The sequence below is a fragment of the Burkholderia sp. 28_3 genome (genome assembly GCF_003253915.1).
GTDB lineage: Bacteria > Pseudomonadota > Gammaproteobacteria > Burkholderiales > Burkholderiaceae > Burkholderia > Burkholderia cenocepacia.
This window is the reverse complement of record NZ_QKZF01000007.1, coordinates 282075-339745: the sequence shown is the minus strand read 5'-3', so window position 1 is coordinate 339745 and position 57671 is coordinate 282075. Positions and strand designations below refer to the sequence as shown.

The following is a 57671-nucleotide window of genomic DNA, read 5'->3' as shown; positions in this document are numbered from 1 at the left end:
CCGGTGCTTCGGCACGATGTGCCTGTCGGAACCGCAAGCCGGGTCGAGCCTTGCCGACATCCGCACGCGCGCGGTTCCGGGCAAGGACGGCCGCTACCGCCTGTTCGGCAACAAGATGTGGATTTCCGGCGGCGATCACGATATTGCCGAGAATATCGTCCACCTGGTGCTGGCGAAAATTCCCGACGAAAACGGCCAGCTTCCGCCGGGCATCCAGGGCATCTCGCTCTTCACGGTTCCGCGCAAGTTGATCGGCGTCGACGGCCAGCCCGGCCCGCGAAACGATGTCGTGCTGGCCGGCATCAATCACAAGATGGGATATCGCGGCACCGTGAACTGCCTGCTCAATTTCGGCGAGGGTCGCTACCTCCCGGAAGGCGAGGCCGGCGCGATCGGCGAGATCGTCGGCGAGCCCGGCAAGGGGCTGGCGTACATGTTCCACATGATGAATGAGGCGCGCATCTCGGTCGGCCTCGGCGCCGCCGCGATCGGTTACACGGGCTACCTGCACGCGCTCGATTATGCGCAGACGCGCGTGCAGGGGCGGCCACGGGGCGAGCGGTCGCCCGCATCCGCACAGATCCCGATCATCCGTCATGCCGACGTCCGGCGCATGCTGCTCGCACAGAAAGCGTACGTGTCGGGCGCGCTCGCGTTGTGTCTTTACGCGGCGCGCCTGAGCGACGATATCCAGTCGCTGGAAGACGCCGACGGAGGCGAAGAAGCGCATGCCCTGCTCAACCTGCTCACCCCCGTCGTCAAGAGCTGGCCATCGCAATGGGGCCTCGTCGCCAACGATCTCGCGATTCAGGTTCACGGCGGGTATGGATACACGCGCGAGTACAACGTCGAGCAGTTCTATCGCGACAACCGCCTCAATCCGATCCACGAAGGCACGTTCGGCATTCAGGCACTCGACCTGCTGGGCCGAAAAACACGCGCAAATGGCGGCGTCGCCATGGCGGCGCTCGACCGGAAGATCGCCGCGACCGTATCGGCCGCACGATCGACCCGCTCGTTCCGGCGCCACGCCGATACGCTCGAAAGCGCGTGGGAGCGTATCCGGACCGTCACCGATGCGTTGCACCGGCTCGACGATCCCGATGTCCAGCTGGCGAACGCCGCGGCCTATCTGGAAGCGTTCGGGCACGTCGTGGTCGGCTGGCTCTGGCTCGATCAGGCAATCGTGGCCGGCGCGCTCGAAAGCGGCCCGACGGGAACCGACTTCCACCGCGGCAAACGCGCCGCGTGCGACTACTTCTACGGATGGGAAATGCCCAAGGTCGCTGCGTGGCTCGCCGTACTCGATCCGGTCGAGACGACTCCGCTCACCATGCCCGAGCATTGGTTCTGACCCGCACGCATCGTCTCCACTTCATTTCTTCGTCTGTTTGATAAGGATCCCCCCATGATTGATGCAGTCATCGTCTCCACCGCACGCACGCCGATCGGCAAGGCATACCGCGGTGCGTTCAACCTCACGCACTCGCCCACGCTGCTCGGGCACGCGATCAGGCATGCGGTCCTGCGTGCCGGCATCGAGCCCGATCGCATCGAGGACGCCGTGATCGGTTCGGTACTCAACGCCGGGACCGCCGGCGGCAACGTCGCCCGACATGGCGTGCTGGCTGCCGGCTTGCCTGCCAGCGTCGCCGCGCAAACGCTGGACCGGCAATGCGCGTCGGGCCTGATGGCGATCGCGACGGCCGCCAAGCAGATCATGTGCGACGGGATGGAGGTCGTCGTCGCGGGCGGCCAGGAGAATATCTCGGCCGTCCAGACGCGCTACTTCGAGTGGACGCGCGCCGACCAGGATCCCAACGTGCTGGCCGTGCAGCCGGCGGCCTACATGCCGATGCTCGAGACCGCCGAGTTCGTTTCCCGCAAGTACGGGATCTCCCGGGACGTCCAGGATCAGTACGCGCTCGACTCCCAGTTGCGCACGGCCGCCGCGCAAGCCGCGGGCCGCTTCTCGAGCGAAATCGTCCCGATCACGACACACAAGCTCGTCGTCGACAAAGCGACCGGCAAGACGTCGCAACACGAGGTCACGCTCACGCAGGACGAAGGCAATCGGCCCGGCACGACGCTCGAATCGCTTGCGTCGCTCGCACCGGTGGTCGACGGCGGCGTCGTGACGGCAGGCAACGCGAGCCAGCTTTCGGACGGAGCAAGCGCGTGCGTCCTGATGAACGGAAAAACCGCCCAGCAGATCGGCGCGACGCCGCTCGGCATCTATCGCGGGATGACCGTCGTCGGCAACGCGCCGGAAGAGATGGGCATCGGCCCGATCTACGCGATCCCCAAGCTGCTGAAGCTTCATGGCCTGAAGACCGACGACATCGGCTTGTGGGAGCTCAACGAGGCGTTCGCATGCCAGGCGCTGTACTGCCGCGACACGCTCGGCATCGATCCCGACCGATACAACGTCAACGGCGGCAGCATTTCCATCGGCCATCCGTACGGGATGACCGGCGCGCGCATGGTCGGTCATGCCCTGATCGAAGGCAAACGGCGCGGCGCACGCTACGTCGTCGTGTCGATGTGCGTAGGAGGCGGAATGGGCGCCGCCGGCCTGTTCGAAGTGGTCTGACGCAATACGCGTTTGCCGGGAATCCGGGCATCTCGCCGCGTTCCCGGCATGTTCGCGAACACTCGATTTTTTCACTCAGTTCATCAACCGCGGAGGCCGATCATGGCGAAGCGCTTACTCATCCTGCTCTCGCTTGTCGCCGGGATACTGTTCATATTCAGCCCGGGACTCATGGTTCTCTACCATATCGAGCATTACGACTCGACCCGGTAGTTCGCATTTTTTGAAAGTCAATTGACCAATTCAATTGATCATTTACCAATCCGGCATTGCCTGAAACGAATCTTTCACAAGGAGTCGAGCATGGAAAAGCTGGCGAAGAAGGACGAGTGGTTCGCAAGAGCCGAAAAGGTCATCCCTGGCGGGATGTATGGTCACCAGAGCGTCAAGTATTTGACGGAAGACTTCCCGCTGTACTTTTCAAAGGCGAAGGGAACCTATCTCTGGGACGTCGACGGCAACAAGTACATCGACTACGTGTGCGGTTACGGCACGAATCTGTTCGGCTACGGCAACGAGCAGATCGAGCGCGCGGCGGCGCTTCAGTTGCAGAACATCGACACGGCCACGGGCCCGAGTGCGGTGATGGTCGAACTTGCGGAGGCACTGACTCGACAGATCAGCCACGCCGATTGGGCGATGTTCTGCAAGAACGGCTCGGATGCCACTTCGATGGCCATGGTGATCTCGCGGGCCTATCGCGGCAAACGGAAGATTCTCGTTGCGCGCGGCACGTACCATGGCGCGTCTCCGTGGAACGTGCCCTATACGACGGGCATTACCAAGGAAGATCGCGCTCACGTCGTCTACTTCGAGTACAACGATATCGAGAGTCTCGACGCCGCCGTCAAGAGCGTCGACGGTGACGTGGCGGCCATCTACGCAACGCCGTTCCGTCACGAAGTGCTTTTCGACCAGTTCTTTCCGTCGATCGAGTACGCCCGGGCATGCCGCCGCCTCGTGGAGGAACAGGAAGCGCTGCTGGTCGTGGACGAGGTCCGCACAGGGCTGCGTCTCTCGCGCGATTGTTCATGGTCGGACTGGGGCGTGCACCCGGACCTCAGCTGCTGGGGCAAGGCCCTGGGCGGCGGCTACGCGATCGCCGCGGTGCTGGGTTCCGACAAGGCACGAGAGGCCGCGACGAACATTTTCGTCACGGGCTCCTACTGGCTGTCCGCCGTCCCGATGGCCGCCGCCATCGAAACGCTGCGCCTGGTCAGAGAGACGGACTACCTCGAACACACGAAGCGCCTGGCGGACACGTTGCGCGCCGGCATCGCCGAACAAGCGGAACGGCATGGCTTCGAACTCAAGCAGACCGGCCCGAGCGTGATGCCGCAGATGCTCTTCGCAGGTGACGACGAGCTCGTGTCCCGGGGCCGGGCATGGGCTTCGGAAGTCGTCAAAAACGGCGCCTATCTTCATCCGTGGCACAACATGTTCTTCACCGCGAGCCACACCGACGAAGACATCGCGCGCACGCTGGAGGCGACCGAAGCGGCATTCGGCGCGCTCAAGCAGAAGTCGGTCGCATTGAACCGTCTGGATATCCTGGATACCGTGCAGCGTTGATCGCTGATATTTCGCGGCCTTCGACCTCGCGGTGGAAGGCCGCATTGCCGGGCGGGTTCGCCCCGGCACCCAGTACGTCTTTCGGCGGAATTCCACCTCTGCCGGGGATAGCCATCTCGCCGCCCGTTACGCAGGGCGACAGGCACGTCGGCGGATTGCCACCATTACTGCGGGTTGCGTCGCAGGCTGCCAAGGGAATGGCGTCGGCCGAGGTCCATTTGCTCTTCCTGCACGCGCTCCAGAGCACCATACGCGTAATACAGCGCGACAGACAGATAAGACCAGGAGAGCAGCGCGAAGATGTAGAAAATCATGTGATCGCTGTCGCCTGGTATGCGGTAGAAATCGTAGATGCTCGCGGTGATCTGCGTGGAGACCAGCGCGACGATCACGCTCACGGCGGTGCGTTTCTCCCCCGCGACCAGCAACCTCTTGACGACGTATACGAGGTACACGGAGAACAACGACCACATCACCAGATAGAAATACGGCTTGGGTTGAACCATGAAATCCGCTGTCCATAGGACAACGGTTGCCCCCAGCGCACCCACCACGTAAGCGACATCGATGAAGATCGACGGCTTGTATCGATGCGTCACCGCCATCATGCCAACGATGGTGATGATCGGTATGCCGAACCCTCTGGAAAACGCGTCGCAGAAAAGCGAAACACTGAAGAATGCGGGTTCGCCGGTCAGCGCATTGATCATCAGGTTCGTTGCCGAGAACGTCGTGATCAGCCACTCGAATCCGAGGAGCGCGTTGCGTTTCCTGAGCAGTTTCACGCCATAAACGAGCGACGTCGTGATCAACGCGAGGTCGGCCAGACAATAAAGAAGAAATTTGGGTTCCATGAGTTATTCCAACGATCGTCAAGGCCTGGATCTCGATTGCGCTTGCCCGCATCCCTACGAGCCGATACATCGCCTGCCGATGCGACATCGCGCGACAGCGATCCGTTGGTTTCTGCCCGACCACGCCGGGCGGCCGATACCACGACAACACGCGCAGGAGCCGGCGCGCGCTCGGCCGGCAACGCGATGGCCCGGGCGCTCGCGTCAGGCGATCGCCGGCCGCGCATGTCGCGACTTGAGCTGCCGGATCGCGACACTGGTCAGGAAAATCGGCACGACCAGCAATCCGACGGAAAGCCAGCCGACCGCGCGCAAGCCGGCCACGCCGAACACCGTGCCGGCAATCGCGGGGCCGACCGCCAGCCCGAGATTGATTGCCGACGCGCAGGTCGCGGTGCTTCTGCCGCTGGTATCCATTTTCGACAGCGCAGCCACCATATAAGGGGCGACCAGCGTCGCACCGGCGCTGATGAGCGCTGTCGACACGAGAAACGCCCATCGGCCGCCCACGCAATACATGCCCACGCTGCATGCGATCAACAGCGCGAGTCCGAAGGCGATCGGCTTGAACAGTCCCAGGCGATCGCCGAGCCACGTGACCGCGATCCCCGCCGGCAATTGCGCGGCGGCATTGATCATGAACAGGATGCCGAGTTGCTCGGCTGCGACGCCGCGAGTGGCGGCGACTTCCGTGGCGAATCCCATCAGCGCCGTCTGCGACACGTAAATGAAGAACGCGCTGACCAGCATCGCGCGGACGTCGCTGGATTTGATCGCATCCTTCGCGACGTTTTCCTCTGCGGCGTTCACCGCAGGATGCATGAACACGCCCAGGAACAGCGCCGCGACGACAATGACGAACTGGACCGCATCGACGCCGATAGCGCCGATCTTCGCATTCACGATCGGGACGACGTACATCGCCGCGGAAAATATGATCGCCATCGCCACTGCCACTTGCGCGGCCACCTTCTCCGGATGCCTGACGTGCGCGATGACACCGTACGCGCACACGCAACTGACGCCCAACGCGACACCGAGAACCATTTTCGCGGCCACGAATATATGGAAATCGTGTGAAAACATCGCGCCGGTCGACAGCACGGCGAGCGCCGCCGCCACCAGCGCGCCGGTTCGCTTGTTCAGCGTCGCCATCCGTCGTCCGAAGATCACGATCGACAGCGAAAGGCAGAGCAACACCGCGGACGCGAGCCAACCGGCGCTGCTCTCGGACAGCCCGAACCGGGCCATCGACTCTTCGATGTTGAACGGAAGCAGGTAGGTGGGCGTCCAGACCACGGCGCCGGTATAGAGCAGCGCGATTTTCCGGATTCCGTTGATTTCGTCAGTCACGATCTACTCCTTGTCGTTTGCACGAGTGCGGAATCGCGTCGTCGCGTCGAGTCGCTCTCTAGCTCGCATCCATGAATGCACCGTTCGGAGGACGACTTCGCGCCTCCGAACGACCGCATGCCGCGCACGTGACGGATCGCCCGTTACCGTCCGGGTACCGGGCCCGAACCCCATCACCCGCGCCGTCCGTCAGTCGAAATGCCCGACCTCGAGGAAATCCTTCATTTTCAACAGGTCATTGGGGTCCGACATCTGCCCGTTACGCTCGACGAAGCCCGCAAACGTGGTGCCGTACGTCCAGCCCAGCAATCGCTGCAGTTCCTCCGGATAACGCTTCACGCGTTCGATCGGCAGCGTGAGATACTGGTTTTCCTCCTGCCGGAGGATCGCCAGGTCATACGACATCGTCAGGCCGGTTCTCGGCGCATTGCTGGTGTTCTTCCCGCCGCCGTGATAAGTCGAGCCGATGAAGAAGAGCGCGTCGCCCGCGGACATCACCGCGGAAATCGCTTCCTCCTGCCTCGGCATGCGCTCGTCGTCCCACTTGTGGCTGCCCGGAATGACCAGGGTCGCGCCGTTTTCCTCGGTGAAGTCGGATACCGCGACCATCACCTGGAAGCGTGCTTCCCGCCCGTAGTTCGGGTGCCGCCACAGCCAGACGGAATCGTCCCGGTGCAACGGCTGCAGGCCCTGGCCCGGCAAGATCTGAATGGCTTGCGTGACGCCCACCTGGATGTCGGGTGCGACATCCACCTGGTTTTCGCCGCTCCAGATCTTGATCGGCGTCTGCAGAATATTGCGCGCGGCGCCCAGATAGAGCGGATGCAACGCGACCTCGGCCATCCAGTCGGTACGTGCGAACAGACGCGACACGCGCCGCGTCTGCGTACCGGCAAAGTAATCGTCTACGCCGTTCGGCGCCGACTCCAGCGTATCGAAGAGCGTACGCTGGATGCGCGCGAGCAAATCGGAACCGATGAAATTCTTGACGATCGCGCCGCCGTCCTGACGCACCGCATTCGCTAGATCATCAGGAGTACTATCGCTCGAAAGGCGTTGCAACGACATGATGGTTTCCTCCAACAAATATCAATGATTGAAAAGTGCCGCGTATCCGCGGTCGCCATCGCCTTGCGCGATGGATGACCGGATGCGCTCGCGTAATGCTTCCAGGATGCGTGGCGACGACCCTGCATCTTCCTGTGCCTGCCGGAACAGGTCGACCGCTCGCGCGTAGACGTCGAGGTTCGCGCCCCTTGGCTGGTAGTCGGAAGCCGCCACGGCTTCGAACAGGCCTTCGATGAAGTGGGCCTGACCGGCGATGTAGATCGGAATCAGGTTACGAATCTCGTCGATCGACATGCCTGAATCCACGACGAACCGGAGGCCTTCCAGGAAGGCTGCGCCGGCGCCGAACACGAACGTGCCCGTCAGCCCGGCATCGAGCACGTTCGGGACATCGGGGCGTGCGCCGACGTAGACGGATAGCGGCGCGATCTTTCGAACGACGGGCTCGACTTCGTTCCAGACCGCCTCGTCACCCCCCAGGAGGATCGACGCACGCTCGCCGCCGATATCGGGCGGGAAGCACTGGATGGTTCCGCTGATGAATTTCGCGCCGGCGCGGCTCGCGATTCGCCCCAGCGCCAGGACTTCCGCCGGACGCCCCGTTGCCAGATTGACGATCGTTTTCCCGTGCAGGCGCTCACCGAGTTCCTCGAAGTCCACGGCGAGATCGACCGGCGTCGCGGTCACGATGACGATCACGTCCGCCTGCGCACAGGCCGCCGTCGCACTGTCGGCCACGCGTGCACCCAGCTCGGCCATGCGTCGAGCCTTTCCGGAATGCCTGTTCCAGACGACCACGTCCTCGCCCTGTCCAATCAGCGAGACGGCGATCGCGGATCCCATCGCGCCGAGGCCGAGGACAGCAATCAAATTGCTCATTCGCATACCTTTTCGATGTCGTTTATCACGTTGCCGGGAGGCAGCCATCACGCCGCCCGGATCACAAGGTCATTGGACTTGATCAAATGACCAAATCAGCAAGTACGAGTCTTATGCTTCGAAATGACGTTGGGAATACGGGGTTTCCATTAGCCGCCCGATGAACGCGTCGAACGGGCCAGCGCAGCGGCGCGGCGTACGGCCGCGCCAGCATCGTCACGCCGTGCGCTGCTTGCCTGGGCGGCGCGTATCGGTCATGCCCGTCACGAACCGGCGCACCGCATTTTCCACGCCGCATCCGATGCAACATCGGTGCTGGACGATGCGTTGCGTGGCTTTCCAAAGCCCGCCCATCGTCATGCTAATATCGGGCGATTCGACTACCCGGCGCGGGTAGCATCCTTGAACGAAGACATACAACGGAGCGCTGGCCTATGCAGCGAGTACGGGCTGAAGTCCGCCGTCAGGACCTCGTGGCGGCGACTGTCGCGGTGATTGCAGAGCACGGTGTGAAGGGCGCCACGACCCGTCGCATCGCCGAAGCGGCGGGATGCCCGCTTGCTTCGTTGCACTACGTGTTCCACTCGAAGGACGAGCTGCTACTGGCCGTCTACGAATCCCTGATCGATCTGATCCGCTCCGATAGCCCGGACGCGCCCGAGCATGGCAGCCTGGCCGAGCTTGCGGAATTCAATCTGCGCTCGGTGATGGCCTGGTTCGAAGCCAACCCGGCGTATGCGAAGACCCAGTCTGAACTGTATACCTGGGCGCTGCGGCATCAGCCCGACGTGGCCGTCGGCGCCCTGCGCATCTCGCTGGAAGGCGCGCGCGCCTTCCTTTCTTCCGCCGAGCCGCGCCCCGATGCCAAGGCGCTGGATGCCGTCGCGCGACTGACCATTGCCCTGGCCGACGGACTGCTTTTTTCCTGGTTTGCCCAGGAAGACCCGAAACGCCTGGCAACTGACGTCGACCACGCGAGCAAGATGTTGGCCGCCTATGCGGCAACCCTTTCGGATGCTCGCCCCGCCGCGAAAGCCGCACGCAAGACCGCGCGCAAGCAGTAAGCTCGAGCCGCCCCGCCACCGCATTCGCTTCCCGACGACCTCGCTGCCGCGAGGTTTGCTTCATCTGTTCGGCACCTCCGCGCTGCGCGCGCCGCATGATGCCGGCCGTTTCATCCGATGCGTCGCTGAACCTGCACGCAACCCCTGCTCAAGGTGCCGCCAGGAACCATCGCTCGCGCAGCCGGCGTGGTGAGCGCGACGCGCATTATCGGCACCGCACGCATTCCGGACCAACCGCCCCCCTTCTCGCGTCGATCCTCATGGAAACGTGACATGACCGGCGCAGCGTCGCGCCTCGCGCACGGGTTTACCTCCATCGACAGTACATGGCCGCCTGCGTAACGTTTTATTGGTCAAACGACCAAGTCAATGAAATACGCTTCTCGTTCGCCATTCAATACGAGCAGGATATTCGCGGAACGAAGACCGGAAGCTCGTCGCCCCATGGACAAACTTTCAAGAAGCCGACATAATTCACCCGCGTCATGGTCACTTGACCACATACACGAATGAGCGCGACACGCCCACAAAGACGTCACTGACGAGGATTTTCGGGTACCGGAGCTTACCAATGGCAAGAATTCGCGCTGCGTTGCGGCGACAAGATTTTGTTGGCGCTGCTGTAGAGGTCATCGCCGCGCACGGCGTCGCTGGAGCCACCACGCGGCGCATTGCGCAAGCCGCAGGCTGCCCGCTCGCATCCCTCCATTACGTCTTTCATACCAAGGACGATCTGTTCAGCGCGGTCTACGAATCGCTGTTCGATCTTCTCGCGACGCACACCCCCGCTCACGGTGAATTTCAGTCGTTCAGCGAACTCGCCGGATGGCAGTTTCGCAAGACGGTCGAGTGGCTCGTTCAGCATCCGTCGTACGCGCGAGCGCAGTCCGAACTGATCCAGTGGGCAGAACGTCATCGTCCGGATTTCGCGTTGAAGACCTATATGCAGGCCGTCGAACGCATGGTCGCCTATATCGGCAAGCAAGCCCCGCACGTCAGCCCTGACGTGATCGAACCTATTGCGCGAATGAGCATCATCCTGGTCGACGGATTGCTGAATAGCTGGCAGGCCGAACCGAATATCGGCAGGCTGCGGGCAAACGTGGATAGCGCAAGTTCGGCCCTGGAGGCGCTGGCCGCCGCCCTCTCGAACTCGACGACACGCGCGTGACAATCGGCGCGGTGCGTCGTTGCACCGAAAGCGACACCGTGGAAGGGCCGCTGCGATACCCGCCCGCGCAACCGCCAGCGATGTCGTCACGGCTTCGTGAATGAACGACCGTTTGACGAGAGGCGCCCACCGTCATGGGCGCCCGTCTTCGATTCCCGTCAGTTGACCGCCTCTGGCACCGCGCCGAAAATCGATTTCGTCTCGAGAAACTCTTCGATGCCGGCGTAGCCCCATTCGCGCCCGTTGCCGGACTGCTTGTAGCCGCCGAACGGCGCCGCGATGTCGACGGCCGCGCCGTTCAAATGCACCATCCCGGTCCGCAATTGCCTGGCGACTCGCTCCGCCTGCTCGATCGAATCACCGTAGACGTAGCCGGACAATCCGTACGGCGAATCGTTGGCGATGGAAACGGCGTCCGCTTCGTCCCGATACGGAATGATCACGAGGACGGGACCGAAGATCTCCTCCGTCGCAATCCGCATGCGATTGTTCACGCGGCTGAAGATCGTCGGCTTCACGTAGTAGCCTTTTTCGAGCCCGGCAGGGCTGCCGAGCCCGCCCGACAGAAGCAGCGCGCCCTCGTCGATACCCGTCTGAATCATCTCCTGCACCTTGCGATGCTGGCGCCGGTTCGCCACGGGGCCCATCGTCGTACGCGGATCGCGCGGATCGCCGACCACGACCTGCGCACACGCAGCGGCCGCGATCCTTTCCGCCTCGTCGACGCGATGCGCCGGCACCAGCATGCGCGACGGCGCGGTACAGGTCTGGCCGGAGTTGGCCATCATCTGCAGCACGCCATGCGTGACGCCTTGCTCGAAGTTTGCGCTGTCCAGAATGATGTTCGCCGATTTTCCGCCGAGCTCCAGCGTCACCCGCTTGATCGTCGTCGCCGCGGCCTGGGCGACCTCCACGCCCGCGCTCGTCGAGCCCGTCAGCGACACCATGTCAAAGAGCGGACTCGAAGCGATGGCCCGGCCCAGACGCTGCCCCGAGCCCTGCACGAGATTGAAGACGCCGGGCGGCACCCCTGCCTGCTCGAGGATCTCGGCGAGCACGATGGCCGAATACGGTGCATTCTGGCTCGGCTTCAACACGATCGTGCAACCCGCCACCAGCGCCGGCGCGACCTTGCACATGACCTGGTTCATCGGCCAGTTCCACGGCGTGATCAGCCCGCACACCCCTACCGGCTCCTTCACGATCCGCGATGTGTGCTGGACTCGATCGAACGGATATTGCCTCGCGACTTCCAGCGTCGTATGAAGATGCCAGAGCCCCAGCGCCGCCTGAAGCGGACGGGAAATCGCATCCATCGGCGCGCCCATCTCGAGCGTGATTGCGTCCGCCATGTCCTGCATCCGCTCGGTGTAAACACCGATCACGGCCTCGAGCATCCCGAGCCGCTCGACCAGCGGCGTGTTCGAGAACGTGGCGAACGCATCGCTCGCGGCCTTCGCCGCCCGGTCCACGTCCGCTTCGTCGGAGAACAGCAAGGCGCCCGAGACTTCCCCCGTCGCCGGATCGATGATTTCCTGTTCGCCCCCCCCGTTCACCGGCTCCACCCATCGCCCGCCGATGAACGCCCGGCGGAGATGATCTGCTTCAAAAATCGCCATCAGCTCGCTCCATGTCAGTTGGTCTCGGGGCACGTCGTCAGTCTTCGGAATCGCCCGGGACGACCAATACTAGCGCTTTTTTTGATCATTTGGCCAAGTCACTCGACTACGTAATAATCAGCATTGCCAAAAGCGATGTTGAGTAAGACGCTCGTTGCACGTTTGACGAACGGCGCGTTCAAGCCTGCCCGCCGCTCGCGCGTCGGTCGCCCATCACAGAGGGTTAACCTTCATCGACAACGTATTTTTCGAGCAATACTTTTCTAGTACACGGTCATTTGATCAAGTCATGTGGCAGACTTTCAGCCGGATAGCCAGGCAGCAAGCCATCCGCAACGTAGCGCACCGCGATCCGGTCGCTTTCTGACATCAACGCCGAACGGCAACCCTCCCCCGGGAGCGAAAGGTAAATACCATGGCAATCATCCAGGTCCAGCAGATCATGCGTGAGCACCCGTTGCATGCTCGCGCCCCGCATGAACCCCGCTACGCGGACGGCAGCGCCTTCTGCGACGGCAACTATGTCCCCATCACCGAAGCGACGGTTCCGCTCGTGGACGCCGGCTTCCTGCATGCGGACGCCGCGTACGACGTCGTCACCGTGTCGCGCGGCAACTTCTTCCGGCTCGACGATCACCTCACCCGCATGGAAGAGTCGGCCGCGAAGTTTTTCCTCGAAAACCCGTTCAATCGCGACCAGGTCCGTGAAATCCTGCACAACCTCGTACGCAACGCCGGCCTGAAGGACGCGTACGTGTGGTGGTGCGTCACCCGCGGTCCGCTGAGCGTCGATCGCCGCGATCGCAGCGCGATGAAGAACGCGATGTTTGCGTTCGCGGTGCCGTTCTTCTTCCAGGCGGACGACGAGGTCCGCACGCGCGGCTCGAACCTGCTCGTCAGCAAGCGGTACAACCGCATCTCCGCGAAAGCGGTCGACCCGACGGCCAAGAACTTCCACTGGATGGACATGAAGCTCGCGCTGTTCGAAGCGATGACGCAGGAAAAGGACTGGGCCGTACTCGTCGACGAACACGACAACCTTACCGAAGCGGCCGGCGCGAACATCTTCTTCGTCAAGAACGGAGAGCTCCATACGCCCGCCGAAGGCTGCCTGCTGGGCATCACGCGCCAGAGCGTGTTCGACATCGCCGCCGAACTCGGCCTGAAGGTGAACATCGGCACATACACCGCGACCCAGTTGCGCGAAGCCGACGAGGCGTTCACGTCGTCGTCCGCGGGCGGGATCATGCCCGTCAGCGCGGTCGACGACCAGCCGCTCGGCAATCGCAACGGCCCCGGCCCGATCTCCGAGAAGATTCACAACCTGTATTGGGAGAAGCGTTGGGCAGGCTGGCACGCGCAACCGGCCGAATACCTGTCGTCGGTCGCCGCATAAGCCGCGGCCACGCCAAGGCAGCATACGGAGCCGCTCCGGTCGAGCAGACCGCACCCGGCTCCGGCAAACGAAGATCGGCTGCACGCAGTACGCATCGTCCGGCACGCCAGCAGGTGTGCCGGAGAACCCGGGCACCGGCGCAACACGGATGAACGCGCCAGTTGATTCATAAAAAAGACCGTACAACGCACGTTTGTATATTTCGCATAACGAATCAATCGCGGCGGAAATCACCACGTTCGCCTGCATTCGCCTATGCCCAACCCTTCTGACGGGCGCACGTTACCCGGTCAAGGTCAAGGAGATTGATGTGGTCAAGACGCATTCTTTCAGGAAATCCGCTTCGCTCGTTCGATCGGCAGCGAAATCGTCCCTTCTCGCTGCCGCGGTCGCGATGACTTTGACCGGCGCGCTCGCGGAAGGGTTGGACTCCTCGCATACGCCGTCCGGCGCCGAGATCGCCGGCACCGCGAGCGGCATTCCCGCATGGACGCCGGTCGGCAACGTCGGGGCCGGCTGGACGTTCGGCAAGCGCCGCGGGGATTTCTTCAAATACAAGTCCGACAAGCCGCTGTACACGATCGACGCCGGCAACGTCGACAAATACGCGGACAAGCTCAATCCCGGCCAGATCGCATTGCTGAAGAACCTGAAGGGCTTCACGATGCCGGTCTATGCGTCGCGGCGCACCTGCGGCGTCCCGGATTTCGTCGCGGAAAATACGAAGAACAACGCGGGCTTCGCCAAGATGTCCGCGGATGGCTCGGAACTCGCCGATGCCCACCTGCCCGGCTACCCGTTCCCCGCGCCGAAGACCGGCGCCGAGGTGATGTGGAACGCGAAGCTGCATTACCGCGGCGCCGGCGTCGAGATGCGCGACATCATCACCGTCGTCTCGCCGCGCAAGGGCGCGTCCGACTGGATCAAGAACGTGTCCGACGCGTGGATCTACCAGCCGTGGGGCGACAAATCCGGCACGACGTTCGCGAAGGTCAACGAGGTCGAAGGCAACGCGTACTACGCGTACAAGTCGCCTGCCGCCCTTGCCGGCCAGGCCGCGATCTTCACGACCTACGCCGGCAAGCCGACCGAAGTCTTCTATTACTTCCCGGGCCAGCGCCGTACCCGCCGCATGCCGTCGTACGCGTACGACGCACCGCAGATCGGCTTCGACAACCAGTACAACATGGACGAAGCGCTGGTGTTCTCCGGGCAGACCGACCGATTCTCATGGAAGCTGCTCGGCAAGAAGGAAATGATCGTTTCCTACAACGACCTCGGCATGTACGACTTCTCCGACAAATTCGAGGACGCGTACGGCCCCGACTTCGTGAATCCGTCGAAGCGCCGCTACGAACTCCACCGCGTGTGGGTCGTGGAAGCCACGGTCAAGCAGGGCATGCGCCATACCGCGCCGAAGCGCCTGTTCTACGTCGATGAAGACAGCTGGAACTACCTCGGGGCGGTGGACTACGACGCGCAGGGCAACATCTCGAAAGTGCGCGAGGGTTACATCATTCCAGTGTACGAGACGGGAAGCTGCGACACGCTCGCGTTCGCCCAATACAACCTCGTCGATGGCCGGTACCTCGTGGACGGTTCGATGCTCGCGGCGGGGCGCGACGCGAAGTGGTCGGTCGACTCGTCGGCGGACCAACACTACAAGCCGAGCTTCTACAACGCCGACAATCTTCGCGCGTTGAGCGAGCGTTGACAGGTGCCGACACAAAATGGCTACCCCCTTCTCATTTCAGCCCCGCTGCAGTGTGGCGTTCGTGCGCGCGGCGGTCTCGGCGCTCGTCGCCCTCGGGTGCAGCGGCGCGCACGCGTTCACGTTCACGATCGGCAACGTCGAAGGCAGTTTCGATTCGACGGTGTCCGCGGGCGTCGGCATCCGAACCGCGTCGCCCAGCAGCAATCTCGTCTCGCCGACCTATGACGCGGCCACCGGCGCGCCGACCGGCGGCGGCCGGCTCGGTCAACTGAGCGGACTCTCCGATCAAGGCGACATCAACTACAAGAAGGGCGATCCGTTCACCAGCTATCTCAAGGGCAACCACGAGCTGCTGCTGAAGATGCCGTCGCAGGGGCTGACGTTCATGGCGCGCGGCACCTGGCAATACGACTACTCGGGCACCCGCACGTCGGGCGCGACCAGCGGGCAGGATCTTTTCTACAATCCCGCGCCGAGCCTGAGCGGCGGACTGCCGTCCGATGCCGAGAAGAACATCCGCTTCAAGCCGCGCCTGCTCGACCTGTGGATCAGCAAGCAGTTCAACGTCGGCGACCAGATCACGCGTATCCGCGTGGGTAACCAGGTCGTCAGCTGGGGCGAAAGCATCTGGGAAGTCGGCGGGATCAATGCGACGAATGCGATCGACGTGAATCGCGCGTCGCAGCCCGGCGCGCAGGTCAAGGAATTCATCCTGCCGGCGCCGATACTGAGCGTCGCGTCCGGCCTCGGTCACGGTGTGAACGTCGAAGGGTACGTCCAGAGCAACTGGAACCAGAATTACCTTCCCCCGGTCGGCAGCTATTGGTCCAACCAGATCGTCGGGCCCGGCAACAACGCGTATGGCGTGGCGACCGTGCATCCGAAGAACGGCGGGCAGTACGGCTTCTCCGTGCGCTATCAGCCCGCGGGAACGGACCTGAATCTCGGCTTCTACACGATCGCGTACCACGACAAGTTCCCGCAGGTGTCGCTGAGCCCGACGGGCGGAACCGTCTTCAGGTTTCCTGAAGATCGTCACATGATCGGTGTCAGCGCGAACTTCCCGGTGGGCGACTGGGCGATCGGCACGGAACTGTCGTACCGTCCGCGCGACGCCGTTCCGCTGAACCCGGCCAGCGGCTGCGTCGCGCAAGGCGGCAACTGCTGGGTCGACGAGAAGCGTTTCCAGTGGCACCTGACGACCCTCTACTCGCTGCAGCCGGGCAATTCCGGTGCGTTCCTCAAGCTGCTCGGCGCGCAGACCGCCACGCTGACGACCGAGACGGTGATCATTGCCTACCCGGGGCTTCACAAGAGCTATGGCGGCTCGCCGATTTCTCCCGGTGCGCTGCTGTGGGGGAACGAATTCAACGACCTGTTCGCGACCGGCGCACTCAACTCGCCCGGTAGTGCACAGGGCACGAGATACTCGGGCGGGATCGACGTCGATTTCAACTGGGTCTACGACGGCACCGTCATTCCCGGGTGGCAGGTCAATCCGGGGATCTACGTCCGGTACGGCCTGTTCGGCAATACGCCGAACGTGAACGCCCAGTTCATGCGCGGCGTGACGGCGATGAACCTGTACGTGAATTTCATCCAGAACCCGGCGAACTGGCAGGTCGCCCTGAACTACACGCGCTTCATGGGCCCGACCAACCCGCTGGCCAACCCGCTACGTGACAGGGACTTCGTGGCTGTCGTCGCATCTCGCAATTTCTGAGGTCAATATGAATCAAACGCCTGTTTCCGATGCAGCCCGACCCGGCAAGCTGCTGAGAATGCTTCATTCGCTGGAAAATACGCTGTTCGGTCACAGGCGGCTCGTGCTGGGACTTCTCGTTCTGTTTACGGTCGTCATGGCCTGCTTCGCCGTGAAGCTTCGCATGGATGCGGGGTTCGAGAAGCAGCTTCCACTCGGCCACGAATACACGGAAACCTTCAACCAGTATCGCGGCGACCTGCTCGGCGCCAACCGCCTGATCGTCGTCGTCAAGGCGCGCCACGGCAGCATCTGGACGCCCGCCGCGCTGAAGCGGCTCTACGACGTCACGCAGGCGGTCACGTTTTTGCCGAACGTGTCGCGCAGCAGCGTTCAATCGCTGTGGACGCCCAATTCATTCGTCAACGAGATCACCGAAGACGGCTTCCGGGCCGACCCGCTCATTCCCGGCACCGTGACGCCCGATCAACTCGACGGCAACACGGTCAGCGCCATTTCGCGCTCGACCGCGCAAGGCGGCTTCGTCGGCAATCTCGTATCGCGCGACCAGACCAGTGCGATGGTCACCGCGGACCTCAACGAGCTGGACGCGAAGGGCGAGCGGATCGACTACGTCGCATTCGACCGCGCGCTGGAATCGCAATTGCGCTCGAAGTTCGAGGATGCGAACTACGAGATCCAGATCATCGGCTTCGCGAAACAGATCGGCGATATCGCGAACGGTGCGTCGTCCGTGCTGAAGTTCTGCGCGATCGCGCTGCTGCTGACCGCGCTGGCCGTCTACTGGTACTGCCGCTCGGTCCGCCTGACGATTCTGCCGCTCACCTGCTCGCTCGTTTCGCTCGTCTGGCAGTTCGGCACGCTGCATCTGCTCGGCTACGGGCTCGACCCGCTGGGCGTGCTGGTGCCGTTCCTCGTGTTCGCGATCGGCGTATCGCACGGCGTTCAGCAGATCAACTTCATCGTTCGCGAGATCTCGCACGGGAAGTCGGTCGAGCAAGCGGCCCGATCCAGCTTCAGCGGGCTCCTGATTCCCGGAACGCTCGCGCTGGTGACCGCGTTCGTGTCGTTCGTCACGCTGATCCTGATCCCGATTCCGATGGTCCGCGAGCTCGCGATCACCGCTTCGCTCGGCGTCGCGTACAAGATCGTCACGAATCTGGTGATGCTTCCGCTGGCCGCATCCCTGCTCAAGGTCGACCCCGACTATGCGAAGAATGCCGAGCTGCATGCGGCCCGCCGCGGCCGCGTGCTGCGCGTGCTCGCGAAAGTCGCGGTGCCCCGCAACGCGGCGATCATCCTGCTGGCCGCCGTCGTGGTGTTCTGCGTGGCCGCGTGGGAAAGCCGCGACCGTGTAGTCGGCACGTTGCAGGCAGGCGCGCCGGAGCTGCGCGCGGAGGCCCGCTTCAACCAGGACTCGGTGTCGATCGCATCGAGTTACGACGTCGGCCTCGACTGGATGTCCATCGTCTTCGAGGCGCCGCCGCAGTCGTGCAACAACGTGGAGATCGGCGCGTATCAGGATCGCTTCGTGTGGTCGATGCGCGCCGTTCCCGGCGTGTTGTCGGTCGTGTCGTTTTCCTCGTTGCTGCGTCAATACAACGAGGGGTACAACGAAGGCAACCCGAAGATGTCGGCGATCCCGATCGATCCGGACAACTATTCGTCGCTGGCCGGCGAAGTGGCTCGCACGCCGGGCGTCATGCGCAAGGACTGCAGCATGACCGCGGTGAACATCTATCTGGCCGACCACAAGGCAACGACGATCAACCAGGTGATCGCCGCCGCGAAACATTTTCGCGACACGAACAAGCTGCCGGGCGTGAAGATCCGGCTCGCATCCGGCAACGCCGGCGTTCTCGCCGCGGTCAACGACGAAATCGAGCGCAGCGAGCTGCCGATGATGCTTTACGTGTACGCGACCATCGTGTTGCTCGTGCTCGTCACGTACCGCGACCTGCGCGCCGTGCTCGCCTGCTGCCTGCCGCTGACGATCGGCACGTTCATCGGGTACTGGTTCATGAAGGAGCTGCAGATCGGCCTGACCGTCGCCACGTTGCCGGTGATGGTGCTCGCGGTCGGCATCGGTGTCGATTACGCGTTCTATATCTACAACCGGCTGCAACTGCATCTCGCCAACGGTGTCGGCATCGTCAAGGCGCTCGAACAGTCGATTCTCGAGATCGGCACGGCGACCATCTTCACGGCGATCACGCTCGCGATCGGCGTGGCTACCTGGTCGTTCTCCGAGCTCAAGTTCCAGGCGGACATGGGCAAGCTCCTGGCGTTCATGTTCATCGTCAACATGGTCATGGCCATGACCGTGCTGCCGGCCTTCGCCGTGTGGCTCGAGCGCCTGTTCCCGAGACGCCGGCCCGCGCGCGCACCCGGCCTGCTCGCCCATTGAAGAAGAGGATTCCACGATCATGAATCACAAGATGCGCGCCATTTCGGCTGCGATCGTCGTCGGCGCAACACTGCTGGGCGGCATGCCATGCGCGGTATCCGCACCGGAACTCAAGCCCGTGCCAGCCATCCAGTCGAGCATTGCGACGCAGTCGGCCGTGCTGGATGCAACGTGGGCAGGGCCGCGGGTCGTGAGCGTCGGTGCGAACGGCATCATCCTGCTGTCCGACAATCGCGGCGCGACGTACCGCCAAGCCAAGGCCGTACCCGTGAGCTCGACGCTGACGTCGGTCAGCTTCATCGACGCCAACACGGGCTGGGCCGTCGGTCACTGGGGCGCGATCCTGAAGACCACCGACGGCGGCGAGACGTGGCAGATACAGCGGCTCGCGACGACCGAGGATCGTCCCCTCTTCGGCGTTCACTTCGTCGATGCGAACCACGGCGTGGCAGTCGGGCTCTGGTCGCTGATCCTCGTCACCGACGACGGCGGCAAGACCTGGACGAAAAAGGAACCCGTGCTTCCGAGCGGCAAGAAGTCGGACCTGAACCTGTTCGGCATTTTTTCGAACGGCAACGGCGATATGTTCGCCACCGCCGAGAAAGGGCATCTCCTCGTGTCGAAGGACAAGGGCAATACGTGGGAGACGATCGACACCGGTTACAAGGGCTCGTTCTGGTGCGGTGTCGCGCTGCCCGACGGTGTGCTGCTGGTCGGCGGACTGCGCGGCACGTTGATGCGAAGCGACGACAACGGCCGTACGTGGTCGCGCGCGACGCTCGATACCCGGAATTCGATCACCGCCCTCGCATCCAGCGGCTCGACGGTACGGGCCGTGGGTGTCGACGGGTTGCAGGCACAAAGCGCCGATGACGGGAAGACGTTCAAACGTGTGCATACGGAAACCGGGACGACCTATACGGCCGCACTCCCGTTGCCCGGCGACAAATGGCTGGTTTTCTCTCGCGACGGGGCGATCTCGCAGTAACCCCTCGATGTCCGATCGGCGCAGCAGGCCGCGATGGAAAAACGCGGCCCGTTGCGCCGACGGCGTTCCGACCTGAGACGGATGGTGGGATCATCGCGCGACGGGGCGTGTGGCGCGGACCGAGAAGACCCCGATGCGCAAGTGGCATGTGGACGAAGTGCGGTCTGCATGCCGCGCGAAGCCGGCCGTCAATGGGTTCGACGACGCCCCATCCTCCTGTCAGCCGTGCTTCCGAAGTCGATCGCCGATGCCGCGCACATGCGTCCGATGCCCCACCACTCTCCGCTTTTTCCGCAACCGACGTCCGTTGGCGACCACACCTGAACGGCGACGAGTCGCGCACGATCGCGCGGTAGCCACTTTCACGCAGAACGGCCACGCAATGCGCTCACCGGCACCGGCATGCAGTGTCCGCACTCGCCACCTACCTTCATCACACGCCGAGACGACCACGGGCGGCACACCACATCGCGTTACGGGCGTGCGAACGCGCCGCGGACCGCGCTCAAGCGCCCGATAGCGTTCCAGGCTCCAGTACGCGACACGACGAATCGAAAGAAGATGGTGCTCGCACACGATGTGCTGAATCTACCCGGCGGGAATGGAAGCGGATGGAGAACCCATGGCGTCCGCTGAACCGGGACAGGCGCCGGTCGGGGTCGATCGGCCAAGTGATGAGGAGACGGGTCTGATGACAGCGGACGCTGCAGCGCATCCGATGCTGCCGCAACGTCCGTATACGATCGACGCTTTCGTGCCGACGCACGCCGGCACGACAACGAATCGGTCAAACCCCGATTCCGGCTTTCACCGCGGCATGGCCGCCGGGAAATCGCGAGATCCCGCGAATCAGGTCCGACGCCTTCTCACCGATCATGATCGTCGGCGCGTTCGTGTTCGCACCGACCAGCGTCGGCATGATCGACGCATCCACCACGCGCAGCCCCTCCGTGCCCCGTACGCGCAATTGCGCGTCGACGACGGCGAGTTCGTCGTTCCCCATGCGACACGTTCCCACCGGGTGATAAACGGTGTCGGTCCGCTCGCGCAGCAACGCGCGGATGTCTTCGTCCGTGCGCGAGCGCGACGCATACAGATCCTCCGTCACGAATGCCGACATGGCCGGCGCCGCCATCAACCGCCGCGTCAGCTTGTATCCTTCGACGAGCACGTCGAGATCGTCCCTGTGCTCGAGGAACGCCGGATCGATCAGCGGTGCATCCAGCGGATCCGCGCTGCGCAGTTTCACCGAACCGCGGCTCTTGGGCCGCAACACGCATACATGACAGGAAATGCCGTGTCCCAGAGGCATCTTCCGGCCGTGATCGCTGACGGGGCCGACCACAAAGTGCATTTGCACGTCCGGCCGCTCGAGATCGGGACGCGTCTTCAGGAACGCGCCGCCTTCGGCAAAATTGGTGGTGATCGTCCCGCTGCGCGACTTCCGGTATTGCCTGATGTCGGCCAGCGTCTTGAGGCCGCCGCGTACCGATACGCCGAGCGCATCGAGGCTGTTCGTCTTGTAGCTGACGACGAAGTCCGGGTGATCCTGCAGGTTCTGTCCCACACCCGGGAGATCGGCCACGACCTCGATCCCGTGACGCTGAAGTTCGTCCTTCGGACCGATGCCGGACAGCATCAGCAACTGCGGCGACTGAAACGCACCGGCGGAAAGGATCACTTCCTTTTTCGCCCAGACCGTCTCGACATTGCCCGCCCGCGTGACTTCGACGCCCACGGCCCTGTTGTCGTCGAACACGATGCGCCGGACCTGCGCATTCGTTTCCACCGTCAGATTGCCGCGCGCGTTCATGTGCGGAAACAGATACGCACGCGCGGCGCTCCAGCGCTCGCCGTTCTTCTGCGTCACCTGATAGATGCCGACGCCTTCCTGCTCCGCGCCGTTGAAATCGTCCGTGACGGGCAGGCCGCAATGCCGTCCGGCCTCCAGCCAACGCGCCTGAAACGGATTGTCGGTGCGCAAGTCGCTGACCCACAGCGGGCCGCCGCGCCCGTGCCACTCATTGCCGATGCGCTCGTTGTGCTCGCTGCGCTTGAAATACGGAAAGACGTCGTTCCAGCCCCAGCCTTCGTTGCCGAGCGCGGCCCAGTCGTCGTAGTCGGCATGATGGCCGCGCGTGTACACCATCGCATTGATCGCGGACGAGCCGCCCAATGCCTTGCCGCGCGGCTGATAGCCGCGCCGCCCGTGCAGCCCCTTCTGCGGCACGGTCTCGAACGCCCAGTTGTTCAGCCGGGACGGGATCATCAGCACGAGGGCGGCCGGCACGTTGATCGGCCACCCGTTGCCGTTGCCGCCGGCTTCGAACAGGCACAGCGTCGCGTCGGGGTCTTCGGTCAGGCGCGAGGCCAGCACGCTACCTGCCGAGCCGCCGCCTACAACAAGATAATCGAATGAGTTCTTCACGGGTGTGGGTCCTGGATAGATGCCTGGGCGCTTCATGCGCAACGGCGTGATGCATCGATTCCGCCGCTCGCGCCGCCATGCCGTCGAGCCGTCGTGCGGTCGGCTTCATTCCGTCACGCATCAGAACTGTGTGGCCGCATCGGCAACGATGGAGGGCATCCATCGAACCGCATGCGGCCAGGGATTGGCGATATGCGCGATTCAGATCGCTACCGCCGACGTATCAATGGTGCTGCGCGCCGTCGAGCACCTTGCGGAAACGCGCGATACCCTTATCGATCCACGTCTGCGCGCCCGGGGAAATCGCGCCCATGTCGAAGAAGCCGTGCAGCATGCCGTCGCACCGGAGCGTGTCGACCTTGACGCCGCTGGCATGAAGCAGGCGGCCGTACGCTTCGCCCTCGTCGCGCAACGGGTCGTATTCGGCCGTCACGATGACCGCCGGCGGCAGTCCCGCGAGGTTCTTCGCGTGGATCGGCGCGAGCCGCGCATCCTCCGGGTGCGCGCCGTCGGACAGGTAATGCCGTTCGAACCACGCGATCGTCTCGACGTCGAGCAGATAGCCTTCACCGTTTTCCTTGAAGGACGGAAAGCCTGAACGGTCCCCCGCCACCGCCGGATAGATCAGGAACTGCGCGGCCAGCGAAATGCCGTCGGCGTGCAGTTGCTGCGTGACGACCGCTGCCAGATTGCCGCCGGCGCTGTCGCCGGCCACCGCGACGACGTCGCTTCCGCCCAGCTCGCCCGCGTTCGCGATCACCCATTTGGTCGCGGCGATCGCATCGTCCGCCCCGGCCGGATACCGGTGCTCGGGCGCGAGGCGGTAGTCCACCGAGACCACCACCGCATTCGCGCCGCGCGCGAGTTCCCGGCAAATGTTGTCGTGCGTATCCAGATCGCCGATGACGAACCCGCCGCCGTGGAGATAGACGACCGTCGGCAGATGGCGCTCGCCGCTCGGACGATAGAGCCGTGCCCGCAGAGAGCCGGCCGCGCCGGGAACGGTCAGGTCTTCCACGCGGTGAAGATCAACGACGGCTTCCGGCGCGCGAACGGCGCGCGCCAGGTGCAGCATCAGTCCGCGCGCTTCTTCCGGCGTGGACTGCGGCAAGGGTTTCGCGCCGGACCCGGCAAAGGATTCGAGAAAACCCGCGAGATGCAAATCGAGTGCCATGACATCACCTTGTAATCGAACGTTGGGCGGGGAATCAGCGATACACGAGGACTTCGGCGTCCGGGCTCAGCTCCGGAAGGGCTTTGCGCTCTTCCTCGTACTCGAAGTGGTGCTGCCACGGCATGCGGTCGCCGCGCATGTGCATCTGGTGTTGCGAGCGCATCACGTAGCCGGCATTGAAGTTGTTCGGGTCCGTCCAGGGCAGCCGCTGCATGTCGGCGTCTTCGTCGCGCAGGCGCGGCTCGACCGTCTTCGCGCCGACCTTGTCCATATGCGCGAGCACGCGGCACGTGAATTCGCAGACGAGATCCGCGCGCAGCGTCCAGCTCGAACGGTAGTAGCCGTAGACGAACGCCATGTTCGGGATGCCCTCGATCATCATCCCGCGGTACGACACGCGCTTGCTCATGTCGACCGGGGCGCCATCGAGCCGGAATGCGATCTTGCCGAACGCGCTCATGTCGAAGCCAGTGGCCGTCACGACGATGTCCGCGTCCAGGTGTTCGCCCGACGCCAGCACGATCCCGCTTTCGTCGAACGATTCGATGGTGTCGGTCACGACCGATGCTTTCCCGTCCCGGATCGCCGCGAAGAGGTCGCCGTCGGGGACGGCAGCCACGCGCTGCTGCCATGGGCGATAGTTCGGATTGAAATGCTTGTCGACGTCGAACCCTTCCGGCAGCTGTTGCCGCGTCTCGTTGATCAGCCAGTCGCGCACCGCATCGGGGTTCGCCGCGGACAGGTTGATCAGGTCGAAGGTCTGCTTCAGGTGTGCGCGCCGCAGAATCTCCGAGCGCCATTCCTCCGGAAGGCTGAGTTCACGAAGCGTCGTGTCCAGCTGGTGGGTCCACGGCACCGCGGTGAAGAACGTCGGCGACCGTTGCAGCATCGTCACGTGCGCCGCGGTGCCGGCCAGTGCCGGAACCAGCGTCGCGGCGGTCGCGCCCGAGCCGATGACGATCACGCGCTTGTCGGCATAGTCGAGGTCTTCGGGCCAGTGCTGCGGATGAACGACCGTTCCCTTGAAACGATCGAACCCGTTCCACTTGGGGGTAAAGCCCTGACGATGATCGTAGTACCCTGCGCCCAGCCACAGGAAGTCGGTGGTCATCGTGAAACGTTCGCCGGTATCGTTGCGCGACACCTCTACCGTCCAGCGCTTGTGTTCGCTCGACCAGTTCACTGTTTGAACGCGATGCCCATAGTGGATCTTCGGACCGAGGTCGTACTCGTCGATGACTTCGCCGAGATAGCTGTGGATCTCCTCCGCCGTCGCGATCGAGCGGCCCTGCCACGGGCGGAATCCGAATGCGTACGTGTACAGGTCGCTGTCGGACCGCGCGCCGGGGTAACGGTGCGTCCACCACGTCCCGCCGAATCCGTCCATCGCTTCCAGAATGGCGAACGAGCGGTCCGGCAGGTTCATGCGAAGATGGCATGCCGCATCGATCCCCGAGATTCCCGCCCCAATGATTAGTACACCTATGTGCTCAGACAAAACCGCAGCTGTTTGTTTCTCAGTCATGAGATCCCTCCGATGACCAGTTATTGAAGATATCCGTCACGCTGTACGGCAAGATCACACGACTTGGTCATTTGACCTTACGGCACGAAGACGCTCACCCGTGCATACCGGCGATCACGCACCTGATCCGGGAAGATCGCCGAATCATCCGACCCAATAAGCAAGCGGGCCACGGCGATGCACGTTCCGGGTTGGTTCGTCATCTCGAACATGGTCAATTGACCAAGTTCAATGGTTCCCAGTCTATGCAGTCGAACGGCAATTTGAATCAGGGCTTTCCATTACGCGAGCGTTTGAGCAAGCCGTCGTGCGGCCTGCAGGCATCGAGTGTCGCCCATCACGTCAATTCTTCGGTGCCCGCAACTCGCGCCGAAGGATTTTCCCGACGTTGCTCTTTGGCAGGCTGTCGCGAAACTCGATGCTTTTCGGGCGTTTGTAGCCCGTAAGCTGGCCCTTGCAGTACGCCATCAGGTCCTCGGCCGTCAGTTCGGGCGTTTTCCTCACCACGAACAGCTTGACGGCCTCTCCCGAGTGCGCGTCGGGTACGCCGATCGCCGCGACTTCGTAGACGCCCGGATGTTTGGCGACGACCTCTTCGATCTCGTTCGGATACACGTTGAAGCCGGACACGAGGATCATGTCCTTCTTGCGGTCGACGATTCGCACGAAGCCGTCCGCCGAGATCGACGCAATGTCGCCCGACCGGAAGAAACCGTCCGCGGTCATCACTTTCGCGGTTTCGTCCGGCCGCCGCCAGTAACCCGCCATCACCTGGGGGCCGCGGATGCACAGCTCGCCGGCTTGCCCGGGCGGCAGTTCGTTGCCGTCGTCGTCCCGGATCGACACGTCGGTCGACGGCAACGGCAGGCCGATCGTGCCATTGAATTCGCCGCGTGCAACGGGGTTGACCGCCACGCACGGCGATGTTTCGGACAGCCCGTATCCTTCGATGATCGGCGCGCCGGTCATTTCCATCCAGCGCCTTGCGACGACTTCCTGCGTGGCCATCCCGCCGCCGTTGGCCATCAGCAGATTGGAGCAATCGAGACGCGAGAAGTCGGGATGATGGAGCATCGCGTTATACAGCGTGTTCACGCCCGGGAAGCTGGTGATCTTGTATCCGGCGAGCGACGCGATCATCCCGCCGATGTCGCGCGGGTTCGGTACGAGCACGCACATCCCGCCCGTGTACATCGTCGACAGGCAGCAGATGTTGAGCGCAAAGATGTGATAGATCGGGAGGGCCGCCACCGTGATGAACTGCTTCACGTCGGGGCGCCAACTGCGCGCGGGCTCGAACCAGACGTCCGCCTGCAATACATTCGCGACGATGTTCCGATGCAACAGCGTCGCCCCTTTCGACACGCCGGTCGTCCCGCCGGTATATTGCAGAAACGCGATGTCGTCCGGCGACAGGCGAGCCGGCACGAACGGGCGCCCGCGGCCCTCCGCGATCGCGTCGTCGAATGTCGTATAGGAGCCCGGGGCCGGCGACGTCGCGGCGGCGGGGCCGCCCTGCGTGGCGACCAGCACATGCTTCACCTGCGTGTGCGCGATGACGGCGTCCAGCGTCGCAACACAACTGTCGAGCAGGACGATCGCCTCGGCGCCGCTGTCGTTCAGTTGATGTTCCAGTTCACGGGGCGTATAGAGCGGATTCACGTTGACGACGACGTAGCCGGCGCGCAGGACTGCGCAGATCGACACCGGGTAAGGCAGCACGTTCGGCATCATGATCGCGACGCGCGCACCGCGCTCGAGCCCCCGCGATTGCAGCCATGCGGCCAGCGAGCGCGACATCGCGTCGAGTTCGCCATACGTGACCGCCGTACCGTCGCACGCGAACGCGGGGCTTTCGCGAAACTTGTCGAAGCTTGCGTCGATCAATTCGCTGACGGATCGATACGCGCTGCAGTCGATCTCTGCCGGCACACCTGGCGGATAGGAAGCAAGCCAGATCTTTTCCATACCGAATCTCCTCTGTCCTGTTTTGAATGATCGCGCGATGCTTCGCGCCTGGACGCACGTCGGGCACGCCGGCGCGCGTCGAACTATGCGAGAGCGCGCTGCCCTGCCGCTCCGTCGCAAGCCGCGTTGTTCGCGCGGCAATGCGCGGCCCCAAGCGTCAGACGCCGACGCTGCCCCGTTCGGTCAGCCGCCGAACGAACGCGGCGGCGCGTTCCAGCAGATAGCGCGCCGTCGCGATGCGACGGGCCGCGGTCACAATGCCGTGATGATGCGCGGGCAGATGGTGATGTTCGACTTCGCTGCCGGCACGCGCCGCGCACGATGCATAGGCCACGCCCTCGTCGCACAGCGGATCGAGCCCCACGGTTGCAATGAACATCGGCGGCTGCCGCCGGCCCTCCGCATGCAGCAGCGGAGACAGGCGCGCGAGATCGAGCGGCGTGCCGGCCGGCACGTAGTGGTCGCGGAACCAGCGCATCGATTCGGCCACCAGCGGAAATCCGCCTTGAATCCTTTGATATGACGGCAGCGACGCGGTCAGGTCCGTCACCGGATAAAAAAGGAGTTGGCCGACGATCGCGGAGCGCGCCGCCGCTCCCGCATTCGCGATGATCGTCGCCATGTTGCCGCCGGCGCTATCGCCGGCCAGCACCACCCGGGACACGTCGATCGCGAGCTGCGGGGCGTGGGCAATCAGGTAATCCAGTGCCTGTTCGCAGTCCTCGAGCGGAACCGGCCATCGGTGCTCCGGCGATCGCCGGTACTCGACCGATGCGACCGGGCACCCGCCATGCCGTGCGAGATGACGGCAGATGCCGTCATGCGTGTCCACGCTGCCGATCACCCACCCGCCGCCGTGAAGGAAGACGACGAGCGGATCGTGGCCGATACCCGCCGCGCCGCGCGAACGATAGAGCCGTACCCGAATGCTGCCGCCCGTGACGGGCACCGCGATGTCGTTATGGGTCACCGCGTCGTCAGCCGCAAGGCCGTTCAGTTCGCACGCACGCTCGAAGTTCGCGCGTGATTGATCCACGGCGAAGCTGCCGTAGTGCCGTCCGCCCAGTTCGCGAAACGCCCGCACGGCGTCCCGGGCATCGTCGGCCACTTCCGTCAGCGGCAACCACGACATCGATGTCATGCGCATCCCCCGCTCAGAGCGTACCGAACACGCTTTGATCCCATTGCGTCGCGGCGCGGTATTCATCCACCGTGCCGGGCCAGTTGTTGATCACCTTGCCCTGCGCGTTCTTGTACCAGCTCGAGCAACCGGCGGAAAACGCCGAGCCGGCCATCGCCGCCTGCAGCTTGCCGTTGTATTCGTCGAACACGGCCCTGTCGACGTCGACTGCGTCGATACCCGCCGCGGCCATGCCGCCGATCGCATCGATGATGTAGTTCTGCTGGATCTCGAGCATCGACACGATGGAGTTGTGGTTCAGGTTCGTGTTCGGCCCGTACAGCATGAACATGTTGGGAAAGCCCGGCACCGTGATGCCGAGATAGGCTTCCGGCCCGTGTTCCCACGCCTGCGCCAGCGTGCCGCTCGTGCCGCGCACCTCCAGGCTGCCCTGGAATGCCTGGCTCTCGAAGCCCGTGCCGAATATGACCACGTCGAACGGCAGAACACGCCCGTCCCGCGTCACGATGCCGTCTTCGACGAACGCCTCGACGCCTGCCGTTTCCAGCGCGACGTTCTCGCGCATGAGCGCCGGGTAGTAGTCGTCCGACCGCAGGATCCGTTTGCACGCGTATTCGTAGTCCGGCGTCAGCTTCTCGCGCAGCACCGGATCGGGCACCTGCCGATGAAGGTGGGCCAATGCAAGGCTCTTGCCTTCCGTCTGCGCATTGGAACCCATTCGCGTGCGCTCGAATCCCGACTCGCGGAACGCGTGCAGCGATTTCCGGCTTTCCTCGAAGAGACGGGGCTCCTGCTCGTACGAATCGAGCTGCTCCTTCGAGAAGATAATCTGGTTGCGCGGCATGATCCAGTTCGCGCTGCGCTGGAACACCGTCAGCTGCGCCACCTTCGGTGCGATCGCCGGCACGTACTGCACCGCGCTCGCGGCGTTGCCGATGCTCGCCACGCGCTTGCCGCCCAGGTCCACATCGTGCCGCCATTGCGCGGAGTGGAAGGTGTCGCCCTTGAAACTCGCTAGGCCGCGTACCGCCGGAATCATCGGCCGGTTCAGTTGTCCCCATGCCGGCACGAAGAAGCGAGCGGTCATCCGCGAGCCGTCGTCCAGTTCGAACCGCCAGAGGCGCGCCGCCGCATCCCAGTGCGCGCGGCAAATCTCGCGATTGAACCGCAAGTGGTCCGCCAGCCCGAACCGCGCGGCGAGCGATTTCAGGTAGTTGAGCAGTTCGTTTCTGCCGGCATACATTGCGCTGACGCGCAGATGCGGATGGAAGCTGTAGCAATACAGGTGCGACTCGGTATCGCATGCCGCGCCCGGATACGAATTGTCGAGCCACACGCCGCCGAGGTCCGGGCGCTTCTCGATCACGACGAAGTCGTCGATGCCCGCGATTTTCATGCGGGCCGCCATGCCGAGGCCGCCGAAGCCCGCGCCCAAAATGACGACCTCGTGATGCTCAACCCTTTCTACAGTATTCACGGTGCACTCTCTCTATTAAGGTGACGGCGACGACGGACCGGCCTGCGTCGGTTCAATAAGCCTGTTCATACAGACGCAACGCATCGGCGACGGTGACGACGACCGGATTGTTCTGCAGCAGGCGCTGCTGCTTCATCGCGTCCGCCGCGAGGGTCGGCAGACTCGAACGCGTGACGCCCACGTCGCGCAGGCGACGCGGCGCGCCGGACCGTTCGATCAGGTCATCGAGGAATCCGATGAAGGCGGCCGTGCGCGCCCGTGCGTCGCCGGTTCCGACCGCGCCGACGACGTCTGCCAGCGCCGCATAGTGGGCGGCGGCCGCGTCGGCGTTGAAGCGCAGCACAGGGGCGAGCATCAATGCGTTGGACAGACCATGCGGGATGTGGAAATGGCCGCCCAACGGATACGCCAGCGCATGGACCGCGGCCACCGGCGCATTCGCGAACGCTTGCCCCGCGAGCGTCGCGCCGAGCAGCATGGCCTCCCGCGCGCGCCGGTCTTCGCCGTTCTCGCAGGCCGCGATCAGGTTGTGTGCCAGCAAACGCAGCGCTTCGCGCGCCAGCGCATCGGAAATCGGATTCTTCTTGTGCTTGCTGGTATACGCCTCGATCGCGTGCACCATCGCGTCGATGCCCGTTGCAGCGGTGTGACTGCGCGGCAGGCCGACGGTCAGCTCGGCGTCCAGGATCACGTGATCGGCATACAGCTGACGGGAGACGATGCCCATCTTGTTCGTTTCGCCCACCGAAACGATTGAAATGTTCGTGACTTCCGACCCGGTGCCGGCGGTCGTCGGGATCTGCACCAACGGCAGGCGCTCGCCCCGAACGTTGCCGATGCCGTACATGTCGGCGAACGATTGCTGCGACATGGTCAGCACGGCAGCCAGTTTCGCGATGTCCATCGACGAGCCGCCGCCCAGGCCGATGACGACATCGGCCTCCGCGCGGCGGGCGAATGCCACGCACCGCGATACGACGCTTTCCGGCGGATCGGCCACGACCTCGTCGAACACTGCCGCGCGAAATCCCGCCGCTGCCAACGATGCCTTCGCCGGCTCCAGCACGCCGGCCTTGTGAAGCCCCGCATCCGTGACGATCAGCACATTGCGGCGATCGGTCCATCCCGTCATCACGTCGCCCAGGCGGCGCACACAGCCCCATTCCTGAAGAATAGACGGAACCGTTTCGAAGCACATCGACTGCGGGGGCATTTCCATTGACGTTTCCTTCATGCCGACATTTACCGTTAGATTTGCGCGCACAGGTACTTGATCTCGAGGTACTCGTCGATCCCGTAACGGGAGCCCTCGCGGCCGAGGCCCGATTGCTTGACCCCGCCGAACGGCGCGACCTCGTTGGAAATCACGCCAGTGTTCAGGCCGACCATTCCGTACTCGAGCGCCTCGCCCACCCGCCAGATGCGGCCGTGGTCGCGTGTGTAGAGATAGGCCGCCAGCCCGTACTCGGTGTCGTTGGCCACCACACCATCCCTTCCGACCACATCACGAGCTCACGCAGCTCGACCACTTTCGGATGACTGTCGGGCGCGTCGTCGGGCAGCGGCAGGCCGCTCGGATTGAACACGCGCACTTCGGCGCCCATCGCCGCGAGCAGGCGCGCGGCTTCCTCGACCAGCAGGCGACTGAACGAACGTTCGCGCAGCGAGCCGTACAGCAGCAGGAACCGCGGCGCATGAGTGGATAGCACCGCAGGCCGCAGTCGAGCACCGTCCGGCACACGGAACAGTTCGGCGTCGAGTTGCGGCAGGTCGTTCAGATAGTCGTTCATGGGTCGGTTCTTCCGTGATCTCGAGCCCGGCACTCGTACCAGCCCTTCGACCGGTTGACGAGGCGCACGACCAGCAACATCACCGGCACCTCGATCAGCACGCCGACGACGGTGGCCAGCGCCGCGCCGGAATGAAAACCGAACAGGCTGATCGCGGCCGCGACCGCCAGTTCGAAAAAATTGGATGCGCCGATCAGCGCCGACGGGCACGCGATGTCGTGCTGTTCGCCGACCGCGCGATTGAGCCCGTACGCGAGCGCGGAATTGAAGAACACCTGGATCAGGATCGGCACCGCGAGCAGCGCGATCACCAGCGGCTGCTTCAGGATCGCTTCGCCCTGGAACGCGAACAGCAGCACGAGCGTGGCGAGCAGCGCGGCGATCGACCACGGGCCGATCCTCGTCATCGCGGCATCGAACGCAGCCGGGCCATTCGCGAGCAACCGCTTGCGCAGCATCTGCGCGAGGATCACCGGCATGACGATGTAGAGCACGACCGACGTGAGCAGCGTCGCCCACGGCACCGTGATGGCCGACATCCCCAGCAGCAGGCCGACCAGCGGCGCGAACGCGATCACCATGATGCTGTCGTTCAGCGCGACCTGCGACAACGTGAACAGCGGATCGCCGCCCGTCAGCCGGCTCCACACGAACACCATCGCCGTGCACGGCGCGGCCGCCAGCAGGATCAGCCCGGCGATATAGCTGTCGATCTGGTCCGCCGGCAGCAGCGGTGCGAACAGGTGGCGGATGAACAGCCAGCCGAGGAACGCCATCGAGAACGGCTTGACGAGCCAGTTCACGACGAGCGTGACGCCGATGCCTTTCGCGTGTCGACGCACCTCGTGCAGCGCGCCGAAGTCGACCTTGACGAGCATCGGGACGATCATCACCCAGATCAGCAGCCCGACCGGCAGATTGACCTGCGCGTACGCCATCCGGCCGATCGCCTGGAACGGGCCGGGCAGCGCCTGGCCGAGCGCAATACCCGCAACGATGCACAGCGCCACCCAGACGCTCAGGTAGCGTTCGAAGAAATTGATGGCGGGTTTCGCGACCGCGTTGCCGGGCGGCGTGACGTTGGACGTATTCATCGGACGAGGGTGGGTCTTGAAGTCGTGGGCGGATGCGCGTTCCTGCGCGCGGCCCGGTGCGCGATCAGTGTCGCGAAATCTCGATCAGCGCCGCCCGCAATGCGTCGTCGCTCATGCGATCGAGCGGGAGCGCGAGCAACTGCAGCATCCGATAGCCGATCGCCTGGCGTGTCAGTTCGAAGGCGAGACGCTTGCCGTCGTCGCCGCCCGTCGCGTTCGACGGATCGGCGTAGCCCCAATGTACCTTGACGGGACTGCCGGGCCAGTACGGGCACGCCTCGGACGCCGCGCTGTCGCACACCGTGATGACGACGCGCATTTCCGGCGCGCCGTCGCCGACGAATTCGTCCCAGCTTTTGCTGCGACAGCCGCGGACGTCGACACCGGCGTTCGTCAGGGCTTCCAGCGCGAACGGATTCAGGCGGCCGCTCGGCGCGCTGCCCGCGCTGTAGGCGCGCACCTCCTTGCCCAGCTTCGCGGCCCAGTGATTGAGCATGCCTTCCGACAGGACGCTGCGCGCGGAGTTGTGGGTACAGAGGATCAGGACGTTCGTGGTCATGGGAAGGGCACGCGAATGCGCGTCAGGATTGACGCGTGCGATTGATCTTTCCGGAAGGCGAACAGGCGGACACCGGCGAGCACGGATTGCCGCCGCAACAGTTTTCCGTGAGATAGCCCAGCAGCCCGTTCATCGTGTCGAAGTTCGCGCCATAGAACACGAAGCGGCCTTCCTGGCGGCTCGTCACGAGCTGCGCATGCGCGAGTTCCTTCAAATGAAAGGACAACGACGACGGCGGCACGTCGAGCAGCGTCGCGATCTGGCCGGCCGGCATGCCTTGCGGCCCGGCCTGCACGAGCGCGCGGAAAACCGCGAGGCGGGATTCATGCGCGAGCGCCGCGAGCGCGGCAATGGTTTCGTTCGTTTCCATATTTCGATGATAGTCGAAATATGGAAACCGGGGAAGCGACGCCGATGTCCGGCGTCGCGGGAGGTCCGTCCGTCGACACGAGGCGACGCGCGTAACGCCCGCCAATCAGCGCGGGATTAACCGCGTATGATTCGGCAACCCGACCGACAGATCGGTGCCGCCCACGGCCGACCGCGACGTATCGCGCGTCGCGGCGAGCCATTGCGTGAACTCGGCGGCCGTCATGCCGACGGCCTGGGCCGAATTCGATTCCGGCGTGGTCGCTGGCGTATCGGCCGCTCGGGCGGCCCGACTGCGCATGCGGTGTGGCACCGCGTGCCGCATTCGCCGCATGTTGCACGGCAGGCGCGTTTGCGCCTGCCTGACGCGCCACCTTGCCGCGCGACGCAGCAGCAGACTTCGCCGCCGGCCGCGCCGCAGCCACCACAATCGGTTTGCTCGCCGATGATCCACGATCCGCACGCGGGGCCCCGGCTTCCGCGACGATGGCATTCGACGCGACCGCCATCGCCACCGGCTCCCCCGCCGCCCCATTACCCGCGACGTGCAACGCGCGCGCTTCCGCGGCCGCGCTGCCGGTCGGCGCATTCACCGGGCTGCCGCAGGCGGGCGCGCTGGCCGACGTGCCGCTCGTCCTGGTGATGCTCGTCGCGTGCGCCGAACATGCAGCGCTCGAGGTCAACAAATGGCTGTTCTCGCTGCATCGGGTCCGCGCGGCGTCGTGGCTGCTGTTCGCGCGGACCAGCGCGTGGGCCGGCGTCGCGGTCGCCGCGCTCGCGGCGCGCGCGATCGTGTCGATCGACGGCGTGTTCGCGATCTGGCTCGCCGGCGACGCGCTCGTCGTCGCGCCCGGCTGTCTGCTGATAGCGGGCACGGCGCGCCGGCTGCCGGCGATGCCCGCGCTGTCCGCCACGCGCTTGCCGCTCGCGACGGTCTGGCGCAGCGGCGCGCCGTTCTTCGTCGCGTTGCTGCTGCTGTCGGTGCTGCAGTATCTCGAACGTTTCGTCGCGTCCGCGATGCTCGACGCGGGCGAGCTCGGCCGCTACGTGTTCGTCTGGTCGATCGCGAACGCGATCCAGACGATCGCGTCGGCCACCGTCGCGGCGGTCGCCGCGCCGCGGCTCGTGCGGGCACTCGACTGTCCGCGCCGCGCACCGCAGGCGTTTCGCGGCGAACTGGCGCACGCGCTGCGCGGGTCGGTGATCCTGACCGGTGCGGCCGCGCTCGCGATCGTCACGGTCCATCCGTGGCTGTTCCGGCTCGCGCATGAAGGCAACGACCTGCCGTCGACCGTCATCCTCGCGATCCTGCTGCTGTCGTTCGTGCTGCGCGCCGCGTGCGACGTACTATGGGCCGCCGCCGTCGCGTTGCGGGCAGACCGCGTGGTCGCCGGCGTGATAGCCGTGCTGACGCTCGCGTACGTCCCGATGACGATCGCGCTTGTGCATGACCAGCACGCGATCGGCGCGACCGTCGCGCATCTCGTCGCGAGTATCGCGGTGGCTGCGTGGCTCGTGTGGATCGTGTCGTCGCGCGCCCCGACGGCGCGCCGCGCCATCCGGCCGGGAGATGCTGCGTAAGCTGATCGCGAGCGGTCCGCTGCTGAGCCGCGGCTTGCGCGATGCCATCGCCGCGTGCCTCGCGCTGCTGTACGTCGGCGTCTATGCGAACGCACGCGTGCTGCTGCCGGAATTCATCTTCCGCGACGCGGAGAAGATCCAGACGCAGATCGGCGGCGGCTCGACCTACGACGGCTCGTCGTTCGATGCGGTCGGCAAGCTGTACCAGGCGCTCGGCGGCGCCGGCACGGCCGTGTTCGTCGCGCTGCCGAATGCCGCCTACTCGCTGCTTCAACAGCTGCGCGACCTCGCGGTCGACTATCTCATGTATGCATCGCCGTTCGGCGCGCGCACGAGTTTCTACAACCCGTTGCCGCCTGATTCATTCGTCCATTTCGCAGGCAACTATGCGTATTCGCTCGTGCGGCTCAACCTACCGGTGCTGTTCTCGTTCGATCCGAAGGGATTCGCGATGCAGGCGCTGGTCGCGCTGTTCCTCGGCGCCGCGTGGCGACGCGTGCCGTCGTAGCGCACCGGCGAACGCACGACCGGCCTGCGCCGCAATGGTGAACTGCTCGCGTGCCTGCTGCTCGGCCATGTCGCGGTATCGATGCTGTTCGAGCCGGATCTGGGCAGCTACCTGCGCCACCTGTCCAGCGTCGCACCGTTCGCCGTGGCGCTGTGGGCGATCCGCATGCGCGATCCGAATTGACAGCCGGCTACGGCTTCGACGTCGTCGTGCGCAGCGACGTGCTGGCGGCATCGAGCGCGAGCTTCGGCGACCGGTCCGCACGCACGAGCCCATAGCTGCGTTGCACCGCATCGTTCGCATTCGGCGTATCGATCCATTCATAGACCGACAGCAACGGCGTACCGAGTGTCGCGCGCGCGTCGAGCAGCGTACGCACACGGCGCGCCTGCCGCGCATCGCCGTCGACGCCCGCCGACGCCGCGCCGTCTTCGGTCACGAGCGCCGACAGACCGTAGCGTGCGCGGATATCGCGCGCGGCATCGCGGATCTGCATCGGCGTCATGCCATACGCGTGGTACGACACCGCGTCGAGATACGCGGGTGAGGCGGCGTACACGTCGGCTAACAAACGGTCGGGCACGCTGCCGGGCAGCGGCGGCCGTGCGAATCCGAAGCCGACGACCGGAACGTCCGGCCGGCGCGCGGCCGACCCGCCGTACAACCCTTCGGCAAACGGCGGGAAGGTGTGCGCGACGTCGCCGGTCGACCAATAGCGATCCAGGTCCGGTTCGTTCCAGAGTTCAAGCGCCACCAGCGCGTGACCGTATTGCGCGGCGAGCCGCGTCACTGTGCCGGCGAGGCGGGCACCGGTAGCCGCGAGCGATTCACGGTCCACCTGCGCTTCTTCGCGCTGCCGGTCCGCTCGCCGGAACCGCGTGAGCGTGCGCACGGTCAGCAACACCGGCAGGCGAGCCGAACGCGCCGCCACGAATGCGTCGTCGATCTGACGGGGGTAGTCCGCACGATCGAGGCGATCGGTCCATACGCCGAAGCGGACAAAGTCGAAGCCGGTCTGCCGGATCTGCCGCGCATCGTCGGGGGTAAAGGACTGGATCTTCACCTGGACGCCAACACGCGGCTGGCCGTCGGAAGCGGTCGGCCAGCGAGCGTGGTCGGCGGCATGGGCGGCCGGCAGTACGGCGAAACTCAATACGACGGCGACGAACAGCGTGGGAATCCGGAGCATGGGCAAGAGAACGGTCGGAAATGCCGGCGGCATGTGGCGCGCGCCGGAACGAGCCCGCACACGCACGGCCGGCCGGCGGAAACGGCGCATCGTGGCCGACGGTGCATTGTTGCAGAGCCCCGCGCCTGCCACCATCGGACCGGTCCGAGCGCGTTCATTCCCTTACCGGCGCCAACCCTAGCCGCAAGCCACTGCGCCGCTACGCCTTCTTCTTCCCCTTCAGCACGAAGGCCGCCGCCGTACACCCGATCATCGCGATGCCCGCGATCAGGAACGTATCGCTGTACGCCATCAGCAGCGCCTCGCGCATCACGCGCTGGTTCACGAGCCCGAGCGCCAGCTCGTGTACGCCGGAGATCGATCCGCCGGGCAGCACGTCCGCGCGCGGCGCATGCACGCGGGAAAGCAGCCGCGCAAGCATCGCCATCCGTTCCTGGAACGCTTCGGAGAATGGCGTGACCGCCTCGCCGATGCGCATCGCATGCAGCTTCTGCCGCTCGACGACGATCTGGCTCATCACCGCGATGCCGATCGCCCCGCCGACGTTGCGGACCATGTTGAACACGCCCGACGCGGAGCCGAGCTGCGCCTTCTCGATCCCGTCGACGGCCATCACGGCCAGCGCGATCACGACGAACGACTGCCCGATCCCGCGCACGATCAGCGACGGGACGATCACGTTCGATGCCGCATCGGCGTCGAGGTGGATGTTCATCAGGCAGCCGGCCGCGACCAGCACGAAGCCGAGCACGATCGTCGTGCGCGGGCTGGTGCGGCGCATCAGCGGCGGCGTCAGGAACGACATCGCGAACTGCACGAGCCCGTACGGAATCATCGCGAGGCCGATGTCGCGCGCGCTGTAGCCGTGCAGCTCGGCAAAGTAGTTCGGCACGAGGAACACCACGCCGAACACCACCGCGCCGAACAGGAACTGCATCAGGCTCGCGATCCCGAAGTTGTACTGGCCGAGCAACCGCAGATTGATGAACGGCTCCTTGCGCCGCAGCTCGATCGCGACGAACGCCGCCAGCCCGAGCGCCGCGACGATCGACAGTTCGACGATCAGGTCCGACGCGAACCAGTCCTTGCGCCCGCCTTCCTCCAGCACGATCTGCAGCGCGCTCAGGCCGACCGCCATCGTCGCGATGCCGAACCAGTCGGCCCGCCTGAGCATCCCGAGCTGCACCGGCACGGGCCGGATCGCCCAGCCGATCGCCGCGACCAGCGCGATTGCCGGCGGAATCTGCAGATAGAAGATCCAGCGCCACGAATACATGTCCGTCAGCCACCCGCCGACCGACGGCCCCGCCGCCTGCGCGACGTTGTTCGCGATCGCGAACAGCGCCATCCCGAGCGGATGTTTCGACGGCGGCAATTCGGTGACGATCAGCTGGAACGACAGCGGGATCAGCACGCCGCCGAACGCGCCCTGCAGCGCCCGCGCGATGATCATCGTCGAGATGCTCGGCGCGACCGAGCACGCGAGCGAAAACGCGAGAAAGCCGGTCGCGCCGACCAGCAGCACGCGTCGCGCGGAAAACACCTGCACGAGCCAGCCGGTGAGCGGAATCACGACGATCTCGGCGACCAGATACGCGGTGGTGATCCACGAGCCTTCCTCGAAGCTCGCGCCGAGCGAGCCGCGGATGTCGGGCAGCGACGCATTGGTCACGTGCACGTTCATGCCGGCCATGAAGCAGCCGAACACGCCGCCGAGCACGGCGACCCACGCGCGCAGCGAAACGGTGTCTTCGTGCGCGGCCTGCGCGGTTGTCGTGCTCACGTGCCGGCCCCCTGCGTGCCGCGCGTGTCGACACGCGCGATCACCGACATCCCGGGCCGCAGCACGACGCCGGCCGGCGGCGCATCGACGCGGATCTTCACCGGGATGCGCTGCACGATCTTCGTGAAGTTGCCGGTCGCGTTGTCGGGTGGCAGCAGCGCGAACTGCGCGCCGGAGCCCGGCGCGAGGCCGATCACGCGGCCGTGCAGCGTGTGGCCCGAATAGGTGTCGACGTCGATCTCGACGGGTTGGCCGTCGTGCATCGCACCCAACTGCGTTTCCTTGAAGTTCGCGACCACGTACACGTCGCTGAGCGGCACCACCGCGAGCAGCGGCATCCCGACTTCGACGTACTGGCCCGCCCGCACCGCGCGCTGGCCAACGCTGCCGTCGCGCGTCGCGCGGATCACCGTGTGATCGAGATCGAGCTGCGCGAGCGCGAGCTTCGCCTGGGCCGCCGCAAGCCGGGCGCGCGCCTGCGCGATCGCGGCCGTGCTCTGTTCGCGGCGGCGCTGCAGCACGGTCTGCTGGTCGGTCTGCACGCGCACGGCGGCGCCGGCGCGGGCCAGCTCGGCGCGCGCCTTCAATGCGTCCGCGTGGGCCTGCTCCCAGCGCTGTCCGCTCGCGGCGGATTCGGCCAGCAGTTGCTTGTAGCGCGTCGCATCGGCGTCGCGCCGCGCGGCTTCGGCGCGCGCGGCGGCCGCGTCGGCGTCGGCCTGCGCGATCTGGCTGCGCTGCTGGCCGATCTGCGCGTCGAGCGTCGACGCCGCCGCCTGCTCGGCTTGCAGCGTCGCCTCGGCCGCTGCCACGGCGGCCTGCGCATCGTCGACTTTCGCGCGATAGTCGCGATCATCGAGCCGCACGAGCACGTCACCGCGCTTCACCGGCTGGTTGTCGTCGACAGCGACCTGCGCGACGTAACCCGATACGCGCGAGCTGACGGTCACGACGTCGGCGCGCACGTACGCGTCGTCGGTGCCTTCGATGAAACGGCCGACGGTCCACCAGTGCCAGCCGAACACGGCGAGCGCGATGACGGCGAGCACGACGCCCGCGGCGATCAGTTGGCGCCGGGAGAACCGGGCGGTCTTGGCTTTTTCGGGTACGGCAGTCGTGCTCATGATCGGAATGATGAGTTAGCGTGCAAGAGAACGGACAGGGACACTGCGAACGTGGCCGGCTACGGTTGCCAGCCGCCTCCGAGCGCCTTGAACACGGCGACCTGGTCGAGCGAGACCTGCTGCGTCGACTCGGCCAGCGCCGAATCGACCGCGACGAGGCTGCGCTGCGCGTCGAGCACGCCGAGGAAATCGAGGGCGCCGGCTTCGTAGTTCAGCTCGGCGAGGCGATAGGCGCGCGCATGCTCGGCGCGGGCGGTTTCGAGCGCGGCGCGGCGGCGCCACGCGGCGCCGTACCGGGCCAGCGCCTGCTCGGTTTCCTTCAGCGCACGCAGCACCTGCGCATCGAATTGCGCACGGGCGAGCGTGTCGTCGGCGCGAGCCTGCGCGAGCCGCGCGCGGCTCGCCGCCATGTTCGGAAAGCGCCACGTGATCAGCGGGCCGACGCCCCAGGCGATCGCGTACTTGTCGCCGAGCGTCGACGGATCGCCGCCGGTCGACAGCCAGTTCACCGAGCCGCCGAGCGAAATCGACGGATACAGCTCGGCCGTCGCCACGCCGATCCGCGCATTCGCGGCGGCCAGCTGGCGCTCGCTCTCGCGCAGATCGGGGCGGCGGCGCAGCAGCGACGCGCCGTCGCCGACCGGGAACGGCCGCGCGAGCACGGGCGCGGTGCGGCAATGCGCGACGGCGTCGGGCAGCGCGCCGGGCGCGCGCCCGGTCAGCACCGCGAGTTCGTACAGCGCGGCGCGCCGCGAGCCGACGAGCGCGGGCAGATCGGCGCGCGTGTCGTCGGCGAACGCGCGCGAACGCGCCACTTCGAGGTCGGACACGAGCCCGTGCGCGCGCTGTTTCGCCGTCAGCGCGGCCAGCCGGTCGGCGATGCCGACCGACTGCTCGGCCACGTCGATCCGCTCGCCGTACGCGCACACCTGCGCATATGCGGCCGTCGTCTCGGCGGCCACCACGACGCGCATCGCATCGGACGCGGCCTGCACCGCGTCGGCGTCGGCCCGCGCGGCGTCGACCAGATGACGCACGCGGCCCCACAGATCGACTTCCCACGACAACGAGAACGACGGCGCGAAACCCCAGCGCGTACGCGCTTCGGTGCCCTTGGCCGCCGCGACGATCTGGTCGGGCGCGTGCTTGCCGTAATCGACGCCGAACCCGGCCGTCGTATCGGGCAGCCGCGCGGCGCCGGCCTCGTCGAACACGGCGCGCGCACGCTCGACCCGCGCGACGGCCGCCGCGAGATCGCGGTTCTGCGCGAGCGCATCGCGCACGAGGCCGTCGAGCACCGGATCGTCGTACAGGCGCCACCAGCGTTGCGGCGGTTCGCCGGCGGCCGCGGCCGGCACGTCGGCCACCGCGTCGAACGGCCCGGTGCGCGTCGCGTCGGACACCGGCGGCCGATACGGCTCGCCGACCGAACACGCGGCCAGCGCGGCCGACGCCAGCAGCACGGCCGCACAGGTGGCGCGCCGCACGCGCGGCAAGCGTGTCTCGACGGCGGGAGAAACGGGCGAAGCGGACGGAATGGACGGAACGCGCATCGGGTGGCAAGGAGGTCGAACAAACGATGGGCTTATGGTAATTTCGACCTGAGTGGTCGATCTCGCGCGTAAAGCGCATTCGTCGTCGAGAAAAGGACAATTCAGATCAATTGGAAAATTTCTTCATCGCACTCGAGCGCCAGGCGCGCGACAAGCAGATCGCCGTCGTCGCCTCCGACTCGCCGGCGGGCATGGCGTACCCGCCGCATTCGCACCGCCAAGGCCAGCTGATCCACGCGATTTCCGGCGTGATGATCGTGCACGCGGACGCGGGCAGCTGGGTCGTGCCGACGGGCCGCGCGGTGTGGGTGCCGGGCGGCACGCAGCACGAGATCCGCTCGGCCGGCGACGTGCAGATGCGCACCGTGTTCGTCGGCCCCGAAGTGCGGCCGAGCCTGCCGGCCGAATGCCGGGTGATCGAAGTCGGCACGCTGCTGCGCGAACTGATCGTGACGGCCTGCGACCTGCCCGCCGACTACGACCTGTCGCACCGCGCGGGCCGCGTGCTCGCGCTGATCCTCGACGAGATCGAGATCGCGCCGTCGCTGTCGCTGCACGTGCCGATGCCGCGCCATCCCGCGCTCGTCGCACTGTGCACGCGGCTCATCAATGACCCGTCGTCGGCCGTCACGCTGCAGGCGTGGGCGCGCGACGCGCACATGAACGAGCGCACGCTCGCCCGTGCGTTCAAGCGCGAAACGGGCATGACGCACGGCGCATGGTGCCGCCACGCGCGGCTGCTGCTGAGCCTGCCGCGCCTCGCCGCCGGCACGCCGATCCTCGAACTCGCGCTCGAACACGGCTACGACAGCCCCAGCGCGTTCGCGGCGATGTTCCGCAAGGCGCTCGGCGTCGCGCCGAGCGAATACTTCCGGCGGCGCTGATCCGCGTCGATTGTCCGTTTTGCGACGATCGATCGCTGATGCGCGCGCGCAGCGTGCCGTGGCCGTCGCTACAGTAGCGGCATTGCCATACGGCCAGCCGGAGGTTTCGTCATCCCGATGGATCTGATTCAAAGCATGCAGGCGTTCGTCACGCTCGCGGACGCGGGCACCTTCACCGAGACCGGCAAACGGCTCGGCATCACGACCGCGCACGTCAGCCGGCTGGTCGCGTCGCTCGAGCATCGTCTCGGCATCCGGTTGCTGAACCGCACGACGCGTTCGATGTGCCTGACCGAAGCGGGCGAGCGCTATCTGGCGCGCGCCCGCGACATCACGCTGGCCGTCGATGCGAGCGAGCGCGAGGCGCGCGACGCGCGCGTGCATCCGCACGGCCGGCTGCGCGCGCATTGCAGCGCCAGCATCGCGAACCATTTCGTGATTCCGCTGATCGGGCAATTCCAGGCGCGCTACCCGGACGTGGCCGTCGACCTGACGCTCGCGCCGCACCTGCCGAAACTGGTGCGCGACAGCTACGACGTCGCGGTGATCGCGATGCCGAGCCTGCCGAGTTCCGAGCAGGTCGCGATCGACGTCGGCCGGATCCGCAGCGTGCTGTGCGCGTCGCCCGCGTATCTCGATGCGCACGGCATGCCCGATTCGCCGGGCGCGCTGGTTCACCATCGCTGCGTGCAACTGGTCGCGCCCGCGTATCACGAGCGCATCTGGACGCTGTGGAACGGTGCGGAAGCACAAACGGTGGACGTCGATCCGTCGATGACGGCCGACGTCGCCGCGTCGCTCGCAATCGCAGTGCGCGAAGGCGCGGGAATCGGCTTGCTGCCGGACTTCGTCGCCGCGGCCGACCTGCGCTCGGGCGCGCTGGTGCGCGTGCTGCCCGACTACCAAGCGGAAGAAATCGGCGTATTCCTGGTGTACGCGTCGCGCCAGCATCTCGATGCGAAAACGCGTGCATGGGTCGACTTCATGAAGGCCGCGCTGCGCGATGCGTTCGCCCAGGTGCACGACGACGCATGCGCATCACCGGCCGGGAAAAAAAGCCACGCGCCGGGCAAGGCCGGCGCGTGGGCCGGCGCCGCCGCATAGCGGCACGGCGCCGGCGGGCGATGCGCGGTTACTGCGGCTTGAATAGCGCGCGCAGGTTCGTCATCGCCATGTCGAGGAAGCCGGTAACGAACGCATCGAATTCCGGCTGGCGCGCGGCGCCGCCGTGCGACGGTTCGCCGGCGATGTCCCACGTCACCGTGCAGGCGTGGTCGCCGCGCGGTTCGACGCGCATCAGCGCCCACAGATTGCCGATGTCGAACGACGTGTGGATCAGGCTCCACGTCATCACCATCGCTTCGTCGTCGTGGCTGTTGAGCTGTTCGACGACGACGTTGCCGTCCGCGAAATGCTTGATGCGCAGCGAGCGCACGCCTTCGCCGATCATGTCGGTATGGTCGAGCCCCGTGATGAAGCGCGAGAAGCCGGCGAAATCGCCGACCACGCGCCACGCGTCGCGCGCCGGCACGTCGAGATCGGCCGAGCCGGACAGGATCGGCGTTTGCGGCGCGTAGACGAGCGTGGACGGACGGGGTTGCGTTGCAGTACGTTGCAGCATGATGCCTCCTTGATGAATGATGCGATGACAGCGATTGATCAAACGGGGTACGTCTTCACCACGCGGGTTCGGGCTCGGCGTCGCGACGGGCGTCGTTCGCGCGCGGCGCCGGTTCGGGCGGCGGCGGCATGAAACCGCATTCGGCGAGATAGCCGAAGTGCGCATCGAGCAGCGCGTCGTCCTTGTCCGGATACGTGACGCCGAGCCGGCGCAGCGTCGCCTCGGTGCGCGCGTGATCGATCACGGCCATGTCGCCGATATCGTCCTGCCGGTCGTCGAGATAGAACGCGACGACGTCGAACAGCGCATTCGATTCGTCGATCGACAACAGCCGCTCGCGCCAGACCTCGGGCGCCTCGAATCGCAGCGGATAGCCGCGCCGCGCGAGTGCGCGCAGGTAGCCGGCCCAGTCGAGCGGACGCGGGTTGTGCAGATGGAACACGCGCTCGGTGCGCGCACCGTCGAGCGTGCACGCGACGATCGCCCGCGCCAGGTAATCGACCGGGCTCAGGTCGAACAGCCCGCCCTCGCTCGCGAGCGGCGCGCAGCCGAGCTGCACCGCGCCCTTGAGCAGCAGCAGGATCCGGTTGCGTCCCGGCTGGCACAGCCCCGTGCGCGAATGGCCCGTGATGTTGCCGGGCCGCAGGATCGTCGTGTCGATCCCGCGCGCAGCCGCTTCGGCAACGAGATGCTCGGACACCCACTTCGTCAGGTTGTAGCCGTTGTTGACGAAGGCAGGGCCGGCCTCCGACGGGGCCGCCTCGATCAGGCGGCCCGTCGGGCCCGTCGCGCTCGCCGCGGATAGCGTCGATACGAAATGCAGCGCCTTGCGGCGGCCGCTGCAGCACAGGCGGAGCAGTTCGAGCGTCGAGCCGACGTTCTCCGCGTGCAGGTACGGGTAGTCGTACACGTGATTCACGTGTGCGCCGTTGTGATGAATCGCGCCGACCTCGGCCGCGAGCGTCTGCCACACCGCATCCGACAACCCGAGGCGCGGTGCGCCGAGATCGCCGAGCAGCACCCGCACGCGCGGATGCCCGCACAGATGGCCGAGCCCGTTGACGAACGCCGCTTCGTCGAGCCGCCGGCGCGCGCTCGCATCGTCGTCGCCGCGCACGACGCAGTAGACGATCTGATTGGTGCGGCTGATCAGCTCGCTGAGGATGAAGCTGCCCAGGAAGCCGTTCGCACCGGTCAGCAGCACCGCGCCGGGGCCGTCGCCCGCCGGCTGGCCGGCCGGCAGTCGCACGTCGTCGGGCAGGCGGCGATCGTCGTGCACGCGCGCCGGCACGTTCGCGCCGCGCTCGCCCGTTTCGTCGGTCAGCAGCGCCGCGAGCGCGGCGATCGTCGGCCGCTCCATGAAACGCGCGAGCGCCGCGTTGCCGCCCAGTTCGCGCTTCACCGCCAGCATCAGCCGCGACACCAGCAACGAATGGCCGCCCAGTTCGAAGAACGACGCGTCGCGACCGATCTCGTCCGGCGCGAGTTCGAGCAGCGTCGCCCACATCGCGGCGAGACGAAGCTCCAGCGCGCCACGCGGTGCGTCGCGCGTGTCGCTCCCCGCACGCGACACCGGCAGGCGCGCGAGTGCGGCGCGGTCGATCTTGCCGTTCGGCGTCGCGGGCAATACGTCGAGCGCCGTGATGTCGTACGGCACCATGTAGTCGGGCAGCGTGGCGGCCAGCACGGCGCGCAGCGCATCGGGCGTCGCCGCCGCGTCGACCGGCTTCGCGGCGAACAGCCGGATGCGCTTGCGCTCGTCGGGCACCACCGCGCACTGGCGGTACAGCCCCGCCGCCAGCGCGGCCGTCTCGATCTCGCCCGGCTCGACGCGAAAACCGCGAATCTTCAGTTGCGCGTCGCGGCGGCCCACGTAACGCAGCGTGCCGTCCGGCTCCCAGCTCGCGATGTCGCCGGTCCGGTACATCGTCGCGCCCGGCGTGCCGTACGGATCGGCGACGAAACGCTCGGCGCTCAGATCGGGCCGGCCGAGATAGCCGAGCCCGACGCCCGCGCCGGCGATGCACAGCTCGCCTTCCTCGCCGGTGAGCGCCGGCCGGCCGTCGGCCGCGAGCACATGGCAGCGCGCGTTCGCGATCGGCCGGCCGATGCGCCGGTTGCTGTCGCCGGCGCGCAGTTCGCCCGTCGTCGCGAGCACCGTGCATTCGGTCGGGCCGTAGATGTTGTGCAGCCGCCGGTTCGCGCTCCAGCGCGCGATCGTGTCGGGGTCGCACACGTCGCCGCCCGTAACGAGATGCGCGAGCGCGGGCCAGTCGCAATCCGGCAGCGCTGCGAGCAGCGCGGGCGGCAGGAATGCGTGCGTGATGCGCGCGTCGGCGACGAGCATCGCGAGCGCGTCGAGTTCGCGGCGCTGCGCTTCGCTCGGCGCGACCAGCGTCGCGCCGGCGAGCCAGGTCGGAAACATGTCGAGCAGCGACGCATCGAACGCGACCGTCGAGAATTGCAGCACGCGCGACGACGCGTCGAGCGACACGTGCGCGCGATACCAGTGGCAGAACTGCACGATGTTCCGGTGCGACAGCATCACGCCCTTCGGCACGCCGGTCGAACCCGACGTGTAGATCGCGACCGCGCAGCGCGCAGCGCGATCCGCATCGCGCTCGAGCGGCCACTGGCCGGACAGCGCATCGGGCGAGGCGTCCGCGTCCGCTTTCGCGTGCGCGCCGCAGTCGATCACGTCGAGGTCGAATCCGTCGAGCAGTGCCGGCTCGACCGCACCGTCGACAACGAGCGCCTGCGCCCCCGATTCACGCAGGATCGTGCGGGCCCGCTCGGGCGGAAACGCCGGATCGAGCGGCACGCAGGTCGCGCCGGCGCCCAGCACGCCGACGATCGCCGGGTACAGCGCGACGCCCTTGTCGAGCCGCACCGCGACCATGCGCGGCGCGGCCGGCCGCGCGGCGATACGCGCGGCAACCTGGCGGGCACGCGTGACCAGCTCGCGATAGGTCAGCTGGCCGTCAGCCGCGACGAGCGCGCAGGCGTCCGGCGCAGCGGCCGCCGCACGCGACACGAGTTCGGGCAGCGACGGCTCGCTCGGCCACGCCGCGGCCGTGTCGTTCGACGCGTGCCAGCCGGCCAGCCGTTCGAGATCGAGCACGATATCGGCCGGCCCCGGCGGCGCGGCGCGCGGCGCGTCGTTCGGATCGCTCAGCTCGCGCGCAATCCCGCTCGCGACTTCGTGCATCAGATCGACCGCGCACGCGGCGATCTCGTCCGCGAGGTCGGCGCCGTTGAGCGCCGCGCCGAACGCGAGCGTCGCGTCGGCCAACACGCGCGTGTCGCCGGGCGCCGCATCCGAGAGCCACGCGACGCGTACCTCGCGCGGCGGAAACGCATCGGCGACGATCTCGCAATGCAGCGGCCGTGCATGGACGCAATGCACGGCGGGGTCCGGTGCGCCGCAGACGATCGACCACTCGGCCGCGTTGCGTAACGTGTCGGGCGCCGGCGCCGGCAGCAGCAGCGCATCGGCCGCGTCGCGCAGCGGGCCGTCGCGGCCGTCGGCGATACAGACGGTATGGCCGGTCGCCTCGAGTTCGGTCGCCAGCCGTGCAGCGAGACGGGTCTGGCCGCCGATCGCAATGATGATCGCTTTCATCAGAATTTGCTCCGAGAAACCGCGCCATTTCCCCTAAGGGGAGTTCCTTCGGGGCGGATGGCGGGAAGGAAAGGAGTGCTGTTGACAGGCAGCTTCTTCCACGGGTTAGTATGGCCGACATGATCCTCGTCTACCGCTACCGCGTGAAGTCGCTCAACGGACTGCTTAACAAGCAGAGCCGCGCGGTGAACTACGTGTGGAACTTCTGCAACGACACGCAGAAGCACGCGCTGAAGTGGGGCAAGAAGTGGCCTACAGGATTTGACCTGAACGTGCTGACGACCGGCAGCAGCAAGGAACTCGGTATTCACTCCGGCACGGTCAACGCGACGTGCGAGCAATACGCGAAGTCGCGCAGTCAGCACCGTCGGCCCTACTTGCGCTATCGCGGCAGAAAATCGCTGGGCTGGGTGCCGCTGAAGGGCCGTGACCTGAAGCGCGAGGGTGACGCGTTCTGTTTCGCCGGCAATACGTTTCGCGTGTTCAACAGCCGCCCGCTTCCCGAAGGCAAGATCAAGGACGGGACCAACTTTGCGCAGGATGCACGCGGCAACTGGTTTCTCAATATCGTGATCGAGACGCCGGATGTTCCGGCCCGACCTATCCGTTCCGGTGTGGGCATCGACCTCGGCCTGAAAGACTTCGCCACCCTTTCGACCGGAGAAAAACTGCCGAATGACCGGTTCGGCCGACGCGCGGCGGAAAAGCTCGCGAAAGCGCAGCAGGCGCGAAAGCACAAGCGGCATATCGCGAAGCTGCACGCCAAGGTCGCGAATGCCCGCGCCGATTTCCAGCACAAGCTCGCGCTCGATTTGGTGCGGCGCTTCGATTACATCGCGGTTGGCAATGTGTCGGCTGCGAAACTCGCCAGAACCAGGATGGCGAAGAACGTCTACGACGCGTCCTGGTCGTCCTTCCGAAACAAGCTCCGCTACAAAGCGATCGCGCACGGAGTCACGTTCGAGGAAGTCGACGAAAACGGTTCGACCCAGTCCTGTTCGTCGTGCGGATCGAAAGACAGCACGACGCGGCCGAAAGGTATCGCGGGACTGCGAATAAGAGAGTGGGCCTGCAGTGACTGTGGTGTCGAGCATGATCGAGATACCAACGCTGCGCTGAACATTCTCCGATGCGGACGTGCATCGCCAGGTGTGGGAATCCTCCGCCTTGAGGCGCAGCGGAGGAGGACGTCAACGACGTGACTCACAGGTAGTCGGACAAGGCCGCGCGGGTCGGCGCGTGATCGAGCAGGCCGCTCATCCGGAAGAACTGCCGGATGTTGACGATCATCGGATGCTGGCTCGTGATCGGATACGCGCCGACCATGTCGTCCGCGATCCGCGCACGCTCAGCGGCCGGCAGATCGAGCGCATCGATCAGGCGGCGATCGAACTGCAGTTGCAGGTCGGCGCTCAGGTATTCGCGCAGGAAGCACGGCAGCCCTTCGCCGAGCGCGAGCCGCGCGGGTTCGTCGATCTCCGACCAGTACAGCTTCACGAGATTGATCCAGAACGCCGAGTGACGGCCTTCGTCCGCGAGGTGATCGGCCATCACGCCCTTCACCGAGCGCTTGAGCGTCGCGTCGCGCGAGAACGCCGCGACTTCCGCCGTGACCGTGTTCTCCGAGATCGCGACGCACATCAGCTCCATGCCGTCGCGGTACTGCGCGCCGACCCGCTCGACCGCGCGCGGAATCGCCCGCGACAACTCGATCTCGCTGTTCGGCGGCAGCGGCGCGATGCCGGTGGCCTCCTCGACCTGCCGCAGGTAGTCCATCGCGACGTACGCGTGGTAGTCCTCGTCGATCACGACTGTCATCGCATCCTGCCGGCATGCGAACGGAAACGGGTGCGCGAAGCGGCCGCGCGCGATCCGCAACGCGGTGGCGTTGACGATCTCCGTCTCGAAGATGATCACGTCCTGAATGTACTTGTAGAAGCTTTGCAGCAGGACGAAATCGCGCACCGCATCGCCCGCGTCGACGATCGCCGGGTGCGCGCACAGCGGCTGGCGTTCGAGCGGGTAGTAGCGCAGTTCGTCGTCCTCGACGATCCGCCGCGGGCGCGATCGCACGGTCGCGCGCGCCTCCCAGCGATCGACGTGGCTCACGTAGGTGACGGCGGTCGTCATCGAGTGTCCTCCGGGGAACCGTAGTAATGGATTTCGAGCAGAAGGCAGCCCGCGTCGCTGCGGAACGGGCCATGCGGCGTGCCGGCCGGACGCACGAAGTAGCTGCCTTCCCGATAGGTCGCGCGGTACCCGCGCGTCGCGACGTCGACCAGGCTCTGGTCGCCGTCGATCAGATGCACTTCCTCGTGGTAGTCGTGCAGGAACGGCACGCGCGTGCCCGCGCCGGGATCGAACCGCACGATCCGGGTTCGGATGCCGCGCTTCGCGTGCTCGTCCAGCGTATCGACGAGCACGACCTGGTCGATGCCGTCTTCGAACGCCGCCGGGTGCTCCCACTCGAGCGCCGCGAAATCGACGATGCGCTCCGACAGCCCGCGCGCGTTCATGCCGGCACCACGTTGCGAGTCTGGCCGAGATGCGCGAGCAGCCCGTCCCACAGGCGCATGCGCTCGTCGATCGCATCGAGTCCGGCCTGCAGCGCTTCCTCGAGCTTCGCCGCGTCGCCGTCGGCCGCCTCGCGGATCATCGCGCGCGCCGCCGGCCCGTGCTCGCCCGAATCGACTTCGATGTGGCGATCGAGGTAATACACGAGCAGCGGAATCGACGAGCGCTCGATCTTCCATTCGTCGAGCAGCGTGCGGAACATGTCGGGAATCACGTTCTCGCGGCCGTAGAAGAAGTTGCCGAGCACCTGGTGCGTCGCGCCCGACGTGCACGCGGCCATCGTCGCCTCGACGAAGCGGATCACCGGCTCCGGCGCATCGACGGCCTTCAGCGCGGCCGACGCCGAGAAGCCCGAGCGCACCAGCGACACCATTTCCTCGATGCGCGACGTCGACGCGCCGACATCGCGCATCGCGTGCAGGTACAGGTCGTAGTGGCTCATGTGGCCGTTCGGCGTTTCGTCCGATTCCTCGCCGAGCACGATCTCGTTGATCAGGCGCGACGCGTTCGCGTTGCGCGGTGCGACCCACGGCACCGCGACGGTGGTCAGGTCCTGCTGCAGCCGCTTCACGAGCGACATGAAATCCCACACGGCGAATACGTGCCATTCCATGAACACGCGCAGCTCGTCGATGGTACGGATCGATCCAAACACCGGATGATGCGCGAGCCGCTCGTGCTGCTCGCCGATTTTTCGCTCCAGCCCTTCCAGTTGATTCACGGGACTCTCCTAGTAATGTCCGCTCGCGCCAGCCCACTGCGCCGGCTTCCGGCGCCGGAAACCGTTTCCGGCGAATTGCCTGCATGCCGTTTTCGGCTTGCGCAGCAATTTCAGGCGTCGATGCTAAATAAGCTGCAAATTTGCCGCCTATTCAAAACGGACATTCTCATATTCTTTCCGGACCAGACCACTCACCCATCCACGAAAGCCTTTACCGTCAAGGCTTTGACGCATTACCAACAAAATCGCACGGAATTGACAGCCGCAAATCGGGCTGTCTAGGATAAGAATTGCGATTCGTCAAAAATGAAATGCACGATGCGAATATGTATTTTTTATTAAACAAATACGCGCAATTAATTCATCCACCGGAATAAGCTTTCCAGGAGAAACGACGTGACCGATTCGACGCTTCAATTGCCGCTGTCCGCGCCGCAGCGGGATTTCTGGGAGGCCGCGCTCGCGTATCCCGTCCCGTCGACGCATATCTACGCGGCCGAGTATTTCGACATTCGCGGCGCGCTCGACACCGGCGCATTCGAACGCGCGCTGCGGCAGGTGATCCGCGAGGCGCAGACGCTGCACACGACGCGGATCGTGCTGGATGGCGACACGCCCGTGCGCGTGCTCGATGCTGCGCTCGCCGACGACTGGACGCTCGAACACGTCGACCTCGCCGGCACGAAAGACGCGCACGCCATCGCGCTCGCCGGCATGCGCGCACACTGCACGGGCGCGATCGAGCTGGCGCGCGGGCCGTTCTTCCGCCATACGCTGTACCGCATCGCGCCGGATCACTACTACTGGTATCACGGCTACGCGCACATCCTGGTCGACGGCTATTCGGGCAGCCTGATCGCCACGCGCGCCGCCGAGCTGTACAACGCATTCGCCTCGGGCGCCAAGGCGCCGCCCGCGCGCTTCGCGTCGCTCGCGGAACTGCAACTGGACGAAGACGCGTACCGCGCGTCCGAACAGTTCGCGCACGATCGCCGCTACTGGCTCGAGCGCTTCGCGGACCAGCCGCGCACGGTCACGCTCGCCGGCCCCGCACGCTTTCCCGAGCGCGACGACGGGCCCGACCTGCGCGAGACGCGCCTCGCCACCGCAGCCGAAAGCGCACGCCTCGAGGCGGTCGCCAGGGATCTCTTCACGTCGACGGTGCCGCGGCTCGTCACCGCGCTGACCGCCGCGTACCTGTACCTGAACACCGGCGCGCACGACATCGTGCTGTCGGTCGCCGCGATGGCGCGCACGTCGGCGCGCGAGCGCCGCACGCCGGCGCAGTGCGCGAACATGCTGCCGCTGCGCCTGCATGTCGAGCCGGGCCACACGCTCGACGATCTGTGCCGCCAGGCGAACCGCGAGATGATCGCGCTGCGCCAGCACCAGCGCTACCGGATGGGCGACCTGCACCGCGAGCTGACGTCGCTCGACAACGGCCAGGGCGTGTTCGGCCCCGAGATCAACATCATGGCGTTCGACTACGACCTGCGGTTCGGCGACTGCGTGACGACGTCGCACAACCTGTCGGTCGGCACCACCGACGACCTGATGGTGAACCTGACCGACCGCCGCAACGGCGAACCGCTGCGCTTCGACTTCGACGCGAGTCCGCAGTACTACAGCCGTGATGCGCTGAACGCCCACGTCGGCCAGTTCCTGACTTTCATGCGTGTCGCGCTCGACGAACCGTTCGCGACGCTCGGCGCGCTCGAGAGCCGGCTCGACTTTCAACCGGCGGCGCTCGCCGGCTGAGCGCCACCTGCGTCACCGTGTTGCCCCGTCAAACCGAATCACTACGGAGTCCTGTCATGTCCTATTCGGAATCGCGCTTCTGGCATCCCCGGCAACATCCGCTGGCCGCGTCGCGCTCGCCGATTCGCATCACGCGCGGCGAAGGCTGCTACCTGTACGATGACACCGGCCGGCCGTATCTCGACGCCGTCGCGTCGCTGTTCAACGTGTACGTCGGCCACGGCCGGCGGGAAATCAAGGAAGCGATCGTCCGGCAGCTCGACGAGCTCGAATATCACCCGGTATTCGCCGGGTTCAGCCATCCGCGCGCGGAAGAACTGTCGGCGCGGCTGGTCGGCATGCTGCAGCCGGAAGACATGAGCCGCGTGATCTTCGGCTCCGGCGGCTCGGACGCGATCGAGGCCGCGCTGATGATCGCGCGGCAGTACTGGAAGGTGTCCGGGCAGCCCGAGCGCACCAAGTTCATCGCGCTGCGCCAGGCCTATCACGGCTCGCACTTCGGCGGCAGCTCCGTCACCGGCAACACCGTCTACCGCCGCAACTACGAGCCGACGCTCGCCGGCTGCTTCCACGTCGAGACGCCGTGGATCTATCGCAACCCGTTCACGCACGACCCGGAAGAACTCGGCCGCCTGTGCGCGTCGCTCGTCGAGCGCGAGATCCTGTTCCAGGGCCCCGATACCGTGGCCGCCTTCATCGCCGAACCGGTGCAGGCGACGGGCGGCATCATTGTGCCGCCCGCGAACTACTGGCCGCTGGTGCGCGAAGTGTGCGACCGCCACGGCGTGCTGCTGATCGCCGACGAGGTGGTGACCGGCTTCGGCCGGACCGGCGCGGCGTTCGGCAGCCGCGGCTGGGGCGTCGCGCCCGACATCATGTGCCTGGCGAAGGGCGTGTCGTCAGGGTATCTGCCGCTCGGCGCGACCGTCGTCAACCGTCGCATCGAGAACGCGTTCGCCTCCAACCCGGGCGGCATCGGCACGCTGATGCACGGCTACACCTACTCGGGCCACCCGATCGTCTGCGCGGCCGCGCTCGCGAACCTGCAGATCATCGTCGACGAGGATCTCGCCGGCAATGCGGCGCGCGAAGGCGCGTACCTGCTGGAACGGCTGCAGCCGCTGGTCGACCGCTATCCGGTGGTCGGCGACGTGCGCGGCAAGGGTCTGCTGGTCGGCATCGACCTCGTGAAGGACAAGGTCACGCGCGAATCGATCGATCCGTCGGACGGCTATGCGGCCGCACTGGCCGACGCGGCGCGCGATGCCGGCGTGCTGATCCGCTCGCTCGGCAACCGGCTCGCGATCGCGCCGCCGCTCGTGATCGGTCGCGAGGACGTCGACCGGATCGCGCATGCGATCGAGCATGCGTTCGAAGCGGTGCCGCGCTGGACCGCCCGCTGAACGCGGCGGCGGGGGCGGCAGTGGCGGCGGTCAGCGCGCCGCCGCTTCCGCCGCCGCGAGGTACTGGCTCGGCGTGACGCCGAACGCGCGCTTGAAGGTGGCCGCATAGGTGGTCGGGCTGCGATAGCCGACCTGGTGCGCGGCCTGCGTGACGGGCATGCCGCTCGCGAGCAGCGCGAGTGACATCGACAGCCGCAGTTGCTGGCGCCACGCGGCCACGCTCATGCCGGTCTCGCTGCGAAACAGGCGCGCCAGATGGCGCGCGCTCAGCGCGGCGTCGCGTGCGAGCGTGTCGAGCGGCAGTTCGCAGTGCGGCTCGCGCTGCAGTCGCTCGCACAGCTTCAGCAGGCGCCGATCGCGCGGCAACGGCAACGTGAGCGGCGTCTGCGCGAGTTCGCTCAGTTCGTCGGCGAACAGGCGCGCGAGCGGATCGTGGTCGACGCTGCAATCGAACGGATGCGACACGCGCGTGGCGAGCTCGCGCAGCAGCGGCGAGACGGTCATCGCGCACAGCGTGGCCGGCAGCCGCGCGCCGAGCGCGTCGCCGAGATAGAGCGAGCAGAGCTGGACGTCGTCGGCCACGCGCATCGCATGAACGGTGCGCGCCGGAATCCAGATCGCGCGCAGCGGCGGGGTGATCCAGCGCTGGCCTTCGACGTCGAGTACTAATACGCCGCGCGTCGTAAACAATAGTTGCCCGGCCTGATGCGCGTGCGGGGCATACTCGTGAGCAAGCGCGCGGGCGGGGGCCGACGCGCAGGGCGGTTCGATCGCGCGGATCCCGCCGAAGGCGAACGCGCGCGCACCGGCGCGTGCGAGGAGAGGCACGTCTTGAACGCTGGTCATGGTCGATCAGTCCTGGTACGAAACCGGAGGGGTACCGCAACACGTGAAACGACGGGGGGACAGTGCCCGCACAAGCGGGCCCGTCGTGCGAACAGCCGCCATTAAACCGGCGTCGGCTTCGCCTCAAAACTGTCCTTTTGAACAGGATACGCGCGGGCCGCAATGCACGGCCCGCCCACACCGACGAGGATCACCGATGGACCTGACAATACTGCACGACTGTTTCGACGCACTACAGCGCGCACCCACCGCGGAAGCCGCGTTCCCGCCGATTGCCGCCGCCGCGGTCGCGCTCGGATTCCAGTATTGCGTGTACGGCTTGCGCCGCACGCTGCCGCTCGCCCGGCCCGACCTGCAGATCGTCGGCAATCATCCACGCGAATGGGAACACCGTTATGTGAAATTCGGCTACGTCACCATCGATCCGATCATCAAGCGGGTCGCGAGCCAGCCGCGGCCGGTCGTATGGAATGCGTTCGACGAACCGGGCGACACCGCGTTCTGGCACGACGCGGCGTGCTTCGGGATGCGTTACGGCTGGTCGCACGGCGGCTACGACCGGGCCGGCAATCTCGGCGTGCTGACGCTCGTGCGCGACACGACGCCGCTCGACGCGGATGAAATCTCGCGATTGCGCGCACCGTGCGCGAGCCTCTCGCATGCGGCGCATGCGTACCTGATGCCGCGCCTCGCCGATCCGATCGCGCCGGTCGGCACCGGGCTGACGCTGCGCGAGCGCGAGGTGCTGGCGTGGACGGCCGACGGCAAGACGGCCTACGAAATCGGGATGATCTTCGGGATCGCGGAGCGGACGGTGAAGTTCCACCTGCAGAACGCCGTCGTGAAGCTCGACGCGATGAACAAGACGCATGCGGCCACCAAGGCCGCGATGCTCGGGCTGCTGCCCTGACGGCGTGCGCGCGCCGTGACCTGAAAAAACAACCCGGGCCGGCCCTGCCGCCCGGGTTTCGACCCGCTTATGCGACGGCCTGCACCGCCGGCTGTCCGGCAAAGAAGGTTGCCTGCACAACCTCATCCGCGCGCGCATACGCACGGTTCACGCCGCTGATCACCGCACGAATCGACGCGGTCGTCAGGTTCGCATCGACCCCCACACCGAACGCGCTGCCGCGCACGCCCGCGCCGGCCAGTTCGGCGATCGCGATCGCCTTCGCATCGGCGCCCTGCGACAGCGCGCGTTCCTCGTAATGCTGGATCCGCAGCGGCGTGTGCAGCGCATGCATCAGCGCGTCGAGCGGGCCGTTGCCTTCCCCACGCAGCACACGGCGCTCGCCGTGCACGTCGGCGGTCAGCACGATCGTCTCGCGGCCGTCGCGCTCGGTCAGCTCATGGCCGACATAACGCAGCGGCGTGTCGCTTTCGACGTATTCCTGCTGGAACAGCGCCCAGATCTGCGCGCTCGTCACCTCGTGCCCGCTCTCGTCGGTCAGGCGCTGCACGGCCGCGCTGAAATCGACCTGCATGCGGCGCGGCAACGCGACGCCGTAGCCCTGTTCGAGCAGGTACGCGATCCCGCCCTTGCCCGACTGGCTGTTCACGCGAATGATCGAATCGTACGTGCGGCCGAGGTCGTTCGGATCGATCGGCAGGTACGGGACTTCCCATACGGTGTCCGCGCGCTGAACCGCGAAGCCCTTCTTGATCGCGTCCTGGTGCGAGCCCGAGAACGCGGTGAACACGAGGTCGCCGACATACGGATGGCGCGGGTGAACCGGCAACTGCGTGCATTCCTCGGACGTGCGCGCGACTTCGTTGATCTGCGAGAAATCGAGGCCCGGATCGACGCCCTGCGTGTACAGGTTCAGCGCGAGCGTCACGAGGTCGACGTTACCCGTGCGTTCGCCGTTGCCGAACAGGCAGCCCTCGATCCGGTCGGCGCCAGCCATCACCGCGAGCTCGGCCGCCGCGACCGCGGTGCCGCGGTCGTTGTGCGGGTGGACGGACAGGATCAGCGAATCGCGGCGCGCGAGGTTGCGGTGCATCCACTCGATCTGGTCCGCATAGTAATTCGGCGTGCCGATTTCCACCGTGGCCGGCAGGTTCACGATCGACTTGCGCTCGGGCGTCGGCTGCCACACGTCGAACACCGCGTCGCACACTTCCTTCGCGAAATCGAGTTCGGTCGCCGTAAACGTTTCCGGGCTGTACTGCAGCGTGAATTGCGTGTCGGTCGCCGCATCGGCGCATCGCTTGATCGTGCGCGCCGCGTTCACCGCGAGCTGCTTCACGCCGTCGCGATCGAGGCTGAACACGATCTTGCGGAATTCCGGCGCGGTCGCGTTGTACAGGTGCACGATCGCGCGCTTCGCGCCGCGCAGCGACGCGAAGGTGCGCTCGATCAGGTCGTCGCGCGCCTGCGTCAGCACCTCGATCGTCACGTCGTCGGGAATGTGGCCGCCCTCGATCAGTTCGCGGACGAAGTTGAAGTCGGTTTCGGACGCGGACGGGAACGCGACCTCGATCTCCTTGAAGCCGATCGCCACCAGCGTCTTGAACATCCGCATCTTGCGCGTGGCGTCCATCGGCTCGAACAGCGCCTGGTTGCCGTCGCGCAGGTCGG

45 protein-coding genes and 2 pseudogenes (2 of these 47 cut by a window edge) are annotated in these 57671 nt (G+C 65.9%); 18 read left to right on the top strand and 29 right to left on the bottom strand.

Annotation, left to right across the window (positions count from 1 at the left end; translation table 11 throughout):
- From DFS13_RS18350 to DFS13_RS18340, 3 genes are all read left to right on the top strand, one after another.
- A protein-coding gene (locus DFS13_RS18350; RefSeq protein ID WP_060212017.1) for an acyl-CoA dehydrogenase crosses the window boundary here: on the top strand, positions 1-1354 show its 3' portion. Its footprint begins 470 nt before the window's first position; 1354 of the gene's 1824 nt are visible here — the last part of the coding sequence; its start codon lies beyond the left edge, outside the window; its stop codon occupies positions 1352-1354.
- A 54-nt stretch (positions 1355-1408) separates the two neighbouring features.
- Positions 1409-2593, top strand: a complete 1185-nt coding sequence (locus tag DFS13_RS18345; RefSeq protein ID WP_060212019.1) for an acetyl-CoA C-acyltransferase — start codon at positions 1409-1411, stop codon at positions 2591-2593.
- A 303-nt stretch (positions 2594-2896) separates the two neighbouring features.
- Positions 2897-4165, top strand: a complete 1269-nt coding sequence (locus tag DFS13_RS18340; protein ID WP_105866170.1) for an aminotransferase class III-fold pyridoxal phosphate-dependent enzyme — start codon at positions 2897-2899, stop codon at positions 4163-4165.
- Positions 4166-4329: 164 nt separating this feature from the next.
- Here the strand turns inward: DFS13_RS18340 and DFS13_RS18335 are convergent, their stop codons facing one another.
- The 5 genes from DFS13_RS18335 to DFS13_RS40340 all read right to left on the bottom strand — a co-directional run bounded on the left by DFS13_RS18335 (position 4330) and on the right by DFS13_RS40340 (position 8679).
- Positions 4330-5019, bottom strand: coding sequence for a hypothetical protein (locus tag DFS13_RS18335; protein WP_060212023.1), 690 nt, complete (start codon positions 5017-5019; stop codon positions 4330-4332).
- Between the two features lie 204 nt (positions 5020-5223).
- The gene (locus DFS13_RS18330; RefSeq protein WP_060212026.1) at positions 5224-6372 is read right to left on the bottom strand and encodes an MFS transporter; all 1149 of its coding nucleotides are present in this window, start codon (positions 6370-6372) and stop codon (positions 5224-5226) included.
- Between the two features lie 189 nt (positions 6373-6561).
- Positions 6562-7455, bottom strand: a complete 894-nt coding sequence (locus DFS13_RS18325; protein ID WP_249188915.1) for a phytanoyl-CoA dioxygenase family protein — start codon at positions 7453-7455, stop codon at positions 6562-6564.
- Between the two features lie 6 nt (positions 7456-7461).
- On the bottom strand, positions 7462-8319 hold the full coding sequence (locus DFS13_RS18320) for an NAD(P)-dependent oxidoreductase (RefSeq protein WP_230205455.1): 858 nt from the start codon (positions 8317-8319) through the stop codon (positions 7462-7464).
- A gap of 216 nt (positions 8320-8535) precedes the next feature.
- Positions 8536-8679 (bottom strand): hypothetical protein, encoded by a 144-nt coding sequence (locus DFS13_RS40340; protein WP_154641579.1) that lies wholly within the window; start codon positions 8677-8679, stop codon positions 8536-8538.
- Positions 8680-8753: 74 nt separating this feature from the next.
- On the opposite strand from DFS13_RS40340, the gene DFS13_RS18315 reads away from it, so the two are divergent.
- Together DFS13_RS18315 and DFS13_RS18310 are read left to right on the top strand one after the other, a co-directional pair.
- The gene (locus tag DFS13_RS18315) at positions 8754-9383 is read left to right on the top strand and encodes a TetR/AcrR family transcriptional regulator (RefSeq protein ID WP_060212032.1); all 630 of its coding nucleotides are present in this window, start codon (positions 8754-8756) and stop codon (positions 9381-9383) included.
- 571 nt (positions 9384-9954) lie between these two features.
- Entirely contained in the window at positions 9955-10554 is a 600-nt protein-coding gene (locus DFS13_RS18310) for a TetR/AcrR family transcriptional regulator (protein WP_060212034.1), read from the top strand.
- A 158-nt stretch (positions 10555-10712) separates the two neighbouring features.
- Here the strand turns inward: DFS13_RS18310 and DFS13_RS18305 are convergent, their stop codons facing one another.
- Positions 10713-12173, bottom strand: a complete 1461-nt coding sequence (locus DFS13_RS18305; RefSeq protein WP_060212036.1) for an aldehyde dehydrogenase family protein — start codon at positions 12171-12173, stop codon at positions 10713-10715.
- A gap of 415 nt (positions 12174-12588) precedes the next feature.
- Between DFS13_RS18305 and DFS13_RS18300 the strand changes: the two genes are divergently transcribed.
- The 5 genes from DFS13_RS18300 to DFS13_RS18280 all read left to right on the top strand — a co-directional run bounded on the left by DFS13_RS18300 (position 12589) and on the right by DFS13_RS18280 (position 20401).
- On the top strand, positions 12589-13569 hold the full coding sequence (locus tag DFS13_RS18300; RefSeq protein ID WP_060212038.1) for an aminotransferase class IV: 981 nt from the start codon (positions 12589-12591) through the stop codon (positions 13567-13569).
- Positions 13570-13963: 394 nt separating this feature from the next.
- The gene (locus DFS13_RS18295; RefSeq protein WP_060212041.1) at positions 13964-15283 is read left to right on the top strand and encodes a DUF1329 domain-containing protein; all 1320 of its coding nucleotides are present in this window, start codon (positions 13964-13966) and stop codon (positions 15281-15283) included.
- Positions 15284-15299: 16 nt separating this feature from the next.
- Complete coding sequence (locus tag DFS13_RS18290) at positions 15300-17006, top strand: DUF1302 domain-containing protein (protein ID WP_105866172.1); 1707 nt, start codon at positions 15300-15302, stop codon at positions 17004-17006.
- Positions 17007-17013: 7 nt separating this feature from the next.
- A complete protein-coding gene (locus DFS13_RS18285) occupies positions 17014-19413 on the top strand; it encodes an RND family transporter (RefSeq protein WP_060212046.1) in 2400 nt (799 codons plus the stop codon).
- A gap of 19 nt (positions 19414-19432) precedes the next feature.
- Positions 19433-20401, top strand: a complete 969-nt coding sequence (locus DFS13_RS18280; RefSeq protein ID WP_060212048.1) for a YCF48-related protein — start codon at positions 19433-19435, stop codon at positions 20399-20401.
- Between the two features lie 787 nt (positions 20402-21188).
- Here the strand turns inward: DFS13_RS18280 and DFS13_RS18275 are convergent.
- The 12 genes and pseudogenes from DFS13_RS18275 to DFS13_RS18220 form a co-directional block, all read right to left on the bottom strand.
- Positions 21189-22829 (bottom strand): GMC family oxidoreductase, encoded by a 1641-nt coding sequence (locus DFS13_RS18275; RefSeq protein WP_111441953.1) that lies wholly within the window; start codon positions 22827-22829, stop codon positions 21189-21191.
- A 223-nt stretch (positions 22830-23052) separates the two neighbouring features.
- On the bottom strand, positions 23053-24003 hold the full coding sequence (locus tag DFS13_RS18270; RefSeq protein WP_111441952.1) for an alpha/beta hydrolase: 951 nt from the start codon (positions 24001-24003) through the stop codon (positions 23053-23055).
- 34 nt (positions 24004-24037) lie between these two features.
- Positions 24038-25528 (bottom strand): NAD(P)/FAD-dependent oxidoreductase, encoded by a 1491-nt coding sequence (locus tag DFS13_RS18265; protein WP_181461618.1) that lies wholly within the window; start codon positions 25526-25528, stop codon positions 24038-24040.
- 342 nt (positions 25529-25870) lie between these two features.
- On the bottom strand, positions 25871-27496 hold the full coding sequence (locus DFS13_RS18260) for an AMP-binding protein (RefSeq protein WP_105866175.1): 1626 nt from the start codon (positions 27494-27496) through the stop codon (positions 25871-25873).
- 157 nt (positions 27497-27653) lie between these two features.
- A complete protein-coding gene (locus DFS13_RS18255; protein WP_230205456.1) occupies positions 27654-28703 on the bottom strand; it encodes an alpha/beta hydrolase in 1050 nt (349 codons plus the stop codon).
- A complete protein-coding gene (locus DFS13_RS18250) occupies positions 28651-30114 on the bottom strand; it encodes an NAD(P)/FAD-dependent oxidoreductase (RefSeq protein WP_080431240.1) in 1464 nt (487 codons plus the stop codon). Before DFS13_RS18250 ends, DFS13_RS18255 begins: the two co-directional genes overlap by 53 nt.
- Positions 30115-30166: 52 nt before the next feature.
- A complete protein-coding gene (locus tag DFS13_RS18245; protein WP_060212058.1) occupies positions 30167-31333 on the bottom strand; it encodes an iron-containing alcohol dehydrogenase in 1167 nt (388 codons plus the stop codon).
- A 29-nt stretch (positions 31334-31362) separates the two neighbouring features.
- A pseudogene (locus DFS13_RS18240) lies at positions 31363-31596 on the bottom strand (aldehyde dehydrogenase family protein); the annotation flags it as partial.
- Positions 31596-31904, bottom strand: a pseudogene (locus tag DFS13_RS18235) (NAD(P)H-dependent oxidoreductase); the annotation flags it as partial. The pseudogenes DFS13_RS18235 and DFS13_RS18240, both read right to left, overlap by 1 nt.
- Positions 31901-32998 carry an ACR3 family arsenite efflux transporter gene (arsB, locus tag DFS13_RS18230; RefSeq protein WP_060212103.1) on the bottom strand — a complete coding sequence of 366 codons (1098 nt, stop codon included), beginning with the start codon at positions 32996-32998 and terminating at the stop codon, positions 31901-31903. The gene arsB and the pseudogene DFS13_RS18235, both read right to left, overlap by 4 nt.
- 64 nt (positions 32999-33062) lie before the next feature.
- Complete coding sequence (locus DFS13_RS18225) at positions 33063-33557, bottom strand: arsenate reductase ArsC (RefSeq protein WP_034202997.1); 495 nt, start codon at positions 33555-33557, stop codon at positions 33063-33065.
- 22 nt (positions 33558-33579) lie between these two features.
- Positions 33580-33927, bottom strand: coding sequence for a helix-turn-helix transcriptional regulator (locus DFS13_RS18220; RefSeq protein ID WP_034202998.1), 348 nt, complete (start codon positions 33925-33927; stop codon positions 33580-33582).
- Positions 33928-34412: 485 nt separating this feature from the next.
- Here DFS13_RS18220 and DFS13_RS18210 point away from each other — a divergent pair, with 485 nt between their 5' ends.
- Positions 34413-35507, top strand: coding sequence for a lipopolysaccharide biosynthesis protein (locus DFS13_RS18210; RefSeq protein ID WP_230205461.1), 1095 nt, complete (start codon positions 34413-34415; stop codon positions 35505-35507).
- Positions 35497-36015, top strand: coding sequence for a hypothetical protein (locus DFS13_RS18205; protein WP_373401804.1), 519 nt, complete (start codon positions 35497-35499; stop codon positions 36013-36015). The genes DFS13_RS18210 and DFS13_RS18205 overlap by 11 nt, the downstream gene beginning before the upstream one ends.
- Positions 36016-36205: 190 nt before the next feature.
- Here the strand turns inward: DFS13_RS18205 and DFS13_RS18200 are convergent, their stop codons facing one another.
- The 4 genes from DFS13_RS18200 to DFS13_RS18185 form a co-directional block, all read right to left on the bottom strand.
- Positions 36206-37204 (bottom strand): hypothetical protein, encoded by a 999-nt coding sequence (locus DFS13_RS18200; RefSeq protein WP_060212105.1) that lies wholly within the window; start codon positions 37202-37204, stop codon positions 36206-36208.
- A gap of 199 nt (positions 37205-37403) precedes the next feature.
- On the bottom strand, positions 37404-38987 hold the full coding sequence (locus DFS13_RS18195) for a DHA2 family efflux MFS transporter permease subunit (protein WP_034202999.1): 1584 nt from the start codon (positions 38985-38987) through the stop codon (positions 37404-37406).
- Entirely contained in the window at positions 38984-40108 is a 1125-nt protein-coding gene (locus DFS13_RS18190) for an HlyD family secretion protein (RefSeq protein WP_060212107.1), read from the bottom strand. The genes DFS13_RS18195 and DFS13_RS18190 overlap by 4 nt, the downstream gene beginning before the upstream one ends.
- A 59-nt stretch (positions 40109-40167) precedes the next feature.
- Positions 40168-41661, bottom strand: coding sequence for an efflux transporter outer membrane subunit (locus DFS13_RS18185; protein ID WP_060212109.1), 1494 nt, complete (start codon positions 41659-41661; stop codon positions 40168-40170).
- A 110-nt stretch (positions 41662-41771) separates the two neighbouring features.
- On the opposite strand from DFS13_RS18185, the gene DFS13_RS18180 reads away from it, so the two are divergent.
- Both DFS13_RS18180 and DFS13_RS18175 read left to right on the top strand, forming a co-directional pair.
- Positions 41772-42545: a helix-turn-helix domain-containing protein gene (locus tag DFS13_RS18180; protein WP_027813636.1), complete on the top strand. Its 774-nt coding sequence runs from the start codon at positions 41772-41774 to the stop codon at positions 42543-42545.
- A 117-nt stretch (positions 42546-42662) separates the two neighbouring features.
- Positions 42663-43649 (top strand): LysR family transcriptional regulator, encoded by a 987-nt coding sequence (locus tag DFS13_RS18175; RefSeq protein ID WP_060212110.1) that lies wholly within the window; start codon positions 42663-42665, stop codon positions 43647-43649.
- Between the two features lie 28 nt (positions 43650-43677).
- On the opposite strand, the gene DFS13_RS18170 is transcribed toward DFS13_RS18175, so the two are convergent.
- Both DFS13_RS18170 and DFS13_RS18165 read right to left on the bottom strand, forming a co-directional pair.
- Positions 43678-44166, bottom strand: a complete 489-nt coding sequence (locus DFS13_RS18170) for an SRPBCC family protein (protein ID WP_006491040.1) — start codon at positions 44164-44166, stop codon at positions 43678-43680.
- A 55-nt stretch (positions 44167-44221) separates the two neighbouring features.
- Complete coding sequence (locus DFS13_RS18165; protein ID WP_060212113.1) at positions 44222-47788, bottom strand: amino acid adenylation domain-containing protein; 3567 nt, start codon at positions 47786-47788, stop codon at positions 44222-44224.
- A gap of 119 nt (positions 47789-47907) precedes the next feature.
- Between DFS13_RS18165 and DFS13_RS18160 the strand changes: the two genes are divergently transcribed.
- Positions 47908-48990 (top strand): RNA-guided endonuclease TnpB family protein, encoded by a 1083-nt coding sequence (locus DFS13_RS18160; RefSeq protein ID WP_060212243.1) that lies wholly within the window; start codon positions 47908-47910, stop codon positions 48988-48990.
- A gap of 1 nt (position 48991) precedes the next feature.
- Here the strand turns inward: DFS13_RS18160 and DFS13_RS18155 are convergent, their stop codons facing one another.
- The 3 genes from DFS13_RS18155 to DFS13_RS18145 are packed head-to-tail and all read right to left on the bottom strand — an operon-like array spanning position 48992 to position 51083.
- A complete protein-coding gene (locus DFS13_RS18155) occupies positions 48992-49918 on the bottom strand; it encodes a diiron oxygenase (protein WP_048984203.1) in 927 nt (308 codons plus the stop codon).
- Positions 49915-50304, bottom strand: coding sequence for a cupin (locus DFS13_RS18150; RefSeq protein ID WP_048984200.1), 390 nt, complete (start codon positions 50302-50304; stop codon positions 49915-49917). Before DFS13_RS18150 ends, DFS13_RS18155 begins: the two co-directional genes overlap by 4 nt.
- The gene (locus DFS13_RS18145) at positions 50301-51083 is read right to left on the bottom strand and encodes a DUF3050 domain-containing protein (protein ID WP_111441950.1); all 783 of its coding nucleotides are present in this window, start codon (positions 51081-51083) and stop codon (positions 50301-50303) included. The genes DFS13_RS18150 and DFS13_RS18145 overlap by 4 nt, the downstream gene beginning before the upstream one ends.
- Before the next feature lie 396 nt (positions 51084-51479).
- Between DFS13_RS18145 and DFS13_RS18135 the strand changes: the two genes are divergently transcribed.
- Together DFS13_RS18135 and DFS13_RS18130 are read left to right on the top strand one after the other, a co-directional pair.
- Entirely contained in the window at positions 51480-52841 is a 1362-nt protein-coding gene (locus DFS13_RS18135; protein WP_048984196.1) for a condensation domain-containing protein, read from the top strand.
- Positions 52842-52897: 56 nt separating this feature from the next.
- Positions 52898-54244, top strand: coding sequence for an aspartate aminotransferase family protein (locus DFS13_RS18130; RefSeq protein ID WP_060212115.1), 1347 nt, complete (start codon positions 52898-52900; stop codon positions 54242-54244).
- A gap of 30 nt (positions 54245-54274) precedes the next feature.
- Here the strand turns inward: DFS13_RS18130 and DFS13_RS18125 are convergent, their stop codons facing one another.
- A complete protein-coding gene (locus DFS13_RS18125; protein WP_006490827.1) occupies positions 54275-55090 on the bottom strand; it encodes a helix-turn-helix transcriptional regulator in 816 nt (271 codons plus the stop codon).
- 196 nt (positions 55091-55286) lie between these two features.
- On the opposite strand from DFS13_RS18125, the gene DFS13_RS18120 reads away from it, so the two are divergent.
- A complete protein-coding gene (locus DFS13_RS18120; protein WP_048984192.1) occupies positions 55287-56000 on the top strand; it encodes an autoinducer binding domain-containing protein in 714 nt (237 codons plus the stop codon).
- A 67-nt stretch (positions 56001-56067) separates the two neighbouring features.
- Here DFS13_RS18120 and leuA read toward each other — a convergent pair whose 3' ends face one another.
- On the bottom strand, positions 56068-57671 hold the 3' portion of the coding sequence (gene leuA / locus DFS13_RS18115; RefSeq protein WP_181461619.1) for a 2-isopropylmalate synthase. The gene runs 106 nt beyond the window's last position; only the last 1604 of its 1710 coding nucleotides appear in the window; its start codon lies off the right edge, out of view — the gene reads right to left on this strand; it ends in the stop codon at positions 56068-56070.

Excerpts from the sequence above, each read along its gene's own strand:
- DFS13_RS18310 (WP_060212034.1), top strand. The coding sequence starts at position 9,955 with ATGGCAAGAATTCGCGCTGCGTTGCGGCGACAAGATTTTGTTGGCGCT.
- DFS13_RS18165 (WP_060212113.1), bottom strand. The coding sequence starts at position 47,788 with ATGAAAGCGATCATCATTGCGATCGGCGGCCAGACCCGTCTCGCTGCA.
- DFS13_RS18175 (WP_060212110.1), top strand. The coding sequence starts at position 42,663 with ATGGATCTGATTCAAAGCATGCAGGCGTTCGTCACGCTCGCGGACGCG.
- DFS13_RS18200 (WP_060212105.1), bottom strand. The coding sequence starts at position 37,204 with ATGCTCCGGATTCCCACGCTGTTCGTCGCCGTCGTATTGAGTTTCGCC.
- DFS13_RS18150 (WP_048984200.1), bottom strand. The coding sequence starts at position 50,304 with ATGAACGCGCGCGGGCTGTCGGAGCGCATCGTCGATTTCGCGGCGCTC.
- DFS13_RS18225 (WP_034202997.1), bottom strand. The coding sequence starts at position 33,557 with ATGACCACGAACGTCCTGATCCTCTGTACCCACAACTCCGCGCGCAGC.
- DFS13_RS18315 (WP_060212032.1), top strand. The coding sequence starts at position 8,754 with ATGCAGCGAGTACGGGCTGAAGTCCGCCGTCAGGACCTCGTGGCGGCG.
- DFS13_RS18335 (WP_060212023.1), bottom strand. The coding sequence starts at position 5,019 with ATGGAACCCAAATTTCTTCTTTATTGTCTGGCCGACCTCGCGTTGATC.
- DFS13_RS18245 (WP_060212058.1), bottom strand. The coding sequence starts at position 31,333 with ATGGAAATGCCCCCGCAGTCGATGTGCTTCGAAACGGTTCCGTCTATT.
- DFS13_RS18130 (WP_060212115.1), top strand. The coding sequence starts at position 52,898 with ATGTCCTATTCGGAATCGCGCTTCTGGCATCCCCGGCAACATCCGCTG.
- DFS13_RS18280 (WP_060212048.1), top strand. The coding sequence starts at position 19,433 with ATGAATCACAAGATGCGCGCCATTTCGGCTGCGATCGTCGTCGGCGCA.
- DFS13_RS40340 (WP_154641579.1), bottom strand. The coding sequence starts at position 8,679 with ATGACGATGGGCGGGCTTTGGAAAGCCACGCAACGCATCGTCCAGCAC.
- DFS13_RS18290 (WP_105866172.1), top strand. The coding sequence starts at position 15,300 with ATGGCTACCCCCTTCTCATTTCAGCCCCGCTGCAGTGTGGCGTTCGTG.
- DFS13_RS18120 (WP_048984192.1), top strand. The coding sequence starts at position 55,287 with ATGGACCTGACAATACTGCACGACTGTTTCGACGCACTACAGCGCGCA.
- DFS13_RS18220 (WP_034202998.1), bottom strand. The coding sequence starts at position 33,927 with ATGGAAACGAACGAAACCATTGCCGCGCTCGCGGCGCTCGCGCATGAA.
- DFS13_RS18155 (WP_048984203.1), bottom strand. The coding sequence starts at position 49,918 with ATGACGACCGCCGTCACCTACGTGAGCCACGTCGATCGCTGGGAGGCG.
- DFS13_RS18185 (WP_060212109.1), bottom strand. The coding sequence starts at position 41,661 with ATGCGCGTTCCGTCCATTCCGTCCGCTTCGCCCGTTTCTCCCGCCGTC.
- DFS13_RS18205 (WP_373401804.1), top strand. The coding sequence starts at position 35,497 with ATGCTGCGTAAGCTGATCGCGAGCGGTCCGCTGCTGAGCCGCGGCTTG.
- DFS13_RS18285 (WP_060212046.1), top strand. The coding sequence starts at position 17,014 with ATGAATCAAACGCCTGTTTCCGATGCAGCCCGACCCGGCAAGCTGCTG.
- DFS13_RS18320 (WP_230205455.1), bottom strand. The coding sequence starts at position 8,319 with ATGAGCAATTTGATTGCTGTCCTCGGCCTCGGCGCGATGGGATCCGCG.
- DFS13_RS18300 (WP_060212038.1), top strand. The coding sequence starts at position 12,589 with ATGGCAATCATCCAGGTCCAGCAGATCATGCGTGAGCACCCGTTGCAT.
- DFS13_RS18125 (WP_006490827.1), bottom strand. The coding sequence starts at position 55,090 with ATGACCAGCGTTCAAGACGTGCCTCTCCTCGCACGCGCCGGTGCGCGC.
- DFS13_RS18270 (WP_111441952.1), bottom strand. The coding sequence starts at position 24,003 with ATGGCACTCGATTTGCATCTCGCGGGTTTTCTCGAATCCTTTGCCGGG.
- DFS13_RS18295 (WP_060212041.1), top strand. The coding sequence starts at position 13,964 with ATGACTTTGACCGGCGCGCTCGCGGAAGGGTTGGACTCCTCGCATACG.
- DFS13_RS18340 (WP_105866170.1), top strand. The coding sequence starts at position 2,897 with ATGGAAAAGCTGGCGAAGAAGGACGAGTGGTTCGCAAGAGCCGAAAAG.
- DFS13_RS18160 (WP_060212243.1), top strand. The coding sequence starts at position 47,908 with ATGATCCTCGTCTACCGCTACCGCGTGAAGTCGCTCAACGGACTGCTT.
- arsB (WP_060212103.1), bottom strand. The coding sequence starts at position 32,998 with ATGAATACGTCCAACGTCACGCCGCCCGGCAACGCGGTCGCGAAACCC.
- DFS13_RS18260 (WP_105866175.1), bottom strand. The coding sequence starts at position 27,496 with ATGGAAAAGATCTGGCTTGCTTCCTATCCGCCAGGTGTGCCGGCAGAG.
- DFS13_RS18345 (WP_060212019.1), top strand. The coding sequence starts at position 1,409 with ATGATTGATGCAGTCATCGTCTCCACCGCACGCACGCCGATCGGCAAG.
- DFS13_RS18255 (WP_230205456.1), bottom strand. The coding sequence starts at position 28,703 with ATGAATACCGCGCCGCGACGCAATGGGATCAAAGCGTGTTCGGTACGC.
- DFS13_RS18210 (WP_230205461.1), top strand. The coding sequence starts at position 34,413 with ATGGCATTCGACGCGACCGCCATCGCCACCGGCTCCCCCGCCGCCCCA.
- DFS13_RS18305 (WP_060212036.1), bottom strand. The coding sequence starts at position 12,173 with ATGGCGATTTTTGAAGCAGATCATCTCCGCCGGGCGTTCATCGGCGGG.
- DFS13_RS18170 (WP_006491040.1), bottom strand. The coding sequence starts at position 44,166 with ATGCTGCAACGTACTGCAACGCAACCCCGTCCGTCCACGCTCGTCTAC.
- DFS13_RS18190 (WP_060212107.1), bottom strand. The coding sequence starts at position 40,108 with ATGAGCACGACTGCCGTACCCGAAAAAGCCAAGACCGCCCGGTTCTCC.
- DFS13_RS18265 (WP_181461618.1), bottom strand. The coding sequence starts at position 25,528 with ATGACTGAGAAACAAACAGCTGCGGTTTTGTCTGAGCACATAGGTGTA.